General features: G+C 65.6%; 54 protein-coding genes. 17 read left to right on the top strand and 37 right to left on the bottom strand.

Annotation, left to right across the window (positions count from 1 at the left end):
* Nucleotides 1-264 (top strand): hypothetical protein (locus MJ956_RS04585; protein ID WP_253963295.1); only part of this gene is annotated, 264 nt, incomplete at its 5' end.
* A gap of 9 nt (nt 265-273) precedes the next feature.
* Here the strand turns inward: MJ956_RS04585 and MJ956_RS04580 are convergent.
* From MJ956_RS04580 to MJ956_RS04555, 6 genes are all read right to left on the bottom strand, one after another.
* Entirely contained in the window at nt 274-1,221 is a 948-nt protein-coding gene (locus tag MJ956_RS04580) for a glycine--tRNA ligase subunit alpha (protein ID WP_253963294.1), read from the bottom strand.
* A 108-nt stretch (nt 1,222-1,329) separates the two neighbouring features.
* On the bottom strand, nt 1,330-2,499 hold the full coding sequence (locus MJ956_RS04575; protein ID WP_253963293.1) for a zinc-dependent alcohol dehydrogenase: 1,170 nt from the start codon (nt 2,497-2,499) through the stop codon (nt 1,330-1,332).
* Between the two features lie 190 nt (nt 2,500-2,689).
* A complete protein-coding gene (locus tag MJ956_RS04570; protein WP_253963292.1) occupies nt 2,690-2,872 on the bottom strand; it encodes a hypothetical protein in 183 nt (60 codons plus the stop codon).
* Nucleotides 2,873-2,968: 96 nt separating this feature from the next.
* Nucleotides 2,969-3,844 carry a S49 family peptidase gene (locus MJ956_RS04565; RefSeq protein WP_253963291.1) on the bottom strand — a complete coding sequence of 292 codons (876 nt, stop codon included), beginning with the start codon at nt 3,842-3,844 and terminating at the stop codon, nt 2,969-2,971.
* Nucleotides 3,845-3,935: 91 nt separating this feature from the next.
* Complete coding sequence (locus MJ956_RS04560) at nt 3,936-4,664, bottom strand: tRNA1(Val) (adenine(37)-N6)-methyltransferase (protein WP_253963290.1); 729 nt, start codon at nt 4,662-4,664, stop codon at nt 3,936-3,938.
* A 73-nt stretch (nt 4,665-4,737) separates the two neighbouring features.
* Nucleotides 4,738-4,956, bottom strand: coding sequence for a putative signal transducing protein (locus MJ956_RS04555; RefSeq protein ID WP_253963289.1), 219 nt, complete (start codon nt 4,954-4,956; stop codon nt 4,738-4,740).
* A gap of 240 nt (nt 4,957-5,196) precedes the next feature.
* Between MJ956_RS04555 and MJ956_RS04550 the strand changes: the two genes are divergently transcribed.
* From MJ956_RS04550 to MJ956_RS04535, 4 genes are all read left to right on the top strand, one after another.
* Complete coding sequence (locus tag MJ956_RS04550) at nt 5,197-6,213, top strand: polyprenyl synthetase family protein (protein ID WP_253963288.1); 1,017 nt, start codon at nt 5,197-5,199, stop codon at nt 6,211-6,213.
* A 199-nt stretch (nt 6,214-6,412) separates the two neighbouring features.
* On the top strand, nt 6,413-8,260 hold the full coding sequence (locus MJ956_RS04545) for a tetratricopeptide repeat protein (RefSeq protein WP_253963287.1): 1,848 nt from the start codon (nt 6,413-6,415) through the stop codon (nt 8,258-8,260).
* A gap of 17 nt (nt 8,261-8,277) precedes the next feature.
* Nucleotides 8,278-9,162, top strand: a complete 885-nt coding sequence (locus tag MJ956_RS04540) for a 4-(cytidine 5'-diphospho)-2-C-methyl-D-erythritol kinase (RefSeq protein WP_253963286.1) — start codon at nt 8,278-8,280, stop codon at nt 9,160-9,162.
* A gap of 18 nt (nt 9,163-9,180) precedes the next feature.
* Nucleotides 9,181-9,681 carry a molybdenum cofactor synthesis domain-containing protein gene (locus MJ956_RS04535; RefSeq protein WP_253963285.1) on the top strand — a complete coding sequence of 167 codons (501 nt, stop codon included), beginning with the start codon at nt 9,181-9,183 and terminating at the stop codon, nt 9,679-9,681.
* 12 nt (nt 9,682-9,693) lie between these two features.
* Here the strand turns inward: MJ956_RS04535 and MJ956_RS04530 are convergent, their stop codons facing one another.
* Nucleotides 9,694-10,221: a glycosyl transferase family 2 gene (locus MJ956_RS04530; protein ID WP_253963284.1), complete on the bottom strand. Its 528-nt coding sequence runs from the start codon at nt 10,219-10,221 to the stop codon at nt 9,694-9,696.
* A gap of 125 nt (nt 10,222-10,346) precedes the next feature.
* Between MJ956_RS04530 and MJ956_RS04525 the strand changes: the two genes are divergently transcribed.
* Together MJ956_RS04525 and MJ956_RS04520 are read left to right on the top strand one after the other, a co-directional pair.
* Nucleotides 10,347-11,504, top strand: coding sequence for a PA0069 family radical SAM protein (locus MJ956_RS04525; protein ID WP_253963283.1), 1,158 nt, complete (start codon nt 10,347-10,349; stop codon nt 11,502-11,504).
* 114 nt (nt 11,505-11,618) lie between these two features.
* Nucleotides 11,619-12,329 carry a ribonuclease HII gene (locus tag MJ956_RS04520; protein ID WP_423724798.1) on the top strand — a complete coding sequence of 237 codons (711 nt, stop codon included), beginning with the start codon at nt 11,619-11,621 and terminating at the stop codon, nt 12,327-12,329.
* A gap of 110 nt (nt 12,330-12,439) precedes the next feature.
* Here the strand turns inward: MJ956_RS04520 and MJ956_RS04515 are convergent, their stop codons facing one another.
* The 8 genes from MJ956_RS04515 to MJ956_RS04480 all read right to left on the bottom strand — a co-directional run bounded on the left by MJ956_RS04515 (nt 12,440) and on the right by MJ956_RS04480 (nt 19,205).
* Entirely contained in the window at nt 12,440-12,919 is a 480-nt protein-coding gene (locus MJ956_RS04515; RefSeq protein ID WP_253963282.1) for a F0F1 ATP synthase subunit B, read from the bottom strand.
* A 10-nt stretch (nt 12,920-12,929) separates the two neighbouring features.
* Entirely contained in the window at nt 12,930-13,535 is a 606-nt protein-coding gene (locus tag MJ956_RS04510; RefSeq protein WP_253963281.1) for a F0F1 ATP synthase subunit B, read from the bottom strand.
* Nucleotides 13,536-13,608: 73 nt separating this feature from the next.
* Entirely contained in the window at nt 13,609-13,836 is a 228-nt protein-coding gene (locus MJ956_RS04505; protein WP_206455757.1) for a F0F1 ATP synthase subunit C, read from the bottom strand.
* Between the two features lie 82 nt (nt 13,837-13,918).
* Nucleotides 13,919-14,677, bottom strand: a complete 759-nt coding sequence (locus MJ956_RS04500) for a F0F1 ATP synthase subunit A (protein WP_253963280.1) — start codon at nt 14,675-14,677, stop codon at nt 13,919-13,921.
* Nucleotides 14,678-14,839: 162 nt separating this feature from the next.
* On the bottom strand, nt 14,840-15,211 hold the full coding sequence (locus MJ956_RS04495; RefSeq protein WP_253963279.1) for an AtpZ/AtpI family protein: 372 nt from the start codon (nt 15,209-15,211) through the stop codon (nt 14,840-14,842).
* Nucleotides 15,212-15,278: 67 nt separating this feature from the next.
* Complete coding sequence (locus MJ956_RS04490) at nt 15,279-16,301, bottom strand: TerC/Alx family metal homeostasis membrane protein (protein WP_253963278.1); 1,023 nt, start codon at nt 16,299-16,301, stop codon at nt 15,279-15,281.
* 436 nt (nt 16,302-16,737) lie between these two features.
* Nucleotides 16,738-17,955: a sensor histidine kinase gene (locus tag MJ956_RS04485; RefSeq protein ID WP_253963277.1), complete on the bottom strand. Its 1,218-nt coding sequence runs from the start codon at nt 17,953-17,955 to the stop codon at nt 16,738-16,740.
* A 269-nt stretch (nt 17,956-18,224) separates the two neighbouring features.
* Entirely contained in the window at nt 18,225-19,205 is a 981-nt protein-coding gene (locus tag MJ956_RS04480) for an aldo/keto reductase (protein WP_253963276.1), read from the bottom strand.
* Nucleotides 19,206-19,478: 273 nt separating this feature from the next.
* Here MJ956_RS04480 and MJ956_RS04475 point away from each other — a divergent pair, with 273 nt between their 5' ends.
* From MJ956_RS04475 to MJ956_RS04465, 3 genes are all read left to right on the top strand, one after another.
* Complete coding sequence (locus MJ956_RS04475) at nt 19,479-22,016, top strand: heavy metal translocating P-type ATPase (RefSeq protein ID WP_253963275.1); 2,538 nt, start codon at nt 19,479-19,481, stop codon at nt 22,014-22,016.
* A gap of 56 nt (nt 22,017-22,072) precedes the next feature.
* Nucleotides 22,073-22,555 carry a DUF305 domain-containing protein gene (locus MJ956_RS04470; protein ID WP_253963274.1) on the top strand — a complete coding sequence of 161 codons (483 nt, stop codon included), beginning with the start codon at nt 22,073-22,075 and terminating at the stop codon, nt 22,553-22,555.
* Between the two features lie 210 nt (nt 22,556-22,765).
* Nucleotides 22,766-23,506, top strand: coding sequence for an L-2-amino-thiazoline-4-carboxylic acid hydrolase (locus MJ956_RS04465; RefSeq protein WP_253963273.1), 741 nt, complete (start codon nt 22,766-22,768; stop codon nt 23,504-23,506).
* A 142-nt stretch (nt 23,507-23,648) separates the two neighbouring features.
* Here the strand turns inward: MJ956_RS04465 and mmsB are convergent, their stop codons facing one another.
* From mmsB to MJ956_RS18875, 4 genes are read right to left on the bottom strand one after another with little or no spacing between them, the layout of a single operon-like run.
* Nucleotides 23,649-24,512, bottom strand: coding sequence for a 3-hydroxyisobutyrate dehydrogenase (gene mmsB, locus MJ956_RS04460; RefSeq protein WP_253963272.1), 864 nt, complete (start codon nt 24,510-24,512; stop codon nt 23,649-23,651).
* Nucleotides 24,509-25,570 (bottom strand): enoyl-CoA hydratase/isomerase family protein, encoded by a 1,062-nt coding sequence (locus MJ956_RS04455; RefSeq protein WP_253963299.1) that lies wholly within the window; start codon nt 25,568-25,570, stop codon nt 24,509-24,511. The genes mmsB and MJ956_RS04455 overlap by 4 nt, the downstream gene beginning before the upstream one ends.
* Nucleotides 25,571-25,575: 5 nt before the next feature.
* Nucleotides 25,576-26,718, bottom strand: a complete 1,143-nt coding sequence (locus tag MJ956_RS04450) for an acyl-CoA dehydrogenase family protein (RefSeq protein ID WP_253963271.1) — start codon at nt 26,716-26,718, stop codon at nt 25,576-25,578.
* 42 nt (nt 26,719-26,760) lie between these two features.
* Nucleotides 26,761-27,060 carry a hypothetical protein gene (locus MJ956_RS18875; protein WP_253963301.1) on the bottom strand — a complete coding sequence of 100 codons (300 nt, stop codon included), beginning with the start codon at nt 27,058-27,060 and terminating at the stop codon, nt 26,761-26,763.
* Here MJ956_RS18875 and MJ956_RS18870 point away from each other — a divergent pair.
* Nucleotides 26,953-27,198: a BrnT family toxin gene (locus MJ956_RS18870; protein ID WP_253963298.1), complete on the top strand. Its 246-nt coding sequence runs from the start codon at nt 26,953-26,955 to the stop codon at nt 27,196-27,198. The genes MJ956_RS18875 and MJ956_RS18870 overlap by 108 nt on opposite strands.
* Nucleotides 27,128-27,391 (top strand): BrnA antitoxin family protein, encoded by a 264-nt coding sequence (locus MJ956_RS04435; RefSeq protein ID WP_253963270.1) that lies wholly within the window; start codon nt 27,128-27,130, stop codon nt 27,389-27,391. The genes MJ956_RS18870 and MJ956_RS04435 overlap by 71 nt, the downstream gene beginning before the upstream one ends.
* Before the next feature lie 33 nt (nt 27,392-27,424).
* On the opposite strand, the gene rpe is transcribed toward MJ956_RS04435, so the two are convergent.
* From rpe to MJ956_RS04400, 7 genes are all read right to left on the bottom strand, one after another.
* Nucleotides 27,425-28,093, bottom strand: a complete 669-nt coding sequence (rpe, locus tag MJ956_RS04430) for a ribulose-phosphate 3-epimerase (protein WP_253963269.1) — start codon at nt 28,091-28,093, stop codon at nt 27,425-27,427.
* The gene (gene cbbX, locus MJ956_RS04425) at nt 28,090-29,049 is read right to left on the bottom strand and encodes a CbbX protein (protein WP_253963297.1); all 960 of its coding nucleotides are present in this window, start codon (nt 29,047-29,049) and stop codon (nt 28,090-28,092) included. The genes rpe and cbbX overlap by 4 nt, the downstream gene beginning before the upstream one ends.
* Before the next feature lie 202 nt (nt 29,050-29,251).
* On the bottom strand, nt 29,252-29,674 hold the full coding sequence (locus tag MJ956_RS04420; protein ID WP_253963268.1) for a ribulose bisphosphate carboxylase small subunit: 423 nt from the start codon (nt 29,672-29,674) through the stop codon (nt 29,252-29,254).
* A 112-nt stretch (nt 29,675-29,786) separates the two neighbouring features.
* Nucleotides 29,787-31,247 (bottom strand): form I ribulose bisphosphate carboxylase large subunit, encoded by a 1,461-nt coding sequence (locus tag MJ956_RS04415; protein WP_253963267.1) that lies wholly within the window; start codon nt 31,245-31,247, stop codon nt 29,787-29,789.
* A gap of 164 nt (nt 31,248-31,411) precedes the next feature.
* Nucleotides 31,412-32,494 (bottom strand): class II fructose-bisphosphate aldolase, encoded by a 1,083-nt coding sequence (gene fba / locus MJ956_RS04410; RefSeq protein ID WP_253963266.1) that lies wholly within the window; start codon nt 32,492-32,494, stop codon nt 31,412-31,414.
* 65 nt (nt 32,495-32,559) lie between these two features.
* Entirely contained in the window at nt 32,560-33,435 is an 876-nt protein-coding gene (locus MJ956_RS04405; RefSeq protein WP_253963265.1) for a phosphoribulokinase, read from the bottom strand.
* A gap of 56 nt (nt 33,436-33,491) precedes the next feature.
* Nucleotides 33,492-34,532 carry a class 1 fructose-bisphosphatase gene (locus tag MJ956_RS04400; protein ID WP_253963264.1) on the bottom strand — a complete coding sequence of 347 codons (1,041 nt, stop codon included), beginning with the start codon at nt 34,530-34,532 and terminating at the stop codon, nt 33,492-33,494.
* Between the two features lie 131 nt (nt 34,533-34,663).
* Here MJ956_RS04400 and MJ956_RS04395 point away from each other — a divergent pair, with 131 nt between their 5' ends.
* Nucleotides 34,664-35,614: a LysR family transcriptional regulator gene (locus MJ956_RS04395; protein ID WP_253963263.1), complete on the top strand. Its 951-nt coding sequence runs from the start codon at nt 34,664-34,666 to the stop codon at nt 35,612-35,614.
* A 103-nt stretch (nt 35,615-35,717) separates the two neighbouring features.
* Here the strand turns inward: MJ956_RS04395 and MJ956_RS04390 are convergent, their stop codons facing one another.
* Nucleotides 35,718-36,155, bottom strand: coding sequence for a ferritin-like domain-containing protein (locus tag MJ956_RS04390; protein ID WP_253963262.1), 438 nt, complete (start codon nt 36,153-36,155; stop codon nt 35,718-35,720).
* 75 nt (nt 36,156-36,230) lie between these two features.
* Here MJ956_RS04390 and MJ956_RS04385 point away from each other — a divergent pair, with 75 nt between their 5' ends.
* Entirely contained in the window at nt 36,231-36,389 is a 159-nt protein-coding gene (locus MJ956_RS04385) for a hypothetical protein (protein WP_253963261.1), read from the top strand.
* Between the two features lie 72 nt (nt 36,390-36,461).
* Here the strand turns inward: MJ956_RS04385 and MJ956_RS04380 are convergent, their stop codons facing one another.
* The 6 genes from MJ956_RS04380 to MJ956_RS04355 all read right to left on the bottom strand — a co-directional run bounded on the left by MJ956_RS04380 (nt 36,462) and on the right by MJ956_RS04355 (nt 45,140).
* Nucleotides 36,462-37,292 carry a TaqI-like C-terminal specificity domain-containing protein gene (locus MJ956_RS04380; protein WP_256477732.1) on the bottom strand — a complete coding sequence of 277 codons (831 nt, stop codon included), beginning with the start codon at nt 37,290-37,292 and terminating at the stop codon, nt 36,462-36,464.
* Between the two features lie 8 nt (nt 37,293-37,300).
* Nucleotides 37,301-39,700: an Eco57I restriction-modification methylase domain-containing protein gene (locus tag MJ956_RS04375; RefSeq protein WP_253963259.1), complete on the bottom strand. Its 2,400-nt coding sequence runs from the start codon at nt 39,698-39,700 to the stop codon at nt 37,301-37,303.
* Nucleotides 39,701-40,272: 572 nt separating this feature from the next.
* A complete protein-coding gene (gene fni / locus MJ956_RS04370; RefSeq protein ID WP_253963258.1) occupies nt 40,273-41,325 on the bottom strand; it encodes a type 2 isopentenyl-diphosphate Delta-isomerase in 1,053 nt (350 codons plus the stop codon).
* A gap of 101 nt (nt 41,326-41,426) precedes the next feature.
* Nucleotides 41,427-42,977, bottom strand: a complete 1,551-nt coding sequence (locus MJ956_RS04365) for an ATP-binding protein (protein ID WP_253963257.1) — start codon at nt 42,975-42,977, stop codon at nt 41,427-41,429.
* A 164-nt stretch (nt 42,978-43,141) separates the two neighbouring features.
* Nucleotides 43,142-43,825: a D-lyxose/D-mannose family sugar isomerase gene (locus tag MJ956_RS04360; RefSeq protein ID WP_253963256.1), complete on the bottom strand. Its 684-nt coding sequence runs from the start codon at nt 43,823-43,825 to the stop codon at nt 43,142-43,144.
* Between the two features lie 28 nt (nt 43,826-43,853).
* Nucleotides 43,854-45,140, bottom strand: a complete 1,287-nt coding sequence (locus MJ956_RS04355) for a glycerate kinase type-2 family protein (RefSeq protein ID WP_253963255.1) — start codon at nt 45,138-45,140, stop codon at nt 43,854-43,856.
* Nucleotides 45,141-45,357: 217 nt separating this feature from the next.
* Between MJ956_RS04355 and MJ956_RS04350 the strand changes: the two genes are divergently transcribed.
* The 3 genes from MJ956_RS04350 to MJ956_RS04340 are packed head-to-tail and all read left to right on the top strand — an operon-like array spanning nt 45,358 to nt 47,919.
* Nucleotides 45,358-46,776, top strand: coding sequence for a cytochrome ubiquinol oxidase subunit I (locus tag MJ956_RS04350; protein WP_253963254.1), 1,419 nt, complete (start codon nt 45,358-45,360; stop codon nt 46,774-46,776).
* 10 nt (nt 46,777-46,786) lie between these two features.
* Nucleotides 46,787-47,785, top strand: coding sequence for a cytochrome d ubiquinol oxidase subunit II (gene cydB / locus MJ956_RS04345; protein WP_253963253.1), 999 nt, complete (start codon nt 46,787-46,789; stop codon nt 47,783-47,785).
* Nucleotides 47,782-47,919: a DUF2474 family protein gene (locus MJ956_RS04340; protein ID WP_253963252.1), complete on the top strand. Its 138-nt coding sequence runs from the start codon at nt 47,782-47,784 to the stop codon at nt 47,917-47,919. The genes cydB and MJ956_RS04340 overlap by 4 nt, the downstream gene beginning before the upstream one ends.
* On the opposite strand, the gene MJ956_RS04335 is transcribed toward MJ956_RS04340, so the two are convergent.
* The 4 genes from MJ956_RS04335 to MJ956_RS04320 form a co-directional block, all read right to left on the bottom strand.
* The gene (locus MJ956_RS04335; RefSeq protein ID WP_253963251.1) at nt 47,920-49,410 is read right to left on the bottom strand and encodes a UdgX family uracil-DNA binding protein; all 1,491 of its coding nucleotides are present in this window, start codon (nt 49,408-49,410) and stop codon (nt 47,920-47,922) included.
* Nucleotides 49,411-49,438: 28 nt separating this feature from the next.
* The gene (locus tag MJ956_RS04330; RefSeq protein WP_253963296.1) at nt 49,439-50,683 is read right to left on the bottom strand and encodes a putative DNA modification/repair radical SAM protein; all 1,245 of its coding nucleotides are present in this window, start codon (nt 50,681-50,683) and stop codon (nt 49,439-49,441) included.
* 171 nt (nt 50,684-50,854) lie between these two features.
* Nucleotides 50,855-51,664 (bottom strand): FAD binding domain-containing protein, encoded by an 810-nt coding sequence (locus MJ956_RS04325; protein WP_253963250.1) that lies wholly within the window; start codon nt 51,662-51,664, stop codon nt 50,855-50,857.
* Between the two features lie 134 nt (nt 51,665-51,798).
* Nucleotides 51,799-52,349: xanthine dehydrogenase family protein molybdopterin-binding subunit (locus MJ956_RS04320; RefSeq protein WP_253963249.1), on the bottom strand; the 551-nt coding region annotated here is incomplete at its 5' end.

Raw genomic sequence — 52,349 nt, 5'->3', positions numbered from 1 at the left:
GCGGCGTTGGTTATTGGCTTGATCGCCTTGATTTGGGCCTCGGCGTGGAAGGATGCGGTTCTCGCTGGAAATCAGGCTGGCGGGGTCGTGTTCTGCCTCTTCGCGCAGTTCTTCGTATATCTTCCAGTCTCCAACCAAATCATGCAGATCGGTGATGGCTACGCCGCCCTGATCGCCTGGGTGTTGATCTGGCTCGCGCTCAAGATCTTTCTTGGCGCCAAGGTCTCAACCCGACCCGCTGACCGTGGCCTTCCACCTGGCTAGTGTCGCCGATCAACCCCGCTTTGCCACCAGCGCCCCACCCGCGTCGGTCAAGAGGAACGCCTCGCCACAGGCCTTGGCGAGAGTGCGCACGCGCAGGATATAGCTCTGCCGTTCCGTCACCGAGATGACGCCGCGCGCGTCGAGCAGGTTGAAGACGTGGGAGGCCTTGATGCACTGGTCATAGGCCGGCAGCACGCATTGATGCAGCCCCGCCGGATCGCTTGGTGCTCCGGCCTTCAGGATCGCCAGACATTCTCCCTCGGCGTCGTCGAAATGCCTGAGCAGCATCGCGGTGTCGGCGAACTCGAAATTGTGGCGCGAATATTCCTGCTCGGCCTGCAGGAAGACGTCGCCATAGCTGACCTTCTCGTCGCCCTCGCGGCCGTTGAAATTGAGGTCGTAGACGTTGTCGACATTCTGCACATACATGGCGAGGCGTTCCAGGCCATAGGTCAGCTCGCCCGCCACCGGCGCGCATTCGATGCCGCAGACCTGCTGGAAATAAGTGAATTGCGACACCTCCATGCCGTCGCACCAGCACTCCCAGCCGAGCCCCCAGGCGCCCAGCGTCGGGCTTTCCCAATCGTCCTCGACGAAGCGGATGTCGTGCAAGAGCGGGTCGATGCCGATCGCCGCCAGCGAGCCGAGATAGAGCTCCTGCAAGTTCGGCGGATTCGGCTTCAGAATCACCTGGTACTGATAATAATGCTGCAGTCGGTTGGGGTTCTCGCCATAGCGGCCGTCCTTGGGCCGCCGCGACGGTTGCACATAGGCCGCGTTCCAGGGTTTCGGCCCGAGCGCGCGCAACGTCGTCGCCGGATGGAAGGTGCCGGCGCCGACCTCCATGTCGTAGGGCTGCAAGACGACGCAGCCATGATCGGCCCAATAGCGGTGGAGCGTCAGGATCAGCGCCTGGAAGGAGCGGCGCGGGTCCATATGCGGGGCAAGGTCTGACATGGAGCGAATTCCGGGTGGCGGGCCCGCGTGCGGGCGAAAACACAGCCGCAGGTGCCATGGCGGCGGCGGAGCGGTCAAGCCATTCGCCCTCCGGCGCCGCCCCTCCGGTCAGGGCGTCAGGACCACCTTGACACATCCGTCCTTCTTGTCGCGAAACGTCTTGTAGAGGTCGGGTCCGTCTTCCAGGGAGCCGCGGTGGGTAATCATGAAGGTCGAATCGAACTGACCGTCCTGCACCCGGTTCAGCAGGTCGCCGGCCCATTTGTTCACGTGGGTCTGACCCATGCGGAACGTGAGCGACTTGTTCATCGCGGCACCGAACGGGATCTTGTCGACCATCCCGCCATAGACGCCGGGCACCGAAATGATCCCGCCCGGTCGGCAGACATAGATCATCTCGCGCAGGACGTGCGGGCGGTCCGTCTCGGCCATCACCGCCTGCTTGGCGCGGTCGTACAGGTGCTCAGCGCCGTACGGTGCGTGCGCCTCCATGCCGACGCAGTCGATGCATTTTTCCGGACCCTTGCCACCGGTGAGCTCGTTCAGCCGATCCACCACGCTCTCTTCCTGGAAATTGATCGTGATCGCGCCCTTGCTCTGGGCCAATGCCAGCCGCTCCGGCACTTCGTCGATCATCACCACCTGCTTGGCGCCCTGGATGATCGCGCTCTGGAGGGCGAAGAGGCCGACCGGGCCGGCCCCCCAGATGGCCACTGTGTCGGTCGGCTGGATGTCGCAGTTTTTCGCGCCCTGCCAGCCGGTCGGCAGGATATCGCCGAGGAACAGGACGTCCTCGTCGCTGAGGCCATCCGGGACCTTGACCGGGCCGACATCGGCGAATGGGACGCGGACATATTCGGCTTGGCCGCCGGAATAGCCGCCTGTCAGATGCGAATAGCCGAACAGGCCGGCGGTGGTGTGGCCGAACATTTTGGCTGCCGTCTCGGCATTGCGGTTGGAGCGCTCGCATACGGAAAAGTTGCCGCGTCGGCACTGGTCGCATTCGCCGCAAACGATGGTGAAGGGCACCACGACCCGGTCACCGACTGCGAGCTTCCTGTTGTCCTTGCCGACCTCGACCACTTCGCCCATGAACTCATGGCCGACGATATCGCCGGATTCCATGCCGGGCATGAAGCCGTCGTAGAAATGCAGGTCGGAGCCGCAGATCGCGCAGGCCGACATCTTGATGATCGCGTCGCGGCCATGCTCGATTTCGGGATCAGGCACCGTTTCGCAGCGCATGTCGTGTTTGCCGTGCCAGGTGATGGCTTTCATGGCTAAACTCCGGGGTCATCTCGTTCGTGGGATGCTCCGGTAACCCCGTGCAAGCGGCCAAGTTCCGGCTGTGGCCGCCCTGGAATAGGAAGTCGCCTACTCAACCGTCTGCAGACGTGCGCGGCAAGCTGCGCACGGCGCCCCTGTCGCTAACGCTTGAGGGTTACAGGACGGCGATGGCGCAGTGCACTCAATCCTTCTTGATGCGGTAGATCCCGTCTTCGCCGCGCACGAGCGTGCCTTGCGCGCCGGTCTTCGTTTCGGCTTCGGCGCGGCGGTTGCGTTCCGCGAGACGGTCCGCCTCCCGCTTCATCTGCTTGTAGCCGAACAGCGCGGCGGCCCCGACGAGGCCCAGAAGAAGAAACTGTGGCATCCGTTCGACCCATGCTCCTCGAGTGCGGTGACTATGCGCTGCGGCGCGCGCCGCGGCAACACAAAGTCGTTGCCCACCCGACCGTTACCGCTTGTCTCAAAGCCCGAAGCGGGCCCACAGGGCGCGTTCCTCGGCGGTGCTCAATATCTCGGAGGCGAAGCCGGCGCCGATCGACGCCAGCCCGGCGCCCGCGACCATGTCGGCGCGAATACCCGGCTGCTTGCGGCCGAACAGGCTGCGGCTCGCCTGCATCAGCACCGGTTTGACCTTGGCGCCGAAGCGGGCGCGCAAGGTGCCGCGCAGATCGCCGATCTGATCCACGAGGCCGAGTTCCAGCCCGCGACGCCCCGACCAGAAAAGTCCGGAGAACAGATCGTCGTGTTCGATGAGGCTGGCGCCGCGGCTTTGCCTGACGAGATCGATGAAGGTCTGGTGCACCTCGCGCTGCAACGCCTTCAGATGTTCCACGTCTTCCGGTTTTTCCGGCTGGAACGGGTCGAGCGTCGCCTTGCTGGTGCCTGCGGTATGCACCCGGCGCTCGATGCCGAGCTTGGCGATCGCCTCGACAAAGCCAAAGGAGCCGGAAACGACTCCGATGGAGCCGACGATGGAGGACGGGTCGGCGATGATCTCGTCGCCGGCGCAGGCGATCATGTAGCCGCCCGACGCCGCCACATCTTCCACGAAGACGAGGACCCGCTTGTTCTTTTCCTCGGCGAGATCGCGAATGCGCTGATGGATCAGCCGCGACTGCACCGGCGAGCCGCCGGGCGAGTTGACGACGATCGCCACCGCCGGCGCCTTCTTGTGATCGAACGCCTTCTGCAGGACCGGCGCCGCCGTCGCCAGCGACAGCGTCGGCCGCAGCGCGCTCTGCGCGGTCATGATCGCGCCCGACAGCCGGACTACGGGGATGACGGTGGCATCGGAGCGGAAGCGTTTGGGGAGTATCTTCTGGAGGGGATTCGCCAACGGAGGGCCCTTGCTGCTGGGACAGGATCAGGCCTGGCATGTAAGCGCGATCGGCCGTTTCGCAACGCATCGAAGCGCGTCACCCGTCAATTCATGGATCGAGCCGGATATTGGCCGTGCCGGCGGCGAGCGCTTCGGCGAAGGGTTCCAAGCCGCCGTCGGGCGCATGCAGCGTGCGGCCGGGCAGCACCGCCAGGGGCGCGCGCGATCCCTTTCGGCCGGAGACAATGAGCCGTTTCGCCGGTGTCATGGGCCTGGAATGCACCGGCAGCACCCGCATTCCGCCCAGCCGGCCTTCGCTCGCCTGCAGCATCGCCGGCAGCGCGTCCGGCCGCACGATGGCGGTGAACAAGCCGCCGGGGTCGAGCAGAGCGGCACAGGCGCGCATCCAGGCCGGCAGGAAGTCGGCGTCGGCGGCACTGAGGGCCTCGGCGCGCAGCGGGTCGGGCGAGGCACGATGGCCGTGCGGATAGAACGGCGGGTTGGTGAGGACATGCTGAAACGCGCCGTCGCCAAGGCCGGCGGCTTCACGCCCGGCCCGGCCCGCCAGGATGTCGGCCTCGACGACGCGCGCGCGATGTCGATAAGGCGCGTTCTCGGGCAGGGCCAGCCCACGGCGCGCCAGCTCCGCCATCACCGGGCTTTTCTCGACGAGCGTCACCTCGACCCGTTCGGCCCGGCAGGCCGCGGCGAGGCCGACCACCCCTGCCCCGGCGCCGATATCGGCAACGCTGCCCGTCGCCGATTCGGGCAGCGTCGCGGCAAGAAGCATCGCGTCGAGACCCGACCGGTAGCCGCCGCGCGCCGGCTGCAGCACCACGAACCGGCCACCATAAAACGCGTCGCGTCGAACCGGCGACGGGTCCGCCTCGTGGTCGATCGCGGATGCCGGATCAGGACAGTTCATGGCCGAGTTCGGCGTCCTTGAGGATTCTGCGGGCCTGGTCGATATGGTCGGGATCGACCAGGACGCGGCGCGGCAAGACGCCGATCGATCCGTCGAGAATACTCATATGGACATCGGCGACAAAATGCGGAATGTCCGCATCGTTCAAGAGAGCATCGACGAAGGAAATGAGAACCGCGTCGTTGGACCGCATGAGTTCTTGCATGATCTGCACCGCTTCGAGAAATGGGACGACCGAAGCCGGGGAAAGATGGGGCCGCATGCTCTCCAGCCGCGATATAGGTGCCCGAAATGCGTCAGTCATGGCAAGGGCTGGGGCGAAACGGGCGCGCGTTCTTTCGGCGTGGCGGCGGCAAGGCCTTTATATCGGCGGCGCCTACGCCATCTTCGGGAGCGATGTCCGGCAACTACCCGCGCGGCCTGCGCGGGAAAGCAACGGAGTGACATGGTGAGCTTGGCCAGCCCCATCGGGCGGACGGATACCCGCGGTTCGATCGAACCGATCCTCGCGGTCACGGCGTCCGACATGACTCGCGTCAACGAGCTGATCCTTGCGATGGCCGGCTCGAATGTCGAGCTGATTCCCGAGATCGCCGAGCACCTGATCTCCTCCGGCGGCAAGCGGCTGCGGCCGATGCTGACGATCGCGTCGGCGCTGGCGCATGGCTATGACGGCGACGCGCATGTGAAGCTCGCCGCGAGCGTCGAGTTCATGCATACGGCGACGCTGCTGCATGACGATGTGGTCGACGAAAGCGATCTCAGGCGCGGCAAGAAGACCGCCCGCACGATCTGGGGCAATCAGGCCAGCGTCCTCGTCGGCGATTTCCTGCTCGGCCAGGCCTTCAAGATGATGGTCGAGGTCGGCTCGCTCGCCGCGCTCGACATCCTGTCCACGGCCTCCGCCGTCAACGCCGAGGGCGAGGTCTGGCAGCTCTCGGCGGCCAAGCACATGACGACGAGCGAGGCCGACTATCTCGCGGTCGTCGACGCCAAGACGGCGGCGCTGTTTTCCGCCGCGGCGGAGGTCGGCCCGGTCGTCGCTGGCGCCGGCACGGCCGAGCGCGAGGCGATGCGCCGCTACGGACGCAATCTCGGCCTCGCCTTCCAGCTGGTCGACGACGTGCTCGATTACGACGGGTCCGCCACCGATCTGGGCAAGAACACCGGCGACGATTTTCGCGAGGGCAAGATCACCCTGCCGGTGATTCTCGCCTACGAGGCGGGCGGCGAGGAGGAACGGAGCTTCTGGCGCGACGCCATGGAGAGAGGCCGGAATGATGACGAGGCGCTTCAACGCGCCAAGGCGCTGATACGCCGTCACGGCGCGCTGGACGCGACGATCGCCCGCGCCCGGCTCTACGGCGACGCGGCGCACGAAGCCGCGACCTCGCTGCCCGCCTCGCCAGGCCGCGACGCGCTGCTGGGCGTCGTCGCGTTCTGCATCGACCGGGTCAGTTGACCCGGGGGCGGACCGCCCCGTTTCCACCCGCTCGCGGTGTAGCCGCAATCCCGACAATCTCTCGGTGCAACAGGAAAGCGCCTGTTAGGCGCCATTTGGCTTCACCTCCACAGGTCACTGGATTAAGGTGAGCCAGGATTTCGGCAACAAGCCGCCGCGCGTTATCGCTGGCCGGCGCGGCCCGGAAAGAGGATTTTACGTGCAGACATCGCGCTTTCTGACGTTGCTGACAGCCACTGCCCTGTTCGCCGCCACGGCGGCCCCTGCCGCGCGTGCCGCGGGAACCCGCGCGGAGGGAGCCAAGGCGGGAATGGCCCAGGCCCAGTCCCTGTCGGGCGCCTATCTGGCCGCCAAATCGGCGCAGCGCGACGGCGACCTCGAAGCCGCCACCGATTTCTTCGCGCAGGCCCTGTCGATGGATCCGACCTCCAACCTGTTGCGGCAGGACGCGATGTTCGCCTTTCTCGCCGACGGGCGCTTCAAGGACGGCGTCGACATGGCAGCGAAGCTGCGCGACGCGCCGGAGGCCAGCAAGGTCGCGCGCATGGCGCTGGGTGTCGATGCCCTGGGTCGCGGCAATTTCGATGCCGCTATCGCCGAGTTCGACCTGCCCAATCCGAGCGATCTCGACGCGTTGCTCATCGGCCAGTTGATCGCCTGGTCGGAACTCGGCGCCGGACGGATCGACGCCGCCCTGTCCCGCCTCGACGAACTGGACGGCGCACCCTGGTTCGCGATCTTCAACAACTACCAGAAGGGCCTCATCGCCGATGTTGCCGGGCGCCCGGACGTCGCCCGCGTCGCGCTTCGCAAGGTCGTCGACGACCAGGAATCGGCCCGCACCTCGCCGGACGCCAACCACGCGGCCGCCGAAGCGCTTGCGCGGCTGGAAACGCGCACCAGCAACACCGATGCCGCGCTCGAGGCGATCGAGGCCGGGCTGGAACTCGTGCCGACCTACGATCCGCTATTGCATCTGAAGGAACGCGTCGAGAAGGGCGAGACGATCGAGCCTGCCATCGCTACTGTTCAGGAAGGCGCCGCCGAGACGCTCTACATCCTCGGCCAGGCGATCAATCGGGGCGATGGTCAGCAGGTCGCGCTGTTGTATTTTCAACTGGCCCGAGCCCTCGCGCCGCGTAATCCGGCGCTCCTGACCGCCCTTGCCGGCATCGCCGAGCGTTCCGAACAGCTGGATCTGGCGATTTCCTACTATCGGGAAATCCCGGAAAACTCGGCCTATCGGCGCACCGCCGAACTGCAGATCGGCCTCGACCTTTGGTATGCCGAGCGCAAGGACGAGGCCAAGGCCCATCTGACCCGGGCGGTGCGCGACTTTCCGGACGACATCAAGGCTCATACCGCGCTCGCCGATGTCCTTGCCGCCGACAAGGACTACGCGGAGGCCGCCAAGACCTTGAACAAGGCGATCGCTCTTTCCGAACCCGGACAGACGGCGAACTGGAACCTCTACTACCAGCGCGGCATCGCCTTTGAACGGACCAAGCAGTGGGACAAGGCCGAGGCCGATTTCAAGACGGCACTCGAACTCTCGCCGAACCAGCCGCAGGTCCTGAACTATCTCGGCTATTCGTGGGTCGACATGAACGAGAACCTGAAAGAGGGTCTCGACATGATCAGGAAGGCCGTCGAGTTGCGGCCGAACGACGGCTACATCATCGATTCGCTCGGCTGGGCGTATTTCCGCCTCGGCCGGTTCGAGGAGGCCGTCGAGCAACTCGAACGCGCGGTGCTGATAACGCCGATGGATCCGACCATCAACGACCATCTCGGCGACGCCTACTGGCGGGTCGGCCGCACGCGGGAAGCGCGTTTCCAGTGGGAGCGCGCCCTCGTCGGCGAGCCGAAGCCGGAACGGGAGGCCGCCCAGACCATCCGCGCCAAGCTGGCGAGAGGCCTCGACCCGGCGGATGTGAAAGCCAAGGCACCCTCCGGCGCTGCGGCGACGAATACCGAGCGGGCGGCTCGCAACAGCGCCGCGAACGATCCCGTCAAGACGCCCGGCTCCGGCACCAAGGCCGATTGAGCCCGGGCACCGGGCCCTTGCCGCCCCTCGCGATACCGCCGACCCGGCTGCTCGCCCCGGCCAAGATCAACCTGGCCCTGCATGTCGTCGACCGCCGCGCCGACGGCTACCACTGTCTGGAAAGTCTGGTCGTCTTCGCCGCCGATACCGGCGATCGCGTCACGGTCGCGCCAGCGTCCGCCGCACAGGATAGGCTGGAGGTCGGCGGCCCTTTTGCCGCCTTTGTGCCCGCCGGCGCCGACAACATCCTGCTGCGCGCGGCCAGCTTCGCCCGGACAGTGCTGGCCGAACGAGATCTGGCGTTGCCGCCGCTGGCGATCCATCTCGACAAGCGGCTTCCGGTCGCCGCCGGCATCGGCGGCGGATCGGCGGACGCGGCGGCGCTTCTGCGCATGATCGCGGATCGCGCGCCCGATGCGGCGAAGCGCCTCGCGCGGGAATCGATCGCGCTCGGCGCCGACGTCCCGATGTGTCTCGACGGGCGGCCCGCGCTGATCAGCGGGATCGGCGAAACCGTTTCGCCGCTGACGGGTCTTCCTTCCCTGCCCTTGCTCATGGTCAACCCGCGCGCGCCGGTATCGACCGCGGACGTCTTCGCGAGGGTGCCGCGTCGCGACAACCCGCCCTTGCCACCGTTGCCGCCGGGCGGATTCCCGGATATTGCGGCACTCGCCACATGGCTTTCGCGGACCCGCAACGATCTGGAGCCGACGGCGGTGGACATGGTCCCGGCGATCGCCACCGTACGCCGACGGCTTATCGCCGAAGGGGCCCGCTTCGCCCGCATGTCCGGCTCCGGCGCGACGGTCTTCGGCCTCTTCGAGGATGAAGACCACATGCGACGGGCGCGAAGCCGGATTGAAGCCGCCTGTCCCGGCTGGTGGGTGTCGGGAGCGAACTGATACGAGGACCTGCGCGACATGAACACGGAAAAGCCCTTCATTCCCCTGTCGATCGCGGTCCTGACCGTGTCCGATACGAGGCGCATCGAGGACGACAAGTCCGGCGCCGTTCTGGTCGAGCGTCTGGAAGCGGCCGGCCATCGGCTCGCCGACCGCGGAAGCCAACGCGACGAGGTCGACGTCGTCATCACCACGGGCGGCACGGGTTTCACCGGTCGCGACGTCACCCCGGAGGCGCTGGAGCCACTGTTCGAAAAGCGCATGGACGGCTTTTCAGCCGTCTTCCACCGGATTTCCTTCGACAAGATCGGCGTCTCGACGATCCAGTCCCGCGCCACCGGCGGGGTCATCGCCGCCACCTTCGTCTTCGTGCTTCCCGGCTCGCCAGGCGCCTGTCGCGACGGCTGGGATCACATTCTCGAGGCGCAGCTCGATTACCGGCATAAGCCGTGCAACTTCGTCGAGATCATGCCGCGGCTCGACGAGCATCTGCGCCGCGGCGGTGGCGGTCCCGCCTGATACCACGGCGGTTTACCTTGCCCGGAGCGCCGGCCTGATCTCCACGGCCAGACGCTCGACCGCCACGCCCTTGGCCACTTCCTCCAGATTGAAGGCGAGCCTGGACAAGCCGATCGCCTGCGGCTTTTGCACCAGGAAGCCCTCCGCGAGCGCGGTGCGGATCTGCCGGAACCGTTGCAGGAAGCCCGGCCGGTCCATCCGCGCCCGGCGAAACCGCGCCGGCGCGATCTTCGCGGTCCCCCGCGCCACTTCGTCGGCATGTTCCACGACGGCGCCGATCCATCCCGGCATCAGTCGGGCACCGGGCTCCAACAGCAACAGCCACTCGCCCTTGGCCGTCTCGATCGTGGGACGGAACTCCTCTTCCGAGACCACCCGGCAGCCGGCATGATCGGCGACCCGATGCGCCTGCGGCCCCATCCCCCGATCGACCAGCACCACCTCCCGGACGACACCTTCGACCGCCCCCGGGACGAGCGTGGCAAGACTCGTCGCAAGCTGTTTGTCGTCCGGTCCGCAATCCATCAACACGCTGAGCATGTTCCCCCTTTAGCGGAGCCAGCCGTCGAAAACCAGCGGCGGAACGTTTTTGTTCTTGTATTGTTCTAATCGTCGGATTAGGACTCTATTCATACATCGATAGAGCGAGCCGGAAGATTCCTACCATGCAGGACATCAAGAGCGCCGATCGCGCGGCCTTCGCCGCCCCGGACGGCATCGACATCGCCAATCACATCATCGCCGAATCCGGTCTGCGGATCGGCTTCGAGCGGCGGCGCGGCCGCGGCGCGGGCGTGAATCCGAGCGGCCGTTACGAGCCCTTCGCGCGCAGCGCCTTCGACGACGGCTGGAACAGTCTCGACGAGTTGCCGGCATTCAAGACCGACGTGCAGGTCGAGAAGCCGAAGACGATCATCACCCGCAACAATTCGCCCGACATCTCGTTCGACCGCTCGATCAATCCGTATCGGGGCTGCGAGCACGGCTGCGTCTATTGTTTTGCGCGGCCGACCCACGCCTATATGGGACTTTCCGCCGGGCTGGACTTCGAATCGAGACTGTTCGCCAAGCCGAATGCCGCCGAACTTCTGGAACGGGAATTGTCGAAGCCCGGCTACGAGGTTCGCTCCATCGCCATAGGCACCAATACCGACCCCTATCAGCCGGTCGAGAAGACGTGGCGGATCATGCGCGAAATCCTCGAAGTGCTGGAGGCGGCGAATCATCCGGTGGGGATCGTCACCAAATCGGCTCTCGTCCTGCGCGACATCGACATTCTCCAGCGCATGGCGGCCAAGGGATTGGCGAAGGTCGCCCTGTCCGTAACCACGCTCGACCGCACTCTTGCCAGGGCGATGGAGCCGCGCGCGGCAACGCCGGCAAAGCGGCTGGACGCGGTCAAGGCGCTCAGCGAGGCCGGTATTCCGACGACGGTGATGATGGCGCCGATCATCCCCGGCCTGACCGATTCGGAAATCGAACGGGTGCTCGAATCGGCCAGCACGGCCGGCGCCCGCGATGCCGGCTACGTGCTCTTGCGCCTGCCGCTCGAAGTTTCGCCGCTGTTCAAGGAATGGCTGCTGCGTCATTACCCCAACCGCTACCGGCATGTCCTGTCGCTGCTGCGCTCGATGCGGGACGGCAAGGACTATGACGCGGAATGGGGCAAGCGGATGCGCGGGAATGGCCCCTATGCGTTCCAGATCCGGCGGCGCTTCGAAATGACGGCCCGGCGGTTGGGCCTCAACCAGACCCGCACCGAACTCAGATGCGACCGGTTCACGCCGCCGAAGGGGGCCGGCGTCCAGCTTGCGCTGCTCTGATCCCAGCCCCGGGGAGGTCGCTCCCCGCTCGATCGTCTGGCCGCCGCCCCTCGCGGCTTGGCGCTCTCGCCGGTTCTTCCCCGGAACACGGCGAGACTTGTGGAGAATCGGAGAATGCGCGAGTCTTGCCGCATCATGGCTCGCCGTTCCTCCGATTCTCCCGTTGCATCCGGGCCCGCCGCGCGCCGCCAAGCCGCGGCGCGCCGCGGACCGGACCTTATCCGGGAAACCGTTCTGCTCGAAGGCGGCTTGCGCCGCATTGCCGGCATCGACGAGGCCGGACGCGGGCCTCTGGCCGGTCCCGTGGTGGCGGCGGCGGTCGTTCTCGACCGCGACCGGTTGCCGACCGGGCTCGATGATTCCAAGAAGCTGGATGCCGCCGAGCGTCAGCGTCTGTTCGCTGAAATTCTCGCATCGGCCCATGTCGGCATCGCGTCGGCGAGCGCTGTTGAGATCGACCGCTTCAACATTCGTGGCGCGACGTTGATCGCCATGCGGCGCGCGCTGCACGCGCTTCCGGAGACCGCGTGTCACGTCCTCGTCGACGGGCGTGACGTGCCGCCGCTGCTGCGCTGTCCCGGCACTGCCGTGATCGCCGGCGATGCGCTGTCGCTGTCCATCGCGGCCGCCTCGATCGTCGCAAAGGTCACCCGCGACCGCATCATGCGCCGCGCCTGCCGGGCTTTCGCCGGTTACGGCTTCTCCCGCCACATGGGCTATGGGACGCCCGAGCATCTCACGGCAATCGCCCGGCTGGGACCGACCCCGCTCCACCGGATGAGCTTCCGGCCGTTGCGCGCCGATCTTCTCGACGCCGCCGAATAGAGCGTCGGCTCCTCGCTCGGGCGCGAAGGACTACCGGGAACGAAAAAGGGCCGCCAATGGCGACCCCTTCGTCAAATTCTTTTCGCGCGCCGCGAGTGTCGCGGCGGCGCTCAGTTCAGGCGTTTGCGGACTTCGCCGATCGATTCGTCGATGAAGCGGCCGGCCTCGCTTCCCGAATTGCGGTCCGCCAGAACCTTGGCGGCCGCCGAGATCGCGATATCAACGGCCGATGCTCGCACCTCGGCGACGGCATCGCTTTCGGCCTGGGCGATCTTGGTTTCCGCCATGGCCGTGCGCCGCACGACATATTCCTCGTTCTTGCGATTGGCGTCCTCGAGCAACAGCGCCGCTTCCCGCTTGGCGGCCGCGACAATGTCCTTGGCTTCCTGCTCGGCCTCCTGGCAACGACGCTGATATTCGGCCAGCTGCTGCTTGGCCTCCTCCTTCAGCTCCCGCGCTTCCTCAATCTCGTCGCGGATCCGCGCCGCCCGGTCGTCGAGCGTCTTGCCGACCTTGGCCGGTGCCTTCACATACCAGACGAGTGCCAGAAAGATGACGAGGGCGGCGAAGGCCCAGAATGAATCGTCCATCGTCGTCTCCTCAGCTACGGACGGCCGACACGGCGCCGGCGACTTCCTCGCGCGAGACGTCGAGCTGCGCGACCTCGCGCAGGATGGTTTCGGCCGTGTCCTCTGCGATGACGCCGACATCCTTCATCGCCTCGGCCTTGATCTCGGCGATGCGGGTCTGGGCCGCTTCCAGTTTCTCGTCGAGCTGCCGGTCAAGCCGCTTGCGCTCCTGCTCGGCGTCCTCGCGCGCTGAATCGCGAGCCTCATGGGCGATCTTGTGGGAGCGATCGCGGGCCTCCGCCAGTTCCTGCTCGTAGGCTGCCTGGGCTTCGTCCGCATCGGACTTCATCCGCTCGGCGGCCTCGAGATCAAGCGCGATGCGATCGCGCCGATTTTCCAGGACGCCCGCGATCCGCGGCAGAATCACCTTCTGCAGAACCAGATAGAAGACGCCGAAGGTGATCGCCAGCCAGAGTAGCTGCGAGGCGAAGAATTCGCTGTTGAACGGCGGGAAAACGCCTTCCTGTTCGCCTTCGATGGCGATCGTCTCGCCATGCGCGGCCGCCGTTTCGCTGGCGGGAGGCAGATCGATGGCGTCTGGATTTTCGGTCTGCGCCAAGGCTTGACTTACGAACATCGGTGGCTCCGGCAAAGCGGACCGGCGGCAGGATTTGCCGCCGGTCGTCTCGTCTCAGAATGGCGAATGCCGATCAGACGGCGAACAGCAGCAGCAGCGCGACCAGCAGCGCGAAGATGCCGAGCGCTTCCGTCACCGCGAAGCCGAAGATCAGGCGGCCGAACTGGCCGTCGGCGGCCGACGGATTACGCAGCGCGCCCGCCAGATACTGACCGAAGATGGTGCCGAGGCCGATGGCCGCGCCGCCCATGCCGAGCGTTGCGAGACCGGCGCCGATGAACTTTGCTGCGTCCGCTTCCATGTCGAAACTCCTTTGAAATTGTCCGATTGCGGTGGATGTCGGCGACCTTTCGGCCGCCATGGGTTTGCCTGAAGGCCTGTTCTCAGTGGCCCGGATGGATCGCGTCGTTCAGATACATGCAGGTCAGGACGGCGAAGACGTAAGCCTGCAGCGCGGCGACCAGGAATTCGAGCGCCGTCAGCGCGACCGCCATGGCCAGCGGCAGAATCGATCCGGCGATCCCGAGCGCGCCGAAGGCGCTCAGCGACACGACGAATCCGGCGAAGACCTTCAGCGTGATGTGGCCTGCCAGCATGTTGGCGAAGAGACGAACCGAGAGCGAGACCGGCCGGGACAGGAACGAGATCACCTCGATCATGACCACCAGCGGCAACAAGACCCCGGGCACGCCCTCCGGCACGAAGAGTTTGAAGAAGCCAAGCCCGTGCTTCATGAAGCCGTAGACGACGACCACGCCCATCACCAGCATCGCAAGGGCGAAGGTCACGATCAGATGGCTGGTCACCGTGAAGAAATACGGCACCATTCCCAGAAGGTTCGCCACCAGGATGAACATGAACAGCGAGAACACGAAAGGGAAGAATTTCATTCCCCCGGTGCCCGCCGCATCGCGCAGCATGTTGGCGACGAACTCGTAGGACAGCTCCGTGACCGACTGCACACGGCTCGGCACGAGGCCGCGACCCCGCGTCGAATAATACAGGAAGGCCGTCGTGATCGCGACGGTCAGCACCATGAACAGGGCAGAATTGGTGAACGAGAAATCCAGATTGCCGATCTCGATCGGCACAATCTTGGAAATCTGAAACTGGTGGATCGGATCGGTTGGGTTGGTTGCCAAACTCTCGGGCCCTTCATCGATTCACGGCGTGGCCCGGCGAGGGCCGCCATGCCCATAGCGTCCCCAACGGCGCTTCGCAACACCCTAGAGCATCAGATGATAATTCGTTCGATGTTCCGGAAGCGAGTTTGCCCGGTGCCGGCTGTTCCGCGAGGCGTTCTGTCACGGCGGACCAGGGTCGCCGCGCGAGCTGTTGCCGGAAATCCCCCGGATGACGTTCAAGACGCCCGCGGCGAATCCGAGCAGCAGAAAGACGATGAGACCGAAGGGGCTGGTGCCGGCGAACTGGTCGATGAAATACCCGATCGCCGCGCCGACGATGATGCCGGCGACGAACTCGCTGGCGACCTTGAGGCCCTGGGCGGCCCCTCGCATGCCCTGGGAGCGGTTCGCCGGCTCGCGATTTTCAGGCAGGCGCCGGCGCTGTTCGGCCAGCCGCTTAGCCAGCGTGTCGCGTCGCGCCGACCATTCGGCATCCTCGCCGGAGGGCCGCGTCTCCGGCTCGACGCCTGTCGGGTCGCTTCCCGATGTCATTGGCAATTCCCCGTTTTCCATCGATGCTTTTGCGGCGGCACGCCGCAAGCGGCAACGATTGCGGTCGTCAGACCTGCTTTTCGGCCCGCGCCGGATTCTTGCCGTGGCTCGCTCCATTCCGGCTTGCGATGAGACTTGCGACCGTCGTGATGGCGAGAATGGACACGATGATCCCCAGCGACAGCCAGGTCGAGATGTGCGGCACCGCGTCGATGCCCGCCCCGCCATTGATGAAGGGCAGCGTGTTCTTCTCCATGGCGTGGAAGATCAGCTTGACCCCGATGAAGGCAAGGATCAACGCCAGCCCGGCGCCCAGATAGACGAGACGATCGAGCAGGCCGCCGATCAGGAAATAGAGCTGGAGAAGCCCGAGCAGCGCGAAGGCGTTCGCCGTGAAGACGATGTAGGGCTCCTCGGTCAGGCCGTAGATCGCCGGGATCGAATCCAGCGCGAACAGAAGATCGGTGACGCCGAGCGCGACGATCACCACGAACATCGGCGTTACCAGCAAATGCCCCTTCTCGCGCACGAAGAGAGCCGCGCCGCGATAGTGGTCGGTGACGGCGAGCCGCCGCTCGACGAATTTGACCACGGCATTCGGTTCGTATTCCTCACCCTGGACATGGCCGCCGGTCAGGCTCTCCTTGGCCAATGTATAGGCCGTCCACAGAAGAAAGATGCCGAACAGATAGAACACCCAGGAAAACTGATCGATCGCGGCGGCGCCGATGGCGATGAAGATGCCGCGCATGACCAGCGCGATGACGATGCCGATCAAAAGCGCCTTCTGCTGGAAGTTCGCCGGCACCTGAAACTTCGCCATGATGATGACGAAGACGAACAGATTGTCGACCGACAGACTCTTTTCGGTGATGTATCCGGCGAGATATTCCACCCCGTGGTCGTGCCCCCAGACCCACCACAGCCCCGCGCCGAAGGCGAGCGCGACGACGACATAGAACGTCGACCAAACACCGGCTTCCCCGAGCGAGGGGTGGTGGAGCTTGCGGACGTGGAAAATAAAATCGAACACGAACAGCGCGGCGATCCCTCCGATCGTCGCCAACCACACCCACACTGGCACATCCATGCCATCACCTCGGGCAACCGGCCTAGGCCGTCAACGATAAGGACGCCTGCTTGGCGTTCGACCGGCTCGGTCTCGACAAGACATGATGGCCGAAGCCGTCCGCCCGTCGCATTCGGGACAGGCCCGGCCCGGCCCCGGAACTCACCCGTTCAGGAGCCGGACACCGTAGATGTGACGCCGGTGGCCGTTTGGAAAGGCGCGCGACATCGTTTCTGGTTTGCCGTCGCGCGATCCGCCGGGAAACCTGGATGGCTCGCCCGCCATCTGGTGCCCGACGCCAGTGCTATGATCTCGCCATCTGCATTCCGCTTGAAGCACCATGGCAAGCAAATATCGAAAACGAAGAAACTGTAGCAACCTTATGAATACGAATGATTTTTTGAATTTTACATTTGATCTCGGCTCCGCCCCATGTGGGGATGTCAAATGCGATCCACTAGGCAGGTAAAGGGCCGGCGAGCGGCGAGGATAGATTTTCCCAGATATCGTCGGCGGGATCGAGACCCGGACGATCCTTGCCTTTGGGGCTCGGAATTTCGGCAACGATCCGCGCGAGCGGGACCGTCAATTCGTAAGAAAGTCCGCCCGCCGTATGGTTTCGTTGCGCCGTGCCGTGCAACATCGCCGGGACCGCGCGGGTCAGCAGGGTTGTTCCAAATCCGCCGGACGGGGGAGCCTCCTTGGCGGCGCGGACACTGGAATCGGATTCTTGCCAGACGAAACGCAACGTCGCATCGGCCGCCGGGTCGCCGGTAATCTCCCAAGCCAGCCGCAAAGTTCCGTCGAGCGTGGCAAGCGCGCCGTATTTCACCGCGTTCGTCGCCAGTTCGTGGGTGGCAAGCGCGAGTTGCTGAGCGGCCTCGTTGGTGATCTCCACCTCGGGTCCGCCGATGACCACCCGCTCGCCGTAAGTCTCCGTGATCGGCTCGAGTTGACGGCGGACGACGCTGCCCAGTGTCGCATGGGCGCTCGAGGGATCGTCCATGACAGCCGCGGTCGCGTTCGAAAGCGCGTGGATGCGCCCGGAGAACCGCTCCACGAAGGCCTTGAGATCCGGTGCGCTGCGTGCGGTCTGACGCGCGAGCGAATCGACGACGGTGAGAAGATTGCGCCCCCGGTGCACGGCCTCCCGGGTGACGACCGTCAGTCTGCGGTTCGTCTCGGTTAGTTCCGCCGTGCGTTCCGCAACCTTCGCCTCAAGATCTCGCTGCGCCTCCTGCAATTGGGCCAGCGTTCGTTCATGCGCGGCGACTTCCGCGCGCAGTTGCGCGTTGGCCTCTTCCAGCTGCGATGGGCTGGGGATCGCGACGAGCCGGGGGATCAGAGAAAAAAGCACCACGGCGGTGATCGCCGAAACGACGCCAGTGAACAGCTTCACCAGGCCATGGAGCGGATAAATCGGCACCCAGAGCGTCAGGATCGAGATGAGATGGGTGATGCCGCAAAGCATGATGAAGGCCGCGAAGAGCGCCACGAGCTTGCGGTATCGCAGGTCCGGGCGCCGACGCAAAAACATCAGCAGCGCAATCGGAATCGCCGAATACGCGAGAAAAATCAGCAGATCCGAGCCCGCATAGAGTATCACCAGCCATGGCTGCCAATACAGGCAGTATCCGTGCGGCATGTAGGATGCGTAGTCGAGTAAGGCCTGCATGAGCAATCCGCCTTTAGTTGGCCGAGAGGGGACGGCCCAGCCACAGCAATCCGCCCTACCCATAGCCGAAAACGCCACGATCGCCATAGGCAAGAGCTTGAAATCGCGGGGATCGCCGGATCGATCCGCTGATCAGGGCCCCGCGCGCGGCAGCGGCTTCCAGCGCCGGGCAACCGCCGTGATTCCGACTTGGCCGCGATATCTTGTATTTCAGGCAAATGCCAGCGGTTCCCCTGGGAAGAGCCTGACGTGTCTCAAGGTGTATTCCCCTAGCTGAAACCGGCGACGGCCCGCGGCAGATAGGGCGCTTCCAGCGCCGCGATCTCGTCCGCGGTCAGCTCGATGTCGAGAGAGGCGACCGCGTCGTCGAGATGCCGCATCTTGGTCGCGCCGATGATCGGCGCGGTCACGCCCGGCTTCTGGCGCGTCCAGGCCAGCGCCACCTGGGCCCGAGCGACTCCCCGTGCCTTGGCGACCTCACCGACGGCGTCGACGATGGCCTTCTCGGCATCCTCGTCCACCCGGTAAAGCTTCTTGGCGACCTCGTCGGTGTCGAAACGCTTCGTCGCTTCGTCCCACGGACGGGTCAGGCGCCCGCGCGCCATCGGTGACCACGGGATGACGCCGATGCCCTCGTCGCGGCACAGCGGCAGCATCTCGCGCTCCTCCTCCCGGTAGAGCAGGTTGAGATGGTTCTGCATGGTCACGAATCGCGTCCACCCGTGCCTTTCCGACAGATGCAGCGCCTTGGCAAACTGCCAGGCGTGCATGGAGGACGCGCCGACATAGCGGGCCTTGCCGGCCTTGACGACGTCGTGCAGCGCTTCCAGCGTTTCCTCGATCGGCGTGCGGTAATCCCAGCGGTGGATCTGGTAGAGGTCGACATAGTCGGTGCCGAGCCGTTTCAGGCTCTTGTCGATCTCGCTGAAGATCGCCTTGCGTGACAGGCCCATACCGTTCGGGCCGTCATGCATGCGGTTGAACACCTTGGTGGCGATGACGAGCTCGTCGCGGTTGCCGAAATCCTTCAGCGCACGACCGACGATCTCCTCGCTGGTGCCAGCCGAATAGGCGTTGGCGGTGTCGAAAAAATTGATGCCGAGTTCGATCGCGCGGCGGATGAACGGTCGGCTCTCCTCTTCCGGCATCGACCAGGGATGGGTACCGGCGTCGGGTACGCCATAGCTCATGCAGCCGAGACAGAGCGGCGTGACATCGAGGCCGGTGCGGCCGAGCTTGATCGTCTTCATGAAGAATCCCCCTGCGAATGACGAGACACGCCGGAGGATGTCTCCTCAGTCCCCGCTTTCGCGGACCATACAGCGCAATTCGCCGAGGAAAAGTCCGCGCCTGCCAGAAACTGACCGATGGCAACGCTCGCGGCCGGCCGGCGGCCGATCATCCGGACCTCACCGCAGGGCTAACGATGACACCCCTTGACCTTCCAGCTACTGGAAGGACAAGATTGCGGGACCGACGGATTCATCTCGATTTCGCCTGCCACTTTTCAAGAAGGACGCTCCATGTCCAAGACCGACCTCCGCGACAGCGCCACCGTGCATGGCGGCGACGCGCATCGCCTTCCGCAATCGTCCAACTCCGAGTCAAGCGCCGACGCCGCCCTGTTCCGCGATCCGGTCTGCGGCATGACCGTCGATCCCGAGGCCGGCAAGCCAACCGCGCTTTATGACGGCCACACCTTCCACTTCTGCAGCGAGGGCTGCCGCACGAAATTCCAGGCGGCGCCCGAGGACTATGTCACCGCCAGGGATCCCGTCTGCGGCATGACCGTCGAGCGGGCGACCGCCAAGCACATGGCCAAGCATAAGGGCGAGCGATTCTATTTCTGCTCCGAGCGCTGTCATGAAAAATTCGAGGCGGAACCGGAGACCTATCTTGGCGACCGGCCCGCGCCGGAGCCGATGCCCGAGGGCACGCAGTATACCTGCCCGATGCATCCCGACATCATTCGGGACCATCCGGACGACTGCCCGATCTGCGGCATGGCGCTGGAGCCGATGGGCGTTCCCACCGGCGATGAAGGCCCCAATCCCGAGCTGGTCGACTTCAGCCGGCGGTTCTGGGTCGGCGCGGTGCTGACGGTGCCGCTGCTGATCGTCGCGATGGGCGAATATGTCGGCCTCGCCGTGCGCGGCTGGACCGGCGAGCACGCGGCGATGTGGATCGAGCTGATCCTCGGCACGCCGGTGATCCTGTGGGCCGGCTGGCCATTCCTGGTGCGCGGCTACAAGTCGTTCAGGACGATGAACCTCAACATGTTCAGCCTGATCGGCATGGGCGTGTTGGCGGCCTATCTGTTCAGCGTCGTCGCCGTCCTGTTCCCGCAGATCTTTCCGGCCGGCTTCCGCGACCCCGAGACCGGCACCGTCGGCGTCTATTTCGAGGCCGGCGCGGTGATCGTCGTCCTGGTCCTGCTCGGCCAGATTCTGGAACTCAGGGCGCGCGAGCGCACCGGTTCCGCGATCCGCGCGCTGCTCGATCTGGCCGCCAAGACGGCGCGGGTGATCCGGCCAGACGGCACCGAGGAGGAGATCCCGCTGGAGAATGTCGTGCTCGGTGACAAGCTGCGCGTGCGTCCTGGCGACAAGGTGCCGGTGGATGGCGAGGTGATTGAGGGCCGCTCCTCGATCGACGAATCGATGCTCACCGGTGAGCCGATCCCTGTCGAGAAGACGCCGGGCGACAAGGTCACCGGCGCCACCATCAACAAGAATGGCAGTCTGGTGATCGAGGCGAAGCGCGTCGGCAAGGACACGATGCTCAGCCAGATCGTCGAGATGGTTGCCAATGCCCAGCGCTCGCGGGCGCCGATCCAGAAGCTCGCCGATGCGGTGGCGGGATATTTCGTGCCGGCGGTGATCGCCGTCGCGATCCTGTCATTCATCGGCTGGGCGGTTTGGGGGCCGGAGCCGGCGCTCGCCTACGGTCTGGTCTCGGCGGTCGCGGTATTGATCATCGCCTGTCCCTGCGCGCTGGGGCTGGCGACGCCGATGTCGATCATGACGGCGACCGGGCGCGGCGCCCAGGCCGGCGTCCTGATCAAGAACGCCGAGGCGCTGGAGCGCTTCGCCAAGGTCGATACGCTGATCGTCGACAAGACCGGCACGCTGACCGAAGGCAGGCCGAAGCTGGTCGCGGTGCTGCCGGAATCGGGCGATGACGAGGCCGAGGTTTTGCGCCTCGCCGCTTCCCTGGAGCGCGGTTCCGAACACCCGCTGGCCGAGGCGATCGTCGCCGGGGCCGAGGAACGCGGAGTCACCCTCACCGAGGCGACCGACTTCGAGGCGATCACCGGCATGGGCGTGAAGGGCGCCGTCGACGGCAAGGCGGTGGCGCTCGGCAACGCGCGACTGATGGGCGAACTGGGCCTCGACGGGGCAGCGCTGATCGAGACCGCCAATTCCCGCCGCGATCAGGGCGAGACGGTGATGTTCGTCGTCGTCGAGGGAAAGATCGCCGGCCTTGTCAGCGTTGCCGATCCGATGAAGCAGACGACGCCCGCGGCGATCAAGGCGCTGCATGAGGAAGGCTTCCGAATCGTCATGGCGACCGGCGACAACGAGCGCACCGCCAGGGCGATCGCCGGCCGGCTCGGCATCGACGAGATCCGCGCCGAAGTGCTGCCCGAGGACAAGGCGCGTATCATCAGGGAGATGCAGGAAGAGGGCCGCAAGGTCGCGATGGCCGGCGACGGTGTCAACGACGCGCCGGCGCTGGCCCAGGCCGATGTCGGCATCGCCATGGGCACCGGCGCCGACGTCGCCATCGAGAGCGCCGGCATCACCCTGGTCAAGGGCAATCTCGACGGCATCGTACGGGCCCGCCGGCTGTCGCAGGCGACCATGCGCAACATCAAGCAGAACCTGTTCTTCGCGATGGTCTACAACACCGCCGGCGTGCCGGTGGCGGCGGGTGTCCTCTACCCGTTCCTCGGCCTTTTGATCTCGCCGGTCTTCGCGGCCGCCGCGATGAGCCTGTCATCGGTCTCGGTGATCGGCAACGCGCTCAGGCTCAGGTCGGTCCGTCTGGACCCTCGCTGACGACGCTCGCTCACGCCCTCACCCATTGGCTCAACCGCGAAAGGAAGATCTGACGCATGTCCCCCTACCTCAAACTGTTCCTCATGGTCGCAACGTCAGTCGTTCTGATGTTCGGCATTACCTACCTGGAAAGCTACGACATCATCGATCATGCGTTCTTCAGCGAGACGCGCGCCTATGTCGCCTTGCTGATGGGGTCGACGATGTTTGTGGTCATGCTGGCCTACATGATCGGCATGTTTCCCAACAAGGGCGCGAATATCGGCATTTTCGTCGGTGCCTTCCTGGCCTTCGCGGCCGTCCTCTATCTGGTGCGGAGCCAGGTGACGGTCGACGATGTCGATTACATGGAAGCGATGATTCCCCACCACTCCATCGCCATTCTGACCAGCGAGCGGGCGAAGATCACCGACCCCCGCGTTCGCAAACTGGCCGACGAGATCATCAAGGCCCAGGTACTGGAGATCGCCGAGATGAAGGCACTCATCGCCGATCTGGAGGGCGGGCCGAAGGCGACGCCGGAGATCGACGGCAAGTAGGCCCGCGTTTCGTGGCCACGACAATCGTCTCTCGTCGGTCTCGGTGATCGGCAGCGCGCCGCACCTGGCAGGCGTCAAGCTCAGAGCCTCCTGTCCCGCGGCAAGTCGTGCCGCGGGACGGGGGGTGATATACTGATCGTCTAAAAGCGCGAGCAGGAGGTGACCATGACACCCTCGGCCATGCGACACAGTCCGATTATCTGGAGAACCGTGCGGAGAGTGTTGCGGGCCATCGTGGCGCGCTCGGCCCGTCGCGTTCTCGCGACACGACGTGACGCCCGCGATCGGCCCGGCACGGACCGTTGGACGGCCGAAGCGGTGCGGCAGTTGCTCGCGGAGACCGAGCGGTGGGCCGAACGGCTGCGCCCCACGGCCAGGCTCGACGCGTTACCGAGCGTCGGCAACCGGCTGATGGTCGAGGCGGCGGTGCTGACCACGGCCGCCTATCGGGCGTTGCTTGATGAGGGACAGTCGCGGGAGGCAGCCACCGGTCTGGTCGCCGATATCGGCTGGGACGTCTATGCCGATTCGCTGAAACTCGCGTCGCTCCCCGCCAGAATCACCACCAGCAACCCGGGTGAACGACTGCAGCGGACGATCCGCCTGTTGCTGCGGTTCCCGTTCAGCGCCGCCGGTCCGAATGGCTACCAGGTGGAATCCTGGACCGAGGACGACCGGATCTTCACCCATTGGACCCGCTGCCCACCCCAGGAAATGGTCCGCCGGGTCATCGTAGAACAGGGCGACCGGGGCGATCTTGAGGCATTCCGGCAAAGCTGGTGCCGCTATGACTGGCCCGGCGCCGATCTGATCGCCGCCGATGGCCGGACGGGTCATTACCGGCGGACCCGCACCCTGTCCCACGGGGACGCCGTCTGCGACATGTGCTGGTTGGGAACGCCAGCAAAGCCCGGTGGCGGACAGGGTTCGGAGTCGGCGAGACAGCCGTGACGGCTCTCTCGGGGCCGGTCCGTTCGCGCGAGGGTGAGCGCAGCATCACTGCCGACACCGCCGCACGGCTCGCCCAGCCTCTCGACACCGGGATCGATCGGCGGCGACGTGTAAAAGAGCCCGGCCCGTTCGCCCGTCCACCTCAGCCCTTCGACAGCTTGTCGAGAATTGCGGAGAAATCGCGACCCTTGCCGCCGCCCGAACCGACGAAGGCGTCGTAGATGTCGCGGGCGTGGCGGCCGAGCTCGGTGTTCGCGCCAGCGCTTTCGGCCGCCTCCTGCGACAGGTTCAGATCCTTCAGCATCAGATCGGCGGCGAAGCCCGGCCTGTAGTCGTTGTCGGCCGGGCTTTTCGGCCCGATACCCGGCGCCGGGCAATAGGTGTTGATCGACCAGCACGAGCCGGACGTGGTCGAGGCCACGTCGAACATCGCCTGCCGGTCGAGGCCGAGCTTGTCGGCGAGATGAAACGCCTCGCAGACGCCGATCATCGAAATGCCGAGGATCATGTTGTTGCAGATCTTCGCAGCCTGTCCGGCGCCCGCCGCGCCGCAATGCACCGCCTTCTGGCCCATGATGTCGAACAGCGTCTTGCCCCTGGCGAAGGCGTCCTCGCCGCCGCCGACCATGAAGGTCAGCGTACCGGCCTCGGCCCCTCCGGTGCCACCGGAGACCGGCGCGTCGAGCGACGGGAGCCCCGCCGCCTCGGCCAGCTGATGCGCCGCGCGGGCGCTGTCGACGTCGACCGTCGAGCAATCGATGACCAGCGCGCCCTTGTCAGCGACCTTGACGATGTCGGCATGGACGGCGCGGACGATCTCGCCGTTCGGCAGCATGGTGATCACGGCCTCCATGCCCCGCACCGCGCCCTCGGCGGAATCCGCCGGCGCGACGCCCTCGACCGCGACGCCGGCCGGATCGAAACCGGTCACCTCGTGGCCTGCCTTGGCAAGGTTCTTCGCCATCGGCGCGCCCATATTGCCGAGACCGATGAAACCGATCTTCATGCTCGATCCTCCCATTCGAGTTCGTTATCGCCGAGCGGCGCCAGCATCGCGTCCACCCGCTCTTGGCGCAGATCCTCGATGCGCGCCACCGACCATTGCGGCTGGCGGTCCTTGTCGATGACCGCCGCCCTGATGCCTTCGAGGAAGTCGCCCTCCTGCTGGCTGCGGCAGGTGAAGCGGTATTCGCGGGTCAGCGCGTTCTCGATCGTCGGATCGTCGCGCACGGCGCGCACGATCGCCAGCGTCGCCGCCACCGAGATCGGCGAGCCGCGCCGGATCGCCTTGAGCGTGGCCGCCGCGAATTCTCCGTTTTCCGCTTCCAGCGCGGCGACGACCTCGGCGGCCGATACCCCTGAAAACAGGCGGTCGATCGCCTCGCGCCGGACCGCCAGTTCGCCCTCGGGCGGCGTCTCGGCGAACTCATCGATCGTTGCGGCATCGCCGGTCGCGGCCAGCCGGGCGACGAGGCCGGCCAGGCGTTCGGACGGCACAAAAACATCCGCGAAGCCGGCGAGGATCGCGTCCGCCGACCCCATGCGGAAACCGGTCGTGCCGAGATATTCGCCGAGCCGCCCCGGCGCCGTCGCCAGGATCAGCGAGCCGCCGACGTCGGGCACCAGGCCGATGCCGCATTCCGGCATCGCCACCATCGCGCGTTCGGTGACGATGCGGTGGCCGCCATGCGCCGCCAGCCCGACGCCGCCGCCCATGACGATGCCGTCCATCACCGCCACATAAGGCTTGCGGTAATGCGCGATCAGCCGGTTGAGCCGGTACTCCTCGGCCCAGAAGCGCTGGCCATAGGCGAACTCGCCGGCGCGGCCGTGCTTGTAAAGCTCGGCAATGTCGCCGCCGGCGCAGAATGCCCGGTCGCCGGCGGCGTCGATGATCACCAGCGCCACGGCGTCGTCCACCGCCCAATCGCGCAGCGCCGCCTCGATCGCCCGCGCCATCTCCCAGGTCAGCGCGTTGAGCGCCTTGGGGCGGTTGAGGGTGATCCGTCCGGCCCGGCCCTCGACCCGGATCAGCACGTCGTCGGTCGTCGTCTCGTCCCGCATCGCGCTCACCCGTGCTCGGCCAGAAGCGCGCGAGCGGTGATCATCCGCATGATCTCGTTGGTGCCCTCGAGGATCTGGTGGACGCGGAGATCCCGAACGATCTTCTCGATGCCGTAATCGGCGAGATAGCCGTAGCCGCCATGCAGTTGCAGCGCCATGTTGGCGACGTTGAAGCTGGTATCGGTGACGAAGCGCTTGGCCATGGCGCAATGCTTGGTCGCGTCGGGCGCCTTGGTGTCCAGCTTCCACGCCGCCTGACGCAGGAAGATGCGCGCCGCCTGCAATTCGGTCTCCATGTCGGCGAGCCGGAATTGCAGCGCCTGGAACTCGGTGAGATTCTTGCCGAAGGCCTTGCGCTCCTTCATGTAGGCGACCGACTTGTCGAGCGCGGCCTGCGCCGCCCCGAGCGCGCAGGCGGAAATGTTCAGCCGGCCGCCGTCGAGCCCCATCATGGCGTAGGCAAAGCCCTTGCCTTCCTCGCCGAGCAGCGCGCCGCCCGGCACCTTGCAGTCCTCGAAGCGCACTTCGGCCGTCGGCTGGGCGATCCAGCCCATTTTCTTTTCCTGCGCCCCGAACGATAGACCCTCCGCGCCGCTCTCGACCAGGATCGCCGAAATGCCCTTCGGCCCCGCCTCGCCGGTCCGCGCCATGACGACATAGAGGTCGGAAAAGCCCGCGCCGGAGATGAAGCTCTTGGTGCCGTTCAGGACATAGCCGTTGCCGTCCGGCCTGGCGCTGGTCCGAAGCGCCGCCGCGTCCGAGCCCGAGCCCGGCTCGGTCAGGCAGTAGCTCGCGACGGCTTCCATGGAGGCCAGCTTCGGCAGCCATTCGGCGCGCTGTTCCTCGGAGCCGAACGAATCGATCATCCAGGCGACCATGTTGTGGATCGACAGGAACGCGGCGACCGACGGATCGCCATAGGACAGCGCCTCGAAGATCAGCGCCGCGTCGAGCCGCGACAGGCCCGAGCCGTAATCGTCGCGCACGACGATCGCCGCCATGCCGAGGCCGGCGAGTTCCTTCAGCACGTCGCGCGGCAGCGCCTTGTCTTCCTCCCAGCTTGCCGCGTGGGGCGCCATCTTCTGGGTGGCGAAATCCCGCGCCATCGCGAAGATCTGGCTCTGCTCGTCGGTCAGCGCGAAATCCACCGGCGTCTCCTCCCCTGCCGCGGCCGAGCCGCCAAGCCCGTATTACGTCGGGCCGTTCTCAAGAATAGGTCTAGGAGTCTCGGCGGATCGCATCAAGGGCGGGAGGAGTGCGACGCTTGCGGATGGGTACACAATTCGTGTATCATCCAGGCTTCGGCGGAGGGTCCATCCATCGAATTCGAATGGGATGATGCGAAGGCTGAGTCCAATCTCGATAAGCACGGTGTCGATTTCATCGATGCCGCGCAGATCTTCGCCGGACCGACCGTCGAAGCGATAGACGATCGCGCGGACTATGGTGAAATCCGAATTCGCTCCATCGGGCGGCGCGACGGCCAGCATGACGTCGTGATCTACACATTTCGAAACGGAACAAGACGCCTCATTTCGGCGAGAAAGGCGGGCAGACATGACCGAGACCGCTACGACAAGAGTATCGCTCGGCGATCTGCGGGGACGAAAGGGCCGAACGAAAGCTGATGCGCCGGAAGCTCCGGACCTCGGCCAGGATTTCTGGGACAAGGCGAAAATCGTTCAGCCGGAGCCCAAGAAGTCGGTGCATCTGCGGGTCGATGCCGATGTGCTGGATTTCTTCAAGGCGCAAGGCAAGGGCCATCTGACCCGGATGAACGCGGTCTTGCGCAGCTATGTCGAGGCGCGGCGCAGAAGCTAGGTGAATTGCCGGCGCGTCATCTCTTGATGGTCGTCATTCTCCCGCCGCATCCCGTATCGCCTTGATGTTCTCCGCGTAGCTCTCCTGGGTACCACCCTTGAAAACCGCAGAGCCGGCGACCAGCACGTCGGCACCGGCCTCGACCACCAGCGGCGCCGTCTGAGGCGTCACGCCGCCGTCGATCTCGATATGGATGTCGCGGTCGCCGATCATCGCCTTCACCCGCCGCACCTTGTCGACCACGGAGGGGATGAAGGCCTGGCCGCCGAAACCCGGATTGACCGTCATCAGAAGGACGAGGTCGAGCCGGTCGAGCACGTATTGGATGACGCTTTCCGGCGTCGCCGGGTTGAGCGAGACGCCGGCCTTCTTGCCGAGCGCGCGGATCGCCTGCAGCGAGCGGTCGAGATGCGTCGTCGCCTCGGCATGCACCGTGATGATGTCGCAGCCGGCTTCGGCGAAGGCTTCCAGATACGGGTCGCACGGCTCGATCATCAAATGGCAGTCGAACACCTTGTTCGATGCGCCGCGCACAGCCTGGATCACCGGCGGGCCGAAGGTGATGTTCGGCACGTAATGGCCGTCCATCACGTCGAGATGGATCCAGTCGGCGCCGGCCTTGTCGACGGCCGCGATCTCCTCGCCGAGGCGCGAGAAGTCGGACGAGAGGATCGAGGGGGCGATGATGACGGGCTTGGTCATGGGGTCTCCTGCATGCTGTCGTCGTCGCGGCCGGGCGGGTCGTCGAAGACGCGGCTGGCGGAAATGTCTTCCGCCTCGATGCGCGAAAGCGCCTCGGCGTTCAAGGGACCCTTGGCGTTTTCGAACAGCCGGTTGGCCTGCCTGAGCCGCGCCCGGTCGAGCGCGTTGCGGATCGAACGGGCATTGGCGAAATGCGGCTGCGCCCGGCGCCGCGCGATATAGCGCGCCAGCACCGCCTTCGCCTCGTTGCTGAGGTGATAGTTCTGCCGCTCCAGCATGCCGACCGAAATGCGCAGGAGCTCGTCGTCGGAATAGTCGGGGAAGTCGATGTGGTGGGCGATGCGCGAGCGAAACCCCGGATTCGATTCGAAGAATGTGTCCATCCGGTCGGCGTAGCCGGCAAGGATGACGACCAGATCGTCGCGCTGGTTCTCCATCACCTGCAGCAGGATCTCGATCGCTTCCTGGCCGTAGTCGCGCTCGTTCTCCGGCCGGTAGAGGTAATAGGCCTCGTCGATGAAAAGGACGCCCCCCATCGCCTTCTTGAGGATGTCCTTCGTCTTCGGCGCGGTGTGGCCGATATATTGGCCGACGAGATCGTCGCGGGTGACCGAGACGAGATGGCCCTTGCGGATGTAGCCGAGGCGATGGAGGAGGTTCGCCATCTTCATCGCCACCGTCGTCTTGCCGGTGCCGGGATTGCCGGTGAAGCTCATGTGCAGCGTCGGCGTCTCGTGGGCGAGGCCAAGCCGGCGGCGGGCCCGCTCGACCAGAAGCAGCGCCGCGGTCTCGCGAATCCGCTTCTTCACCGGCGCCAGCCCGATGAGATCGCGGTCGAGTTCCTCCAGCACGTCGCTGACGCCGGCGTCCTCGTATTCGCGCTTGAGGTCGACGGTGGTGGGCGCGGCTTCAGCCGCGGCGTCCCCGATCGTGGCCGCTTGCGGCTCCGCCGTCATCGTCGAGGGCGCGGTCTCGCGGTCGGACTTTCCGCCTTTGTTCAATTCGTCGAGGGAGCTCATTGGGTGACCTCCCGTTTGCCCGGCTTTGTGCCTCGGACTTGTCCGTTGCGGCAGCCCGCTCCTTGCAGAACGGCCGCTCGATCCGGCGCTTCGTCATCCTCGACCGCCAGGTCGGGAATGACGATGGCGGCGTGATGTCTCAGCCCGAGTACCGCTCGCCTTCCGGCTTGTCGGTCGCGTAGGTCTCGGTGGTGTAGCGGATGTTGCGGCCTTCCATCTCCTGCCGGCGCAGGCGGAAACCGGGCTCTTCCTTCGGCCGGTTGACGATGAAGCTGAGCTTCACCGATTCCCAGCCATGGGTGGAATCGAAGGCCGACATGCGGATGTAGCGGTCGCCATAGGCCTTGCGGCACGCCGTCAGCTCCATCATGACGCCGGCCGCGTCGGCGATGTCGAACATCGGATGGCCCCACATGTCCCAATAGGTGTTCCGGGGATGCGGGTCGTCGGTGTATTCCAGATTCACCGCCCAGCCATTGTCGAGACAGTATTGCACCTGTGCGGTGATCTGCTGGTCGGTGAGGTCGGGCAGGAACGAAAAGGCTCCCTGGGTGATGCGCATGGATCGAGTTCCTTAGTCTGGCGGCGGGCGGCGCTGCGCGCCGGGGCGGCCGTTGTGAGGGAATGATGACGGGCGGAGCGCGGAAGAGGAGGCACGCTCCGCCCTGGGCGGCTCAGGCCGAAGCCGTCGCCGTCACCTGATAATCGGGCGAGTCGGTCGAGGTGTAGTTGAAGGTCACGTCCTTCCAGGTATCGAGCGCCTGCTTCAGCGGCGTGCAGCTCTTGGCCGCCTCGTTGAGGATATCAGGCCCCTCGTTGACGATGTCGCGACCCTCGTTGCGGGCGAGGATCATGCACTCCAGCGCCACGCGGTTGGCCGTGGCGCCGGCCGCGATGCCCATCGGGTGGCCGATGGTGCCGCCGCCGAACTGCAGCACCACATCCTCGCCCAGAAGGTCGAGCAGCTGGTGCATCTGGCCGGCGTGGATGCCGCCGGAGGCGACCGGCATCACCTTGTTGAGCGAGGCCCAGGGCTGATCGAAGAAGATGCCGTTTTCCAGCTTTTGCGGCGTGAACTCGTCGCGGCAGATGTCGTAATAGCCCTTGGTCGTGGCCGGATCGCCCTCCAGCTTGCCGACGACCGTGCCGGCATGGATGTGGTCGACACCGGCCAGACGCGACCATTTGGCGATGACGCGGAAGGACACGCCGTGGGTCTTCTGGCGCGTATAGGTCGAATGGCCGGCGCGGTGCAGATGCAGGATCATGTTGTTGCGGCGCGCCCATTTGGCCATCGACTGGATCGCCGTCCAGCCGATGACGAGATCGATCATGATGATGCTCGATCCGAGTTCCTTGGCGAACTCGGCGCGCTCGTACATGTCCTCCATCGTCGCGGCGGTGACGTTGAGATAGCTGCCCTTGATCTCGCCGGTGGCGGCCTGTGCCTTGTTGACCGCCTCCATGCAGTAGAGGAAGCGCTCCCGCCAATCCATGAAGGGCTGCGAGTTGATGTTCTCGTCGTCCTTGGTGAAGTCTAGTCCACCCTTCAGCGCCTCGTAGACGACGCGGCCGTAATTGCGGCCGGAAAGGCCGAGCTTCGGCTTCACCGTCGCGCCGAGCAGCGGCCGGCCGAACTTGTCGAGGCGCTCGCGCTCGACGACGATGCCGGTCGCCGGCCCCTGGAAGGTCTTCACATAGGCCGTCGGCAGCCGCATGTCCTCGAGCCGAAGGCCCTTCAGCGGCTTGAAGCCGAAGACGTTGCCGATGATCGACGCGGTCAAATTGGCGATCGAGCCGGACTCGAACAGGTCGAGATCGTAGGCGATATAGGCGAAATACTGATCCTCGGTGTTCGGCACCTGGTCGACGCGATACGCCTTGGCGCGGTACTTTTCCGCCGCCGTCAGCCGGTCGGTCCACACCACGGTCCATGTGGCGGTGGAGCTTTCGCCCGCCACGGCCGCGGCCGCCTCGATCGGATCGACACCGTCCTGGGGAATGATCCGGAAACAGGCGATGACGTCGGTTTCCTTCGGCTCGTAGTCGGGCTCCCAATAGCCCATCTTGCGGTATTCCATGACGCCGGACTTGTAGCGGTCCTTGCCCTTGATGGTCTGTGAGGCCTGTTGCATAGCGCTCTCCTTCCTGGATCCCTGGTTGCGTGCCATCGCCGGTTCGGCAAATTTCGGCACGGCTTCTCCGTTCGCCGCGAGGAGTGCCCCGCGCCGTTCTGATTCGGCTTTGTCCCGGTTCGTTTGCTGCCCGGCCGGCTAACCGGTCGGGCGGCGGGCCCGCCCTACTCGGCGGCCTGGCGCATTGCGATGCGCGGTTCGAGTTCGCCCTTGGCGTAGCGCGCGGCCATTTCGTCGAGCGGCAGCGGCCGGATCTTGCCGGCCTGTCCGGCGCAGCCGAAGCGCTCGTAGCGGTCGCGGCAGAGCGTCTTCAACGCCTCCATCGCCGGCACCAGGAACTTGCGCGGATCGAACTCCTCCGGTTTTTCCATCGCGACCCGGCGGAACTGGCCGGTCATCGCCATGCGGCAGTCGGTGTCGATATTGACCTTGCGGACGCCGTGCCTGATGCCGCGGACGATCTCCTCGACCGGTACGCCGTAGGTCTCGCGCATCTTGCCGCCGTATTTGTTGATGATCGCCTGCAGATCCTCGGGCACCGAGGACGAGCCGTGCATGACCAGATGGGTGTTCGGCAGCTTCTGGTGGATCGCCTCGATGATGTGCATGGCGAGGATCTCGCCGTCGGGCTTGCGGGTGAATTTATACGCGCCGTGCGCGGTACCCATGGCAATGGCCAGTGCATCGACCTTGGTCCGGCGGACGAAGTCGACGGCCTGCTCCGGGTCGGTCAGAAGCTGGTCGGTCTCCAGCTTGCCCTCGAAGCCGACGCCGTCCTCCTTCTCGCCCTCGCCGGTCTCCAGCGAGCCGAGCACGCCGAGTTCGCCCTCGACCGAGGCGCCCACCCAATGGGCCATCCGCGTCACCCGCTCGGTGATCTCGACATTGTAGTCGTAAGAGGCGGGCGTCGTCATGTCGGCTTCCAGCGAACCGTCCATCATCACCGAGGTGAAGCCGTGGCAGATGGCGGAGAGACAGGTCTGCTCGTTGTTGCCGTGGTCCTGATGGATGCAGACCGGGATCTGCGGAAACATCTCGACCAGCGCGTCCATCATCTTCGACAGCATGATGTCCTTGGCGTAGGAGCGCGCCCCGCGCGAGGCCTGCATGATCACCGGCGCGTCGCACTTTGCGGCGGCCTCCATGATCGCCAGCCCCTGCTCCATATTGTTGATGTTGAAGGCGGGGACGCCGTAGTCGTTCTCGGCGGCGTGATCGAGAAGCTGGCGGAGGGTGATCTTGGCCATGAGGGTCTGGTCTCCTTGATTGGGCCGGTCGGTCCTGGTCGGCGGGCGATCCCGTCGAGCGGCGCTCAGGACGCGCGGCGCTTTCTTTCCATCAGCTGCAGGATCAGCGGCGTCAGGATGAGTTGCATGGCGATGTCGAGCTTGTTGCCCGGGGCGACGATGGAATTGGCGCGCGACATGAAGCTGCCGGGGATCATCGACAACAGATACGGAAAGTCGATGCCGCGCGGATTGGCGAAACGGATGACGATCATCGATTCGTCCGCCGTCGGAATCCAGCGCGCGATGAACGGGTCGGACGTGTCGACGATCGGCACGCGCTGGAAGTTGATGTTGGTGCGGGCGAATTGCGGGCAGATGTATTTCACATAGTCCGGCATGCGGCGCAGGATCACGTCCATCACCGCCTCCGTCGAATAGCCGCGCGAGGCCTTGTCGCGGTGGATCTTCTGGATCCATTCGAGGTTGATCACCGGCACGACGCCGATTTTCAGGTCGGCCAGCGGCGCGAGATCGACCGTATCGGTCTTCACGCAGCCGTGCAGGCCCTCGTAGAACAGAAGATCGCTGCCCTCCTCCAGCTCCGCCCAGTCCGAGAAGGTGCCCGGCGCGCCGCCATAGAGCCTCGCCTCACCCTCGTCGTGAATGTAGTGCCGGGTCTCGCCGCGGCCCTTGCGGCCATAGTCTGAAAACACCTCCTGCAACTTCTCGAGGATGTTCGCCTCGGGACTGAAATGGGAGAAGTTGCGGTTTCCGCTGCGCTCCTCCTCGGCCATCTTGTCCTTCATCGCCTGCCGGTCGTAGCGGTGGAAGGCGTCGCCCTCGATGAACACGGCCTTCACCTCCTCGCGGCGGAAGATCTGGTCGAAGATGTTCTTCACCGAGGTGGTGCCGGCGCCGGACGAGCCGGTAATGGCGATGATCGGATGCTTGGCCGACATGTCTTGGCGTCTCCTCCCGGACCCGAAGCACTCCCCGCCTCGGGTCTCTTCTTCGCTCAGGCTCTGAACAGGCTGCGCTTGCCGAACAGCGGCGAGCGCTCGCTCAGCGCCGCCGGATCGGCGATGTAGCGGCCGACCCGTTCGACCTCGCGCCGCGAGCCGAACGCCAGCGGCGTGCGGGCATGCAGCCCCTCCGGCACGATGTCCAGAATCCGGTTGATGCCGTCGGTCGCCAGACCCCCGGCGTTCTCGACACAGAAGGCGACCGGATTGGCCTCGTAGACCAGCCGCAGCCGGCCCTTGGCGTAGCCCTTCCTGGCGTCGCCCGGGTAGAGGAAGATGCCGCCGCGCACCAGAATCCGGTAGCCGTCGGCGACCATCGAGGCGATCCAGCGCATGTTGAACTCGCGCTCGCGCGGCCCTTCCGCGCCGGCCAGGCAGTCGTCGATATAGTTGCGGATCTGCGGGTCCCAGTGCCGGTAATTCGACGCGTTGATGGCGAATTCGCTGGTCCGCTCGGGGATGCTTGCCGCCCCGTTCAGCTCGACGAAGCCGCCCGCGGCGGGCGAGAAGATGAACACGCTGGTGCCGTTGCCGAGCGACAGCACCAAGAGGAGCTGCGGCCCGTAGATGAAGAAGCCGGCCCCCAGCTGGCGCGAGCCCGGCTGCCGGAACACCGAGGCGGGGTCGGCCCTGTGTTCGTCGGTGGCCGGCAGGATCGAGAAGATCGTTCCGACCGAGACATTGGTGTCGATGTTGGACGAGCCGTCGAGCGGATCGATCGCCAGGGCAAGCGTGCCGGCCGGATCGAGCGCGACCGGCTCGTCCTGTTCCTCCGAACCGTAGAAGGCGATGGCAGACGCCTTCGCCGCCTCCAGGAAAACCCGGTCGGCGACGACGTCGAGTTCCTTCTGCACATCGCCGCCGGCGTTGGTCGCCTCGCGCGATGAGCCGGGATTGTCGCCGCCGCCGGCGATAATGATATCGCGCAGCTTGACCGCGGCGGCGGCGAGCTCGCGCACCGTTTCGGCGACCTTTTCGCGGGTCGGATCCGCGCCTGCGGCGGACTGGAGATAGGCGTCGAGAGACGAGGGCATGTTTTTCTCCTGGGCGACGTCGAAGCTTGGCGGCTCCGTTCACCCGTCGTTGGAAGGATGTTGGATGGCGCTCATCGCTAAGTAAAATTCATTATCTTTACCCGATCGATAAATTAAACTATGGATCGGTCATGCGTAACCTCACATTGCGACAGCTGCGATCGGTTCAGGCGATCGACCATCACGGAACGATCGCCGCCGCCTCGCGTCTCCTCGGCCTGACGGCGCCGGCGGTGACATTACAGATAAAGCAGCTGGAAGACGATTGCGGTCTGGCATTGTTCGACCGCACCCGCGAGGGCATGCGCCTGACCGTGGCCGGCGCGGCCGTGCTCGACGCGGCCAACGCCATCGAAACGACGCTGAGGGCGCTGTCCGACGAGATCCTGGCGATCAAGGGGGTGCGTTCGGGCACGATCCGGCTCGGCGTCCTGTCGACGGCGAAATATTTCGCGCCCCGCCTGATCGCCGCGTTCCGGCGCGAATATCCCGCCATCGAGATCAAGCTGATCGTCGGCAACCGGCTGGAGATCATCCGGGATCTGAAATCCTATCAGCTCGACATCGCGCTGATGGGGCGGCCGCCGATCGAGTTTCCGGTCGACGCGATGGTGTTCGGCGACCATCCGCTGGTGATGATCGCGGCCCCCGGGCATCCGCTCGCCAAGGCCCACGACATCGACCGGGCGCGGCTCTTGAAGGAGACGATCATCATTCGCGAGCCGGGCTCCGGCACCCGTGCATCGCTGGAGGGATTCTTCGCCGGCCATCCGGGCGAGCTGGACGAGGTCAGCGTCGAGATGGGCTCCAACGAGACCATCAAGCAGGCGGTGATGGCCGGGCTCGGCATCGCCTTCATTTCGGCCCACACCATCGCCTTCGAGGTGGAGATGGGGCGGCTGGTCATCCTCGACGTGGCGCATCTGCCGATTCGCCGGCAATGGCACGCGGTCGGCCGCAAGGAGCGCATGCCGGCGCCGGCCGAGATCGCCTTCAGGGAGTTTCTCATCAAGCGCGGCGCCGCCCATCTGCCGCTGCTGGACAAGCTCTACCCGGCCGAGGGGCTGGTGGCCGAGGGCTGAGGAGGCGTCAGCGACGCGCCCGACCCGCTTTCGGGAAGCCGCTCCTGCGGGCTCTGGCAAGGGCGATCAGCCCTCGCCAGAGCCCGGCTTTCGGGGAGTTTTTTCAGTCGAACTGCTTTTCCAGCCGGTCGGCGAGCCGCTCGCCGGCGCTGATCTCGGCATGGGCGCGTTGGACCACGCTCCGGGTCTCGGGGGTGAAATCGGCGCGTTCGAGCGCCTCGCGGAACTTCTTTTCGATGTAGTCCTCGCCTTCTTCCACGCGTTCCGCCGCCGCCTTGTTGCTGTCCTGGAAGGCGTCCGACAGGCTGGTGAAGGCGCGGTGCGCCGCACCCATAGTGCTGCCCTTTTCGCGCCTGTCGCCACCCAGACGAAGGATTTCCTCGTTCAGCATGCGCACGGTCTCGCGGCGTTTGGCCGCTTGCTCGCGCAAGGTCTGCTTCAGGCCCGGATTCTTGGCCTTCTCGGCGGCTGTCTCATACCCGATAGCGCTGTCTACAGCGGTATCGGTGAGTGTTTCGAGAGTCGAAATTCCGTTGGTCACGGTCATACTCCTTGGTTCTTTTGCGTATCTGCGCATCGGAACGCACGAGCAGAGTTCCCGTTCCGCGATGGTGGGATGCCGATCCCTCGGCAGTGCTACGCGGTCTGCCGGCAGGAGCGCATTGCCGCCCCGGCCGAAACCGCCTTCAAGGACTTTCTCATCAAGCGCGGCGCGGTCCACCTGCCGCTGCTCGGCAAGCTCTACCCGGCCGAGGGGATTCTGGCGGTGGGGTAAGGGGGCGTAGGATGGGCGAGCTGTCCGATTTCGATCCTGATAAAATCATCGAAGGAGAGGTAATCTTCGGCGTCAGACCTGTCTTTCCAGCGATTTTTCTAGCAGCGCGATCTCCTCGGCCGTCAGGTCGAAGGCCTGATAGACCAGCCGGTCGATCTCCCGCTCGGCCGCCGCGATCTCGGCTGAGAGCCGCTGGATTTCGGCCGACGCCTCGGCGTGCAGCGCCTCCCAGTCGCCGCGCTCCCTCGGCACGATCTCGGCCTTCAGCGCCCGCTTCACCGCGGCGCGGAAGGCCGAAAAGTCCAGCTCGTGGAAATTCTCCAGCTTGCGCGAGAGCTTCGTGCCCGGCGTGGCGAGGTCCGTCAGCAGGCGGTGATGAAAGGTATTCTGACTAGCGAACCGGGAGCGAGCGGTTCGGCAAGCGTTCAACGCGTGCTCCGCGAGTTCTTTTGATCGCTTTCCGAAGTCGGCAATCGGTAGCTTTTCCACGTACTGAACCCGCAATTCGTGCCAACCATTCCGCACTGCCGGTGATATTGAGGTTAGAAAGCTCCACGCCAGAGTCGAATTTAAAAAGCCAAGGAGCAGATAGTCGGCGTCGGGAATGAAGTAGGACTTATCGTTTGAGAATGCGCCAGTTTCCTCGACCGTGAACATCCTCTCGTTTTGAAAGTGCGGATAGGAAATCTTCCGCCCCTCGAATTTCGGCTGATACGCCAGCTGCGCTTGCTGGAGCTCCCACCATTCCTGTTGCGTCGCGCGCGCCTCCAGTCGATCATTGAACGGCAGCAGCCAGTCGCGCACCGCCGGATAGGCATCGATATCCACCTTGCCGCGCGGCGTGTTGATCAACCACAGCCCTTCCGGCTCGACCCGCCAGCGCTTGATGTTCTCGCCCTTCAGGAACGGCTTCAGCAGTTCCGCCGATTCGCGTCGGCGGCGACCAGCCGGTCGCGGGTCTCCGTATCGATGACGAAGGCCTCGTTGAGACCGGTCACAATACCGCGCATAGGCGCGCCATAGACCTCGCCCAGCGTCTTGCGGCCGGCGACGATCTTGTCGCGCAGCGCCGCCAGTGAATCATCCTCGAATTGCCACGAGCCACCGGTGAGCCGGGCGCGCGGCATCGGCATGGCTCCCTCGGCGAAGGCGGTGCCGAGATCGCCCGGCGCGGTGCCGGCGATGTTCAGAAAACGAAGCTCGCCCTGAGGCGGGCCGACCTCGGCCTTCTTCCGCATTGTCAGGATGGCCGGATAGGTGGTGACGCCCTCGAAGATCTGGGCGTCGCCGAAATCGACCACCGTTTCCAGATCGGTATATTCGCCGAGCAGCAGCCGCAGTCTCTCGCCGTATCCGGCACGAAAGAAGCTCGATGTGGAAATGTAGCCGAGCCGGCCGCCGGTCTTGAGCAGCCGCACGCCCTTCTCGAAGAAATATGCGGAAAGGTCCGTGCGCTCGTCAGCCACCGTGTAATGCTCGGCCAGCCACGGCTTGACGGCTTTGAGATGCTCCATCCGCACATAGGGTGGGTTGCCGATGACGATGTCGAACCCGCCGCGGTCGAACACCTCCGGAAACGCCGTTTGCCAATCGAACGGCCGGTCCGCCGCTGTGGCGTCGTCGATCAGGCTGTTGCCGGCGCGGATCGTGTGGTCGAGTTTGGCCAGCCGGTGGTTTTGCCGCGCCGTTTTCAGCCACAATGCCAACCGGGTGATCTCAGCCGATTCGACGTTCAGATCGACGCCGTACAGATTCTTCGACAGGATTTCGTCGAAGCTGTCGAATTCCTGCTCCTCGCCGAGATCGGCGAGGCGCTCCGTCACCCGGCGGTATTCGGCCGCCAGCGCGTCGAAGGCCGCGACGAGGAAAGCACCGGACCCGCAGGCCGGGTCGACGATCGTCAGATCGCGCAGCGTCGCGAGGTAATCCTGCCAGAACGGGCGCTCCGCCGCCTCGCCCGGCCACGGCCCTTCGCCGCTTTCGGGAAGGCCGCGGGTCCCCGTGTGCGTTTCCAGAAGGTCCGCGAAGCGTTCGGCAAGTGTTTCGCTGATGGTGCGCTCGACGAGGAACCGCGTCACGTGATCGGGGGTGTAGACGACGCCTTCGCGCTTGCGCTGGGACACCGCGATCGGCTCGCCCTCGCGCAGCTTTTCAATGTCGCCGATCGACTGCTCGAAGATATGCCCGAGAACATTGACCGAGACTTCCTTGCCGTAATCCCATCTGGTCAGGCCCGCGACGTCCTCGGCCAGATGGTCCGGCAACACGACATGGTCGGCAACCGCGTCCTCGGCGAACAGACCGCCATTGTACGGCCAGACGTGGAGGGCGGGATTGCTGGTGGCGTTGCCCTTGTCGATCCAGCGGAACAGACGGCGGACATTTTGCCAGACCGGTTTCGGGTCGAAATGGTTCTGCTGCTCGATGGCCGTTGTGAAGATATGTTGCGGCAACATCCTGTTGCCACAGGCGAAAGCGATGAAGATCACCCGGTCCAGCAGCTTCTGTGCCGTCTCGATCGCCTTTTGCCGAACGAGTTTCGGACCGTCGGCGGAATCCGTCAGAAACGCCACGAGCCGGCCGCGCAAGTCCCGGAAGTCGACATAGAGTTGATCGGTGACGTCCTTCAGCGCGTCGTCGGAAGCGCGTAGCAGCGCCTCGGTATCGCCGCCGATCAAACGCCGCGCTTCGAGCATCAAAAGCAGGCGTTCGAGTTGGGACGGCTCGTTGAGGCGGGATAGGTCGAACCGCTCGAAGGCTTCGCGTCCGCGCCCGAATCGGTAGAGCCTGATCTCCAGACAGTTGGACACGAGCACCCATTTGGCGCCGGGCGCGTCGGCGGCGTAGTCCCAGGCTTGCTGGACCGGGCTGATACCCCGGCCCGGCATGATCTTGTCAAGGTCCAGCGTATCCGGCCCCTTCATTTCGAAGGGGGCGAGAACATGATCGCCGTCGCCATCGGGAAAGAACCGCCCCAGCGCCACGTCGACCGGTTTGCGCCGGAGCATGCGCTCGAAGGCGAGGCTGTACTCCGCCTCGGCGGAAAACCCCTTGTAGCCCAGCAGTCCGGTTAGCACTTCGTCGAAGAAGACGTTGCGAACCTGGGTTTCCTTTTGCGCTCGGAACTTCGCGTTGCCGGCGCGCTTGGCGTAATCGCGAGCCAGCGCGATCTGTTCGTCCGTCGGCGCGGTGGCCTTGGTCGCCAGAGCCGCTTGAACGACCTTTTCGGCAAACAACGGGATATGCGGCAAGGGCGCGGGAACCCGTGTTCCAGCTTTTCCCGAAGAGGGAATATCCATGCCTGCTGCCATGAAGAGATTCATGGTCTCAGTTAATAGACGGTCGCCGAAGATCGCAACGCGGATCGTTCACGGACGCAAGCTTCCTCACATGTCTTTTTCTCCGAACCGCTATCACACCAAAAAAATTTCTCCCCACCCTTTCCGCCTCCCGCATACTGCCCTCACCGCCGGCCCACGGAACGGGCGCGAATGATCACCGGGATCGTTCGTTGGGCCAAGGGGAGACATCCCTGGCGGTGCGGTGTCCGCGACGGGGCTTCTTCCGGAGAAGCGCCGGCCCGGACGGCCCTTTGCTCCCGCCGGACCGTCCCCCACTGATGAGGGGTCCGTGGTCTGGGTCCACTTGAACGCCCCCGCCAGGGGCGTGAAGATCCGGCAGCGCGCGCAAGCCCATGAGAAAGGCGGGGTTTGCGTGTCGAAGGGTTGCTCAGATACCGCGCGGGATGCCGGAGGCGAACCGTATGACGTAAAACAGTCGGAGGGTTCGCCTCCGGCGTCCCGCCGCTCGTAAGGGCGGGACAGAATATCCAACTCTCCGGCCCGAGCGGGCGCGGAGGCGCTGTCGCATGGGGAAAAGCCCCTCACCCTTCCAGCAGCGCCGCTTCCCGCAGCGCGGCGCGGTCGGCCGAGCCGGTGGAGAAACAGGCGATGCGCAGCTGCCGGATCACTTCGGAAAAATGCGCGACGACCGCCTCGGCCGAGTGCTCGGCGCTCACCAGCGAGGCCGCTGCCTGGCCGGCGAGATCGGCGCCGAGCCGGATCGCTTTCGCCGCGTCGAGCCCGTTGCGCACCCCGCCCGAGCCGATCACCAGCGTATCCGGGCAGGCGGCGCGCACGTCGGCAATCGCGCGCGGTGTCGCAATGCCCCAGTCGGAAAACACCAGCGCGGTTTCGCGCGTTGCGGCATCCATCGCCCGTTCCGCCTCGACGGCGGCCCAGCTCGTCCCGCCCGCGCCGGCGACGTCGATCGCATGGACGCCGGCATCGACCAGCCGCCGCGCCAGCCGGCCGGAAATCCCGGCGCCGACTTCCTTGACCACGACCGGCACCGTCAGCGCCCGCGCCAGCCCCTCGATCGCGGCTAGAACGCCGCGCCAGTCGGTGTCGCCGCCGGCCTGCACCGCTTCCTGCAATGGATTGAGATGGACGATCAGCGCGTCGGCGTCGATCATCTCGACCGCCCGGCGCGCCTCGTCGGGACCATATCCGAGCGCCAGCTGCGCCGCGCCGATATTGCCGAGAATCGGAATGTTCGGGGCCAGGACGCGCAGCGACCGGTCGAGACCGCCCGAGCCGCGCCCCTCGAGCGCGATGCGCTGCGAGCCGACGGCAAAGGCGATGCCAAGCGTTTCGGCCGCCTCGGCGAGATAGGCGTTGATCCGGGCCGAGCGTGCCGGTCCGCCGGTCATCGAGCTGATCAGCAGCGGCGCCTTCAGCCGGCGGCCGAGGAAATCGGTCGACAGGTCGATCTCGGGGAGAGATATCTCGGGCAGCGCCACATGCTCGAAGACGATGCGGTCGAAGCCGTTCGGCGCCCGCCGCGCCGCGAGCGCGGGGGCGAGCACGATGTCCAGATGATCGCTCTTGCGCCCCTCGATGTCCCGCGAAGGCGCAGCGCCCGGTTGCTCTGCCACGTCTGCCTATGTCCTGTCAGTGGCGGTTGCCGCGATCAATGCGGTCGCCGCGCCCGATATTGGCATTTCGTTGCGGCCGGCGTCCACCGAGCGGCAACCCGTCAGCTTCGCGCCAGCCGCGCCGCCCGCCGCGCCCGCGCCTCGTCCAGCGCGTCGAGCTTGACCTCCGGCAGGCAGGTGCGCCAGTCGGTGCCGGCGATGGTCACCACCCGGTTGCCGCGAAAATCGGCGTCGGCGGTGATCAGGCCGCGTTCGTCCATGAAGCTCAGGAGGAACCGGCCGCGCGACGGCGAATGGCTGCCATAGGCGCGGGCCAGCGCCTCGTCCGAGGGACACTCCGCGCCGTCGCGGGCGGCGCGGGCGAGCATCATGTAGACGCCCTGCATCTCTTCCGGCAGGTCCGCGGCGCGCCCGACCACCGCCTGCCAGGCCTCGTCCTCGGTCTCGACGGAGACGCCGGCCCGGGCCAGCGACAGCCGGCGCCGGAACGCCGCCATGTCGGTTTCGGCGCCGCGCAGCCGCTTCAGCCGGCAATGGGTGAGAAAATCCTGGTAGAGCACTGGCACCGGCCGGAAGGCGGCGTCGGGGTCGTCGAGCATTTCTGCGAAGATCGCGTCGACCGCTGCCGCCCGCTCCTCGGCCGTGCGCGGATCGTCATCGACCGGCTCGCACAACGACGGTGCGGCGGCGACGCGTTCCAGAAGTTCGCGGGTCGCGATCGGCGCGTTCGCCGCCTCGGGACGCTGCGACGCGCTGGCAAACGTGCGCTGCGGACGCTGGCGCTCGGCCGCCCGGTCCTCTTCGCTGACGGTGAAGATCAGATCCTCCATCGCCTCGCGCGGCGTTTCCGGCAACGGCATCAAGGACGGCCGGCCGCTGCGCCCCGCCGTCTCGACCGAACCGATCTTGATCGGCACCGGACGCCGCGACAGCGCCGGCCCGAGGGCGACGAAATTGCCGGTTTCCAGATCGCGGAACCGCTCGGCCGCCCGCCGGTCCATGCCAAGCAAATCGGCGGCGCGGGCCATGTCGATGTCGAGGAAGGTGCGGCCCATCAGGAAGTTCGAGGCTTCCGCCGCGACGTTCTTGGCGAGCTTGGCGAGGCGCTGGGTGGCGATGACGCCGGCAAGGCCGCGCTTGCGCCCCCGGCACATCAGGTTCGTCATCGCGCCGAGCGAGGCCCGCCGCGCTTCCTCGGAGTGTTCGCCGGCCATCGCCGGGGCGAACAGATGCGCCTCGTCGACAGCGATCAGCATCGGATACCAATGGGCGCGGTCGGCGTCGAACAACCCGTTCAGGAAGGCGGCCGAGCACATCATCTGCACCTCCGCGTCGAGTCCTTCCAGATCGAGCACCACCGAGGCGCGATGCTCCCGGATGCGTCGCGCGATCCGCGTCAGCTCAGCCGGCGTGCGGTTGGCGTCGACGACGACATGGCCGTAGCGCTCGGCCAGCGAGACGAAATCGCCCTCCGGATCGATGATCGCCTGCTGCACCCAGTCGGCGCTGCGTTCCAGAAGACGGCGCAACAGGTGCGACTTGCCCGAGCCGGAATTGCCCTGCACCAGCAGGCGCGTCGACAGGAGCTCCTCCAGATCGAGCTCCGCCGGTTCGCCGGTTTGGGTCGTGCCGAGATCGACGGCAATCGTCATGAACAGTCTTTTCGCCGCAGGGGGTGGTCGTCGAGGTGCCGCGCCGGGCGACTCGGGAGCGAGAACCGGCAGGGCGTCATCCATAACACGCGGCCGCGCTCCGGAGTCGGGCACGCGGCATCATGTCCACAGAATCGCTCAGGCGATCGCTGCCTATCGCCCGGCTACAGCCACTTGTCATAGTCCGAAACCAGCAGATGCAGCGGGTCCTCGTCCTCTTCGATCTCGGAAAAACGGCCGATCGGCTCGCGGAAGATGTTGTCGGTGAGGTCGTCATTGACGGTCGAAACCTCGCCGATCAGAACGTCGCCGCCCTCGCCCCAGAAGGCGTGCCAGTTGCCGGGGAGCAGCGTCACGCTCTCGCCCGGCGACAGCTTGAGGACGCCGCCGGCCGGCAGCTTGCGGGTAATGCCGTCGGTAACGACAGTCACGTCCGCGGCTTCGTCGACCGACCCGTCCGGCGCGCTCTCGAAGAGTTCGAGCGCCAGCGTCGCGCCGCCGCGATTGATGATGTCCTCGGACTTCACGATGTGGCGATGCATCGGCGAGATCTGGTCGTGCCGCGAGATCATGATCTTTTCGGCATAGAGCATGCCGCGTCCGGCCTGAAGGTCGGCGTGGGCGCCGTTGCGCACGGTGAACAGGAACAGGCCGAGCCTGTCGTAATCGCCCTTGCCGTAGTCGGTGACGTCCCAGCCGAGCCGACGCTCGACGATCGCCGACAGGTCGTCTCGGCGGGCCTTCATCTCGGATGGCGAGAGATAGGCGAAGGGCGGCATGACGTAGCCGAAGGAGCGGATGAAGTCGTCGCCCTGGCGGATGATCTCGTTGACGCGCGAGCGTTTCACGGCTGGCCTCGTTTCGCTGCAGTGCCGCTCATCCGACGAGGATGATGCGGCAATCATTGACGTTGGTGTGGGTCGGACCGGGCACGAACAGATCGCCCAGCGCCTCGAAAAACCCGGTGGAATCATTGTCCGCAAGCGCTTGCTCGGCGTCGAGCCCTGCGGCCTTCGCCCGCGCCAGCGTGTTCGGTTCAACGAAGGCGCCGGCCGGATCGCTGGCAAGGCCGGTGCCGCCGTCGGTGCCGTCGGTGTCGCCGGACAGCGCCGCGATGCCGGCCTCGCCATTAAGCGCGACAGCCAGCGCCAGGGCATATTCCTGGTTCGGACCGCCGCGGCCCTCGCCTCGAATCGTGACGGTCAGTTCCCCGCCGGACAGGATCGCCAGCCGCTCGCCGCGCGCCTTGGCCTCAAGGGCCAGACGGGCATGCTGTCGAGCCACATCCCGTGCCTCGCCCTCGACGTCCGCGCCAAGGCTGTGGACGGTGTAGCCGAGCGCGGTCGCGGCGCTTTCGGCAGCCTCGAGCGAGGCGGCCGGCGTCGCGATGGTCCGGTAGTCGCTCGCCGCGAAGATCGGATCGCCGGGCTTGGGCGACTCGTTCGCCTGATCGTCAAGCGCGGCCCGGCACGACGGCGGCAGATCGATACCGCGCTTTGCAATGATCGCCCGCGCCTCGGCGAGTGTGGTCGGATCGGGCACGGTCGGTCCGGACGCGATGACGCTCGGGTCGTCGCCCGGTACGTCCGAAATCGCCAGGGTGAGGAGCCGGGCGTCGCCGCATGCGCGGGCGAGCCGGCCGCCCTTGATCCGCGACAGGTGCTTGCGCACGCAATTGATTTCGCCGATCCCGGCGCCGCTTCTCAAGAGCGCCCTGGTCACGGCCTGCTTGTCGGCGAGGCTGACGCCGACGGCCGGCAGCAGCCAGTTCGCCGAACCCCCGCCCGAGATCAGTGCGAGCACGAGATCGCCCTCGCCTGCCGCCTCGGCCAGTTCGAGAACCTTCGCGGTTGCAGCGAGTCCGTTTTCGTTGGGCAGCGGATGGCCGGCCTCGACGACGGGAATCGGCCCGGCATCCAGCGCATAGCCGTCGCGGGTGACGGCGATCCCGGTCAGGCGGGAGTCGGGAACGCCGTGAATGTCACGATAATGCGCGACGGCCGCCGCCGCCATCGACGCCGCCGCCTTGCCTGCGGCGAGGATGACGATCCTTCCGGTCGGGGGCTTCGGCAGATGGGCGGCGAGAATGGTCGAAGGGTGCGCGACCGCCACGGCTCGCTGAAAGATCGCGGTGAGATCGTCCCGCATCCGATTCTGGTCCATGTCGCCCCTGCCACTCGCTCGATCGACGCCTCTATAGCAGTCGAGCCGGGGGACGGAACAGCGGTGAAGCTGTCGGACACCCCCGCCATGTCGTGGCGCGACACGGGGAAAGACGGCAAGCGAAGGACGGCAAAAATCGTCGCAATCATCTTCTTCCGCAGTGCATGCGGCCTATGTTGGACGCACACGGATCGCATGAACCGCCGAAGGCAGCGCCATGTTCGAAGGCTTCGACCCCGTCCTTCTTGCCCGAGTTCAGTTCGGCTTCACCATCGCATTCCACATCATCTTTCCGGCCTTTTCGATCGGGCTCGCCTCCTATCTGGCGGTTCTGGAAGGCTTGTGGCTGGCGACCGGCAAGCCGGTCTACATGGATACGTTCAAATACTGGGTGAGGATCTTCGCCATCAGCTTCGGCATGGGCGTCGTGTCGGGCATCACCATGAGTTACCAGTTCGGCACCAACTGGTCGGTGTTCTCGGACAAGACGGGCCCGATCCTCGGCCCGTTGATGGGCTACGAGGTGCTCTCGGCCTTCTTCCTGGAAGCCGGCTTCCTCGGCATCATGCTGTTCGGCCAAAAGCGCGTCGGCCCGACATTGCATTTCGCAGCGACGTTCGTCGTCGCGCTCGGCACGCTGTTTTCCGCCTTCTGGATCCTCTCGGTCAACTCGTGGATGCATACGCCGACGGGCTATGGGATCAACGCCGCTGGCCAGTTCATCCCTGAGGACTGGTGGGCGATCGTCTTCAATCCGTCCTTCCCCTACCGGCTCGTTCACATGGTGCTGGCCGCGTATTTGACGACCGCCTTCGTGGTCGGCGCGGTCGGCGCGTTCCATCTGCTGCGCAGCCGCTACAACGCCAGCGCGCGGCTGATGTTCTCGATGGCGCTCTGGATGGCGACGATCGTCGCGCCGCTGCAGATCATCGCCGGCGACGAGCACGGCCTCAACACGCTGGAGCACCAGCCCGCCAAGATTGCCGCGATGGAGGGCCATTTCGAGACCAATACCGACGCGCCGATGCCGCTGACGCTGTTCGGGATTCCCGACATGGAGGAGGGAAGGACCAAATACGCCGTCGACATTCCCTATCTCGGCTCGCTCATCCTGACACGCTCGCTCGACGGCACAGTGAAGGGGCTCGACGCATTCCCGCGCGAAGACTGGCCCGATTCGACCGTGGTGTTCTGGTCGTTTCGCCTCATGGTCGGCATCGGCTTCGCCATGCTGGGGATAGGGCTGTGGTCGCTGTTTCGCCGGGTTTTCGGCTCGATCTATCGAAGCCACTGGCTGCAGCGGGCGATGATCGTCATGGGCCCGATGGGTTTCGTCGCCGTCATCGCCGGCTGGATCACAACGGAGGTCGGCCGGCAGCCCTTCACGGTCTACGGGCTCCTGCGAACGACGGACAGCGTGTCTCCGATCGCCGCGGAGGCGGTTGGCACGTCGCTCGTCGCCTTCATCGTCGTCTATTTCCTGCTGTTCGGCGCCGGCACCTTCTACATCCTGCGGTTGATGTCGAAGCCGCCGACGCCTTTCGAGGAGGAAGCACTCGACCACCCGACGAGAGCCGCCGGCCTGGCATCTTCCCCCCATCCCGAAGACGGTTCCGCCGCAAGCCCGGCCGAATAGGGAGACGACGATGGACCTTGCTATTCTCTGGGCATTTCTCATCGCCTTCGCCGTGATCGCCTATGTCATCCTCGACGGCTTCGATCTCGGAACCGGGATCTTATTCCCCTTGCTGCGGGAAAACGAGAACCGGGACACGGCGATGAACACCATCGCGCCGATCTGGGACGGCAACGAGACCTGGCTCGTCCTCGGGGGCGGCGGCCTGTTCGCGGTCTTTCCGCTCGCCTACGCCATCATCATGCCGGCGATCTACGCGCCGATCATCGCCATGCTGCTGGCGCTGATCTTCCGGGGCGTCGCCTTCGAATATCGGTTCAAGACGGTGCGCGGCCGCTGGCTGTGGGATGTGTCGTTCTTCATCGGTTCGTTCGTCGCGGCGCTCAGCCAGGGCATCGCCCTCGGCACGCTGGTCCAGGGCCTCGAGGTGTCCGGCCGCGCCTATGCCGGCGGCTGGTTTGACTGGCTGACGCCATTCTCGCTGATGACCGGCGGCGCCGTCGTCATCGGCTACGCGCTGCTCGGCGCGACCTGGCTGGTGATGAAGACCGAGGGAGAGCTGCGCGACATCGCGCGGCGCTACGCGTACTTCGCGGGGGTCGGCACGCTGGCGCTGATGGGGGCGGTCAGCCTGTGGATGCCGTTCATGAAGGAAGAATTCTACCTGCGTTGGTTCAGTTTCCCGCAGATTCTCTACGTCGCGCCGGTGCCGATCCTCACCGCCTTGGCGGCATTCAGCCTGTTTCAGTCGCTAGGCTCCGGCAAGGACGCGCGGCCGTTCCTGTCGGCGCTGGCGCTTTTCCTGCTCGCCTTCGCCGGGCTCGGCATCAGTTTCTATCCGAACATCATTCCGCCCGACGTCACGATTTGGGAAGCCGCCGCGCCGGACGCCTCGTTGGAATTCCTGCTGGTCGGCGCCTCGATCCTGATTCCGATGATCCTGGTCTATACCGGCTATGCCTATTGGGTGTTCCGCGGCAAGGTCCGCCCCGGCGAGGGCTACCATTGAGCCACCCTCAAGAGGGGGAGGACGCTGCCGGACCGTGGTGGAAGCGGCTGGGCTGGTTCGTCATCTTATGGCTGGGCGGGGTCGCTGCCGTCAGCCTGGTGGGCCTGGTGATCCGCGGCGTACTGATCGGCTGATCAGGCGCTCAGCTTCAGTTCCGGCAGGAAGTCCAGCACCATCGCCATGTCGGCATCGAATGCTTCGCTCTCTCGCGCCTGCGCCGCCTTATCGGGAAGCCGAAGGATGTAGGAGGGGTGGACGGTGACCAGCAGCTTCGTGGCGTCATCAAGGTCGATCAGCCGCGAGCGGGTGTCGCGGATGGTCACCGCCTTGCCGAGCACGGCCTGCGCCGCGGTCGCGCCAAGCGCAACGATCAGCTTCGGCTTGACCAGTTCCCGCTCCAGATCCAGCCACCAGCGGCAGGCCCTGATCTCTCCCATGTTCGGTTTCTGGTGGATGCGGCGCTTGCCGCGCGGCACGAATTTGAAGTGCTTCACCGCGTTGGTGACGTAGGCCTGGCGCCGGTCGATGCCGGCCGCCGCCAGCGCCTCGTCGAAGACCTTGCCGGCCGGGCCGACGAAAGGCTGACCGGCCAGATCCTCCTGATCGCCCGGCTGCTCGCCGACGAAGATCACCGGCGCGTCATCCGGTCCCTCGCCGAACACCGTCTGCGTCGCCGGCTCCCATAGCGGGCAGGCCTTGCAATGCCGCGCCTGTTCCCGCGCGGCGGCGATATTGCCCGGCCGCGCGTCATCCGCGCTGCTTTCCAGATCGAGGTTCGGCTCGTCATGCGTTGCCTTGGCCATGCGCTCACGCTCCTGCCGTCTTTGATGGGAGAAACTCGGCAGCGTCGGCGCGGTTGCGAGCATCCGGCGCGCAGCCGTCTCCGCACCTTCGATCAGCGGCTTGATCAACGCCGTCTCGGGCATGTTGGCCCAGTATTTCTTCGGCATCTCCGACTGCATCGCCTTCACCTTCAGCCGTGCCGGATTGAAGATCGATGCGTAATAGGTCAGCCACAGCGCCTCCATGTCGTCATCGGGCGGACGCATGTCCTTGGTCGCGCCGGGCAGAAAGGCCAATTCCGCGCCGTCCCAGTGGACCGAACGTTCCGGCGTCAGGATCGTCCAGACCATGCCGGCGAAGCGGCGGGCGAAGAACGGCGCGGTCAGTTCGACGACATGATGGAACGGCTCGAACCAGGCGATGTAGTGCCTGCCGCCCTCGCCGTCCTCGACCTCGCGAAACCGCACGAAAGCCTTCATCTTGTGGCTGTCGCGCCGCACCGCCTTTTCCATCGCCGTCGCGCGAAGGACATCGGGATCGGAGGCGATCTCGAGTAGCTTCCTTTCCGTCTGCAGCCGCCACAACAACCGATAGGCGAAGACGAACCGATCCTCCTCGGCGTGGCAGACCAGTTTTCGCGCGAGCTCCGGAAACGCCTTTGGAACCGTCGGTTGTGGCGCATCTCGTGGCGCTCCGGGCAAGGTTTCGGCGAACAGGCCCGGCGCCGCGGCGCCGACGACGAAGCTCATCTCCTCGGGCGAAATGCCAAGCGATAGCGCCGAGCGAGCCGCCTGGCGCCAGCCGTCGAAATCGGCGGGAGAGGCAAGGCGGGCGAAGAACATCGGAATTCGGCTCTCGTGCGTATCGAGCTCAGAACAACGACAATTGGGCCATTGCCTTCTGCCTCGGTACGAATGTGGCGCGCAGGCCTTCGCTGTCCGTCGCCGCGCCGGGCGACCAGTCGAGGGCGGTGATGAAAGGCCGCACCTTGGCGATCGACTGGCAGAGCCGGGCCACGTCGTCGAGCCTGAGCGTGCGATGGCGGCGGGTCGACAGGATGCGGTTGACCGCGCGGGCGCCGAGGCCCGGCACGCGCAACAGCATTTCCCGGTCGGCGCGGTTGACGTCCACCGGGAAGAGATCGCGGTGCTTGAGCGCCCAGGCGAGCTTGGGGTCGACGGCGAGATCCAGCATGCCGCCCTGGCCGCCGGAGACGATCTCGCCGCGATCGAAGCCGTAAAAGCGCATCAGCCAGTCGGCCTGATACAGGCGGTGCTCGCGCATCAGCGGCGGCTTGGCGAGCGGCAGCCGGCTGGAGGCGTCGGGGATTGGCGAAAAGGCGGAATAATAGACCCGCTTGAGGCGGTAATTGCCGTAGAGATTCTCCGACCGGCCGAGGATGGCATCGTCGTCGGAGCCGTCGGCGCCGATGATCATCTGGGTCGACTGGCCGCCGGGCGCGAAGCGTTGCGGCTTCGTCCGGTCCTTCCTCTCGCCCTTGTGCTCCTCGATCTTCGCCCTCAGATGGCCCATCGACCGGCGGATGTCGCGCGGCTTCTTTTCCGGCGCCAATGCCTCAAGGGTCAGGTCGGTCGGCAGCTCGATATTGATTGACAGACGATCCGCGAACAGCCCGGCTTGCTCGATCAGGGCGGGCGATGCGTCGGGGATCGTCTTCAGATGGATGTAGCCGGAAAAATTCTCCTCCAGGCGCAGTTTTCTGGCGATTCGCACCATCTCCTCCATCGTGTAGTCGGAGTTGCGGATGATGCCGGAGGACAGGAACAGCCCCTCGATATAGTTGCGCTTGTAGAACTCCATCGTGAGCTTCACGGCTTCCTCGACCGTGAAGCGGGCGCGGCGGACGTTGGAAGACGAGCGGTTGACGCAATAGACGCAGTCATAGACGCAAAAATTGGTCATCAGAATTTTCAAGAGCGAGATGCACCGCCCGTCGGGCGCATAGGCGTGGCAGATGCCCGAACCCTCGGTCGAGCCGATGCCCTTGCTCTTGGCCGAATCGCGCCGGGTCGAGCCGCTGGACGCGCAGGAGGCGTCGTATTTGGCGGCGTCGGACAGAATCGCAAGCTTGTCGATGAGGGTGGTCTTGGCCATGACGCCCATATAGCGTTCATGGAATGTTCTCACCAGCCACTTTCCGCGCCTATCGGCGAGACCCAGTGTCGCAGCCTCGATCCGGCAGCCATCAGCCGCCTCCATGCGGCGAAAAGGCCGGACGGATGCTCTCGCCCGCCCGGCCGACCTGAAATCTCGCGCCCTGCGCCGTCAGCCCGCGGCCTTGGCCTTGTTCACCGCCCGTTTGGTGATGATTTTGACGAGGTTGGCGCGATAGGCGGACGTGCCGTGCAGATCCGACAGCATGTCGCTCTCGTCCACCGAAAGCCCGTCGACGGCCGAGCCGTCGAAGTTCGACGACAGCGCCTGTTCGCCATCGGTCCAGCGGAAGGCGCCGCTCATGCTCGCGCCGGTGACACCGACCTTCACCTCGCCGCCGCGCTTGGCGACGAAAACGCCGCACATGGCATAGCGCGAGGCCGGATTGCGGAACTTTTCGTAGGCGCACTGGTCCGGCGCCTCGAAGGAGATCGCCGTCACGATCTCGTCCTCGTCCAGCGCCGTCTCGAACAGGCCGAGGAAGAAGTCGTCGGCCGCAATCTCGCGCTTGTTGGTTTGGATCGTCGCGCCGAGCGCCTTCAGGGCGGCGGGATAATCGGCCGCCGGATCGTAATTCGCGACCGAGCCGCCGATCGTGCCCATGTGGCGGACAGCGATATCACCGATCAGGCCGGCGAGTTCGGCGAAGCCGTGACAGGCGGCCTTCAAGCCCTCATGGTCGGCGATCTCGGCATGGGTCATGCCGCCGCCGATCCGGATCGACTTGCCGTTCACCGTGATGCCTTTCAGCTCGGCGATATGGCGAAGATCGACGAGGTCGGAGGGTGCGGCGAGCCGCTGTTTCATGGTGGGGATCAGCGTCATGCCGCCGGCGAGGAACTTGCCCTCGCCGCCGGCTTCACCGACCAGCTTGACGGCCGCGTCGATCGAGGTGGGGCGATGGTAATGGGTCTCGTACATCGGTTCTGCTCCCTCTGGCGCCGGGTCCGGATATCGCGGATGGACCGCGCGGCGCGATGGTTCGGATCGAAACGGGGCTCGGCGCCCCGAAAGTTTTCCCGGCGGCCCCTGCCACCGGGCGGTTCGTCGTGTTGTCAGGCGACCGCGTGAAGCGCCTTCCAGACCTTCTGCGGTGTCGCCGGCATGGTCAGGTCGTTGTTGCCGATCGCGTCGGTGATGGCGTTGATCACCGCCGGTGGCGAGCCGATCGCGCCGGCCTCGCCGCAACCCTTCATGCCGAGCGGATTGCCGGGACACAGGGTCTCGGTGGTCGAGACCTGGAACATCGGCAGGTCCCAGGCGCGCGGCATGGCGTAGTCCATGTAGGACGCCGTCACCAACTGGCCGGTCTCGTCGTAATGGGCCCCTTCCAGAAGCGCCTGACCGATCCCTTGCGCCAGCCCGCCATGCACCTGACCCTCGACGATCATCGGGTTGATCACCCGGCCGAAATCGTCGGCGGCAACGAACTGGATGATCTCGGTCGTTCCCGTATCGGGGTCGACCTCGACCTCGCAGATGTAGCAGCCGGCCGGGAAGGTGAAGTTGGTCGGATCGTAGAACGCCCCTTCTTTCAGGCCCGGCTCCATGCCGTCCGGCAGGTTGTGGCCGGTATAGGCGCCGAGACAGACCTCGTGCCAGGCCA

The sequence above is a fragment of the Aurantimonas marianensis genome (assembly GCF_024195285.1).
In the GTDB taxonomy this organism is placed as follows: domain Bacteria; phylum Pseudomonadota; class Alphaproteobacteria; order Rhizobiales; family Rhizobiaceae; genus Aurantimonas; species Aurantimonas marianensis.
Note: the sequence above shows the minus strand (reverse complement) of the source record. Positions and strands in the feature narration are given on the sequence as shown.

Bases quoted from the DNA above. Each gene is read 5' to 3' on its own strand.
- MJ956_RS04510 (WP_253963281.1), bottom strand. From the start codon at position 13,535: ATGTTCGTAAGTCAAGCCTTGGCGCAGACCGAAAATCCAGACGCCATC.
- mmsB (WP_253963272.1), bottom strand. From the start codon at position 24,512: ATGAAGATCGGTTTCATCGGTCTCGGCAATATGGGCGCGCCGATGGCG.
- MJ956_RS04495 (WP_253963279.1), bottom strand. From the start codon at position 15,211: ATGACATCGGGAAGCGACCCGACAGGCGTCGAGCCGGAGACGCGGCCC.
- rpe (WP_253963269.1), bottom strand. From the start codon at position 28,093: ATGACCAAGCCCGTCATCATCGCCCCCTCGATCCTCTCGTCCGACTTC.
- MJ956_RS04375 (WP_253963259.1), bottom strand. From the start codon at position 39,700: ATGGCAGCAGGCATGGATATTCCCTCTTCGGGAAAAGCTGGAACACGG.
- MJ956_RS04420 (WP_253963268.1), bottom strand. From the start codon at position 29,674: ATGCGCATCACCCAGGGAGCCTTTTCGTTCCTGCCCGACCTCACCGAC.
- MJ956_RS04520 (WP_423724798.1), top strand. From the start codon at position 11,619: ATGCGCGAGTCTTGCCGCATCATGGCTCGCCGTTCCTCCGATTCTCCC.
- MJ956_RS04330 (WP_253963296.1), bottom strand. From the start codon at position 50,683: ATGGCCAAGACCACCCTCATCGACAAGCTTGCGATTCTGTCCGACGCC.
- MJ956_RS04355 (WP_253963255.1), bottom strand. From the start codon at position 45,140: ATGGACCAGAATCGGATGCGGGACGATCTCACCGCGATCTTTCAGCGA.
- MJ956_RS04470 (WP_253963274.1), top strand. From the start codon at position 22,073: ATGTCCCCCTACCTCAAACTGTTCCTCATGGTCGCAACGTCAGTCGTT.
- MJ956_RS04555 (WP_253963289.1), bottom strand. From the start codon at position 4,956: ATGCAAGAACTCATGCGGTCCAACGACGCGGTTCTCATTTCCTTCGTC.
- fba (WP_253963266.1), bottom strand. From the start codon at position 32,494: ATGGCCAAGATCACCCTCCGCCAGCTTCTCGATCACGCCGCCGAGAAC.
- MJ956_RS04580 (WP_253963294.1), bottom strand. From the start codon at position 1,221: ATGTCAGACCTTGCCCCGCATATGGACCCGCGCCGCTCCTTCCAGGCG.
- MJ956_RS04490 (WP_253963278.1), bottom strand. From the start codon at position 16,301: ATGGATGTGCCAGTGTGGGTGTGGTTGGCGACGATCGGAGGGATCGCC.
- MJ956_RS04350 (WP_253963254.1), top strand. From the start codon at position 45,358: ATGTTCGAAGGCTTCGACCCCGTCCTTCTTGCCCGAGTTCAGTTCGGC.
- cydB (WP_253963253.1), top strand. From the start codon at position 46,787: ATGGACCTTGCTATTCTCTGGGCATTTCTCATCGCCTTCGCCGTGATC.
- MJ956_RS04335 (WP_253963251.1), bottom strand. From the start codon at position 49,410: ATGTTCTTCGCCCGCCTTGCCTCTCCCGCCGATTTCGACGGCTGGCGC.
- MJ956_RS04325 (WP_253963250.1), bottom strand. From the start codon at position 51,664: ATGTACGAGACCCATTACCATCGCCCCACCTCGATCGACGCGGCCGTC.
- MJ956_RS04385 (WP_253963261.1), top strand. From the start codon at position 36,231: ATGCCGATCCCTCGGCAGTGCTACGCGGTCTGCCGGCAGGAGCGCATT.
- MJ956_RS18875 (WP_253963301.1), bottom strand. From the start codon at position 27,060: ATGCTGGCCGTCGCGCCGCCCGATGGAGCGAATTCGGATTTCACCATA.
- MJ956_RS04485 (WP_253963277.1), bottom strand. From the start codon at position 17,955: ATGCAGGCCTTACTCGACTACGCATCCTACATGCCGCACGGATACTGC.
- MJ956_RS04515 (WP_253963282.1), bottom strand. From the start codon at position 12,919: ATGGACGATTCATTCTGGGCCTTCGCCGCCCTCGTCATCTTTCTGGCA.
- MJ956_RS04570 (WP_253963292.1), bottom strand. From the start codon at position 2,872: ATGCCACAGTTTCTTCTTCTGGGCCTCGTCGGGGCCGCCGCGCTGTTC.
- MJ956_RS04415 (WP_253963267.1), bottom strand. From the start codon at position 31,247: ATGCAACAGGCCTCACAGACCATCAAGGGCAAGGACCGCTACAAGTCC.
- MJ956_RS04405 (WP_253963265.1), bottom strand. From the start codon at position 33,435: ATGTCGGCCAAGCATCCGATCATCGCCATTACCGGCTCGTCCGGCGCC.
- MJ956_RS04395 (WP_253963263.1), top strand. From the start codon at position 34,664: ATGCGTAACCTCACATTGCGACAGCTGCGATCGGTTCAGGCGATCGAC.
- MJ956_RS04535 (WP_253963285.1), top strand. From the start codon at position 9,181: ATGAACACGGAAAAGCCCTTCATTCCCCTGTCGATCGCGGTCCTGACC.
- cbbX (WP_253963297.1), bottom strand. From the start codon at position 29,049: ATGACGGCGGAGCCGCAAGCGGCCACGATCGGGGACGCCGCGGCTGAA.
- MJ956_RS04475 (WP_253963275.1), top strand. From the start codon at position 19,479: ATGTCCAAGACCGACCTCCGCGACAGCGCCACCGTGCATGGCGGCGAC.
- MJ956_RS04530 (WP_253963284.1), bottom strand. From the start codon at position 10,221: ATGCTCAGCGTGTTGATGGATTGCGGACCGGACGACAAACAGCTTGCG.
- MJ956_RS04435 (WP_253963270.1), top strand. From the start codon at position 27,128: ATGACCGAGACCGCTACGACAAGAGTATCGCTCGGCGATCTGCGGGGA.
- MJ956_RS04365 (WP_253963257.1), bottom strand. From the start codon at position 42,977: ATGACGATTGCCGTCGATCTCGGCACGACCCAAACCGGCGAACCGGCG.
- MJ956_RS04480 (WP_253963276.1), bottom strand. From the start codon at position 19,205: ATGAAGACGATCAAGCTCGGCCGCACCGGCCTCGATGTCACGCCGCTC.
- MJ956_RS04455 (WP_253963299.1), bottom strand. From the start codon at position 25,570: ATGCGGGACGAGACGACGACCGACGACGTGCTGATCCGGGTCGAGGGC.
- MJ956_RS04575 (WP_253963293.1), bottom strand. From the start codon at position 2,499: ATGAAAGCCATCACCTGGCACGGCAAACACGACATGCGCTGCGAAACG.
- MJ956_RS04550 (WP_253963288.1), top strand. From the start codon at position 5,197: ATGGTGAGCTTGGCCAGCCCCATCGGGCGGACGGATACCCGCGGTTCG.
- MJ956_RS04400 (WP_253963264.1), bottom strand. From the start codon at position 34,532: ATGCCCTCGTCTCTCGACGCCTATCTCCAGTCCGCCGCAGGCGCGGAT.
- MJ956_RS04505 (WP_206455757.1), bottom strand. From the start codon at position 13,836: ATGGAAGCGGACGCAGCAAAGTTCATCGGCGCCGGTCTCGCAACGCTC.
- MJ956_RS04525 (WP_253963283.1), top strand. From the start codon at position 10,347: ATGCAGGACATCAAGAGCGCCGATCGCGCGGCCTTCGCCGCCCCGGAC.